Consider the following 56,491-nt stretch of genomic DNA (forward strand, 5'->3'; position numbering starts at 1 on the left):
GGCATCATCGGTGGTATTACTGGCGGTGGTGATGGAGGTCCTTTAGGTGCAATTACTGGAATCATCGGCGGTATCACTGGCGGTGGTGACGGCGGTCCTCTTGGTCCAATTACTGGCATTATCGGTGGTATCACGGGTGGCGGTGATGGTGGTCCTCTTGGTCCAATCACTGGCATTATTGGCGGTATTACTGGTGGCGGTGGTCCTTTAGGTGCAATCACTGGAATCATCGGCGGTATCACTGGCGGCGGTGACGGCGGTCCTTTAGATGCAATCACTGGCATTATTGGTGGTATTACAGGTGGTGGTGACGGCGGTCCTTTAGGCGCAATCACTGGCATTATCGGTGGTATTACAGGTGGTGGTGACGGTGGTCCTTTAGGCGCAATTACAGGAATCATCGGTGGTATTACAGGTGGTGGTGACGGTGGTCCTTTAGGTCCAATTACTGGCATTATCGGTGGTATTACTGGTGGTGACCTTGGCAACAACCCTGTAACCGGTGTCATCCAAACAGGTATTGATATTCTTCAAGGTGTTGAAAGTCTCAAAACAGACCTGATCAATACAGGTATCACGACCGTAGGTGGTGTAGCCAGTGGCGTACTCCCTCAAGTCCATCCTATTGTGGATTTAACTAATCTAGGCACACTCACCTTTGAAACTTCTCGCGATACTGTAAATGGTACACTTGAAGCAATTTCCGATTTAGCTGGCGCTGACTTTGCTGGCGCACTGAGTAATGCAACAGGTGTCATCGGTACACTGATTAATAACGGTTCAACTGCTGCTGAAACAATCCAGCATATTGTCGGTGATCTCACTGATGTAGGTGGCATCATTGGTGGTGATGGTGGCCCATTAGGTGCAATTACTGGCATCATCGGTGGCATTACAGGTGGTGGTGACGGTGGTCCATTAGATGCAATTACTGGCATTATTGGCGGTATTACTGGTGGCGGTGACAGTGGCCCTTTAGGTGCAATTACTGGCATCATCGGTGGCATTACAGGTGGTGGTGACGGTGGTCCATTAGATGCAATCACTGGCATTATCGGTGGTATCACTGGTGGCGGTGACGGCGGTCCTTTAGGTGCAATCACTGGCATTATCGGCGGTATTACTGGTGGTGATGGTGGTAGTCCTCTCGATATCTTAACAGGCATCATTGGTGGTATCGGCGGCGGGGACCTTGGCAACAACCCTGTAACGGGTGTCATTCAAACAGGTATTGATATTCTTCAAGGCGTTGAAAGCCTCAAAACTGAAATCATCAATACGGGCATCGATACTGTCGCAGATGCAATCATTGGTGTGTTCCCTCAAGCGGAACATCCTATCAGTGATCTTGCTAATCTAGGTACACTCACCTTTGAAACTTCACGTGATACTGTAAATGGTTCGCTTGAAGCTATCTCGGATTTGGCAGGTGCTGATTTTGCTGGCGCACTGGGCAATGCAACAGGTGTCATTGGCACACTGATTAATAACGGCTCAACTGCTGCTGATACGATTCAACATGTCATCGGTGAGGATATTCTTGGTGGCGGTATCGGCGGTGGAATTGGCGGCGATGGTGGTCCTCTTGGTTCAATCACTAACATCCTAGGTGGTGATATCATTGGAAACTTAAGTGGATTAATTTCCGTTAATGTGGGTAGTTCTAGCAGTAGCAATGGTGTAGATAGCATCTTAAATTCTGTTCTAGGTGCAACAACATCATCTCAAAGCATCTCTATCGGTGGATCAACGATCAATATCACTGAGCATCTCTCAGTTTCAAATGTAAATTTAACTGAACAACTCTTTGAAAGTACGCATCTTTTCTAATATTGCTTAAACTTAAAAAACCGCTGATATTTCAGCGGTTTTTTTCAATCACAGACAGCGATAAAACAAGGTGAATGAAAAAAATATAGTCTATTCAACAAAAAACATTCACTAAATAAATACCTTCTTATTGCATCTTAGTGATCTGAAATTCTATTAATTTTGATAAAAAATACATCTTATTTAATATAAACCCTAACAAAAAATTAGAACAAGATCTCATGTATTTAGTCTTGGATTGATGAAAAGTCAAAATAAAAACATAAATCATGCCTTTATCATATAATTAAATACCACACCCACCTTTATCACAAAATTAAATATCAGCCCTACTTTAAATACAATAAAATCCATACGGAATAAGTTCACAGGCCATACCTTGTGCATTAAATCTATTCTTTAGCGAAGGATTGCTTAGATGCTTAACCTAAATATTCCAGTTTAAGCATCTAATTATGAAAATACAGCTCAGGACTTTATGTCACATTGATTAATCTCTCTTGATTTCCTTAGGAGATATTTTTATTTAAACGGCATGGTCTATTTTATATTTCATTTACTTAAATGAGATGACGGTTGCTTATTCATAATTTTAAATTGTTAGGATGACATAGATGAAAGTTAATTTTTTAATTGCCAGCATATTAAGTATTGTAACAAGTTCAACATTCGCTGCTCCCAAGTTCTATGGAGAAATTGGTGCAAATCTAGACTATTTACCAGAAAACAATGCCACAACCAGCGATCGTGATGTATGGAAAATCCAGAATAGAAACTCCCATCTTGGTGTGAAAGGCGAAGAAAAATTAACAGAACGTTTAAGTGCGGTTTACTTGATTGAATGGGGGTTTAACGCCGATGGTGATAAAACAGATTGGTCGCAACGTGACCGCTATGTTGGCTTAAAAGATACTCAGCTTGGTACACTCAAAATTGGTAAACAAAATTCACCACTAAAAAAGCTCTCTAGCGCGGTCGATGGCTTCAATAACGATGTGGATAATGATGCCGATATTACAGGCATTATGCCAGGTGAAAACCGTATCAACAATTCTGTTGCCTATGAGTCTCCCCAGTTCGCCCTGAATGAACAGTCTACATTAGGCTTTAACCTTTTATTAGCAACAGGTGAAAGCCAAGGTATCAAAAGTAATCAAGGTGGTGTCACCGTTGATGGCGGTGGCTTAGGTGATGCATGGTCAACGTCAATAACCTATGCAGATCCAATGTTCTTGGCCGCGATTGCCTATGACAAAGCGATTCCAAGCAACTTTTTAGGCCGTGGTTTTCTCAATGCAACAGACACGCAGACTGACATAGATAAAGTTTTTGCCGCAGCCAATACCTTGCGCCTGACAGGGCGTATCAAGCCAATAGAAGGACTTACTTTAAAAGCATTAATCCAAAAATCTGAAGTTGCAGAAGCCAAGGGAAATGATACAGCTACAGCCAATATTGATGATTCCATAGGCTGGCTGATAGGCGCAGAATATCGACTCCCAAACCTCGATAAATGGAAGCTGAAAGCACAATACAGTCAAAACTCAACCAGCTTTAAAAATGATGATGCTGACTATGATGCCAAGCAAATCATGGCAGGTGTAGATTACTCATTTAATAAACAAGTCAAAGCGTATGGCTATACAGGTTATGCAACATTCAAACAAGCCGATGCAAAAGACAAGCAACCTGTTGTTGGTACAGGTTTAGAATTTAAGTTCTAAATTTAATACCAAGAATAAACCTGAAAGAAAAAAGCCAAGATTATATTAATTTTGGCTTTTTAATCTATGCTCATTATTTAAACTCACCAACATAAATAAAAAAACTGAATAAAAAATTAAAAAATATTAATCCCCCACCTCCACAAAACTATTTTTAATCACGAACCAAGTACAAACTGATTTAAACCCATTCTAAAGAGTTCACATCCAATCTATTAAAAATAGCTTATCTATATTTACAACAAATGATCAGAAGTATTCCTCGGATAAACTATAACCACACAGGTGTTTTAAAATGAATCATAACTGTATAAGCAATCTTGTTTTTAGGTAACATTCGTTCTATTAATTGTGGAATGATGGCATCGCTTTCTTGAAAGGAAAATAGGGATACTCTAAACTCCAGACACAAAAAAACCGCAATTAAGCGGTTTATTTCATTAAGTTGGTGCGCTCAGAGAGATTCGAACTCCCGACCCCTTAGTTCGTAGCCAAGTGCTCTATCCAGCTGAGCTATGAGCGCATTACTTATGTGCCAATTGGCATGTGTTACTTGTGCAATATTTACTTGGTGCGCTCAGAGAGATTCGAACTCCCGACCCCTTAGTTCGTAGCCAAGTGCTCTATCCAGCTGAGCTATGAGCGCATTAAGTAAAAAATGGCGGTGAGAGAGGGATTCGAACCCTCGGTACAGTTACCCGTACGCATCCTTAGCAGGGATGTGGTTTCAGCCACTCACCCATCTCACCGTAACACGAGCGCAATAATACAAACTAAAAGTCCTTTACACAAGGGAAGATCCTGTTTTTTTCTGTTTTTTTATATCAATCAAATATTTTTTAAACGATTTTGGTATTTTTTCAGCATTTTTTCCCTCAACGCTTGTTAATATAGACTTCTCTTTTATACAGATCCATGGCGTAAACAGAATCTTGCAATCTTTGACGTGCAGTCGAAGTTTGAATGACTTATGCTAAAGTGATCTGCCAGATGTGAAATGAAACGATATGATTAAAAACTGGGGCGATCCCGAAGCAAAAGCAGAAGCTGAACGTTATGACAACCCGATTCCAAGCCGAACTCTTATTTTAACGACATTAGAACAATTACAAACTGCTCAATCACACGCTGAACTCGTTGATCACTTTAATCTTCCAGATCAAAAAAGTATTGATGCGTTGAATCATCGTTTAAGTGCGATGGTACGTGATGGCCAGTTGATGAAAGATGGATTTAAATTCCAGCCAGCAACAGACCTCCCGAGCCATGAGGCAACGGTTTATATTAATAGTAAAGGTTTGGGTACTGCCAATATCGCAGGACAAAACGATATTCTCTTGGCTGAACGTGAATTGCGATTGGTCTTTAATGGTGATCGTGTCAAAGTTCGTCAAACCTCAGTCGACCGTAAAGGCAAAGCTTGGGGCTTTATTAGCGAAGTGGTTCAACATCGCGTTAAACAGATTATTGGTAAAGTGGTTCAACATGACGGTGAATACTTTATTCAACCGAGCAATCCCAATCAGCACCAACCGATTACCTTAGAAAAAGAACTGATTGAACATGCCAATGCTAAAGTTGGCGATATGTTACGTATTGCAATTGATGACTACCCAACACGTGAAGAACTGGCAACAGGTCATGTGATTCAGTCTATGGCAGATAAAGCGGATACCGAAATTATTATTCCGCAAACCATCTTAGAGTTTGGTTTACCTTACGAGTTTCCAGATGCGGTCATCAAAGAAGCTGAAAGCTTTAAAGAACCGTCTGCACAAGACCATAAAGGACGTGTCGATTTACGCGATCTGCCATTAGTCACCATTGATGGTGAAGATGCACGTGACTTTGATGATGCAGTTTATGCAGAGAAACGCCCTGGCGGTGGTTATCGTGTGGTGGTGGCTATTGCCGATGTCAGCCATTATGTCCGTTTAGATTCAGCATTGAATGAAGAAGCAGAAGACCGAGGAACTTCGGTTTATTTCCCACACTTTGTACTACCCATGTTGCCTGAAGCATTGTCAAATGGCTTGTGTTCTTTAAATCCGCACCTTGACCGCCTCTGTATGGTCTGTGATTTAAAATTATCTCGTGCAGGTAAGGTTACGGGTTATGAGTTTTACCCTGCGGTCATGCATTCCAAAGCACGACTGACCTATACCCAAGTTAGTCAATATTTTGATGGTGCAACAGATGCAATTCCTCAAAATAAAACTATTCACAAATCACTCAATACCCTGTTCCAGCTTTATCAAACACTAAAAGGCTTACGTGCAGAACGTCATGCAATGGAATTTGAAACCATTGAAACCTATATGACCTTTGATGAGTTGGGTGGTATTAAAGAAATTTTGCCGCGTACGCGTAATGTTGCACATAAACTGATTGAGGAGTGCATGTTGCTCGCCAATGTCGCGGCAGCAGAATACGCTTTAGAACATGACATTCCAATGCTCTATCGTGTGCACGAAGCACCTGAATTTTCACGCATTCAAAAAGTACGTGATTTTGTAAAGTTGCTCGGCTTACCATTCCCAGAACAGCCAACCCAAGCAGATTATCAACGCGTGATCGAAGCGACCAAAGATCGTTTGGACGCACCAAGTATTCATGCAGTGTTATTACGCTCAATGATGCAAGCCTATTACGGTGCAAAAAACTCTGGGCATTACGGTTTGGCTTATGAAGCGTATACGCATTTCACCTCACCAATTCGTCGTTATCCTGACTTATTGCTACATCGTGCCATTAAAACGCACTTGCAACAAAAGCCTCATACACTTTCGGGTGCAGCATTGGATGATGCTGGTGAGCATTTCTCTCAAACCGAACGTCGTGCTGATGAAGCCTCACGCAGTGTTACAACTTGGTTGAAATGCCATTATATGCAACAGCATTTGGGCGATGAATTTGTTGGCATCATTAGTGCGGTGACCGAATTTGGTTTATTTGTCACTCTCAAAGATTTGTATGTGGATGGTATGATCCATGTCAGTCAACTTGGTGAAGATTATTTCCTTTATGACCAAGCCAGCCAAAGTCTAGTCGGACAAAACCGTGGACAAGCCTTTAGTCTAGGTGATGAAGTTAAAATCAAAGTGGCTGGAGTGAATCTGGAAGAACGTAAAATCGACTTCCAACTGATTCAGCAATTGACACATTTGGGTCGTGTGATTCGTCAAAAAGCACCACGTACCTCTTCAAATAAACCTCAAACAACAGAAGACGTTTTTAGCAAAGCACCTGCCCTTGCTAAATTAAGCGAAGATGGCGAAAAACCTGTCGCAAAGAAAAAGGATAAGAACAAACCAAGTTCTTATGCAAAAAAACCGGGTAAAAAAACGGCTGCTAAACCTGAAACTAAAGAAAAGGTGAAGAAAAAAGCAAAGCCGAAAAAGAAAAAGTCAAATGCGAAAGCTAAGACTGAATAATCCAGCAAGGCTTCAGAACTAATCCTTCTGAAGCCTTTTATCCTTTCATGAATCATTTAATATCATGAAAAATATTTTTCATCGTTTTCCTGCTTTTCAGCTCATCGCAACTATTTGCACAGCATAAAAGTTTGTTAATTAAAAAATCTCAATAAATGATCTTAGATATTCCTTCCTGTATTTACACTTTTTTCTGAAATTCAAGAAACTTATACCCTAACGAAACATATTCCAACTATAAATTAAAAACGTTAAATCAACCTTGATTTCTCCACTCCCTACCCTTACATCTATAACTATGTTTAAAGATGATATGGCAAAAATACAATGACACTACAACAAGCAACGCTCCCCGTTCCTCAATTTGATCAAATTCAACTTGCCGACTTAAAACAACAGATTGAACAAAGCATTCAAAACGGTCAAAACTTTCTAAATCAACTGAATGAAGTTCCACAAGATACAGAAACGCAATTGGCAACATTGACCGAAGTTGACCAGCTTGAAAATAATATGAGTGAAGCATGGGGCATTTTGTCGCATCTCAATGCGGTCATGAATAACCCTGAAACTCGTGAAGTCTACCAATCACTCCTACCAAGCCTGAGCGAATACTACACGCAACTCGGACAGCACACAGCGTTGTATCAAACCTACCAACAGATTCATGATAGTGCTGTTTTTCAAACACTCAGCGAAGCACAACAAAGTGCCATTAAACTGGCGCTACGCGACTTTAAACTTTCAGGTGTCGCACTTGAAGGCGAAGCGAAAAAACGTTATGCAGACATCTCTGCACGTTTATCTCAGCTTTCATCTGACTTTTCCAATCATGTCCTTGATGCAACGCAAGCTTACTTCAAAGCATTGAATGAGGAACAACTCAAAGGTCTGCCACAAAGCAGCATCGATTTACTTAAGCAATATGGACAACAACGTGAGCTTGAGCAAGCCGTTGCCACGCTCGACTTTCCTGCTTATTTTGCGATTATGACGTACGCAGATGACCGTGAGTTAAGAGAAGAACTCTATAAGGCTTACGTCACTCGTGCATCAGAACAATCAGACAAAACTGAATTTGATAATACACCTGTGATGGAAGAAATTCTGAGCCTACGTCAAGAAATGGCTCAACTACTTGGCTTTAACAATTTCGCGGAATATTCGCTTGCCAGCAAAATGGCACCTGATGTTGAAACCGTCGATAAATTCTTAGTGGATTTGGCTGAACATGCACGCGTGCCTGCATTGGCTGAAATCGAAGAACTCAAAGCAATTGCACAACAAGATCATATTGATGAGCTTAAACCTTGGGATGCAACCTATTACTCTGAGAAATTAAAACAGCAACAATTCAATTTATCTCAAGAAGCACTCAAACCGTATTTCCCTGCATCAAAAGTTGTTCAAGGTTTATTTCAGATTGTGCAACGCCTGTATGACATCCAAATCATCGAACGCCAAGCACCTGTTTGGCAGGATGATGTGCGTTATTTTGAGATTGAAGATCAAGGACAAGTCGTGGGTGGCTTCTACTTCGATTTATACGCACGTAATGGTAAACGTGGTGGTGCATGGATGAGTGGTTTCCGCTCTCGCGTGCAAACCCCAGCAGGATTACAAAAACCAGTCTGCTATATGGTGTGTAACTTTACCCCACCGATTGGTGATCAACCAGCGCTACTGACCCATGATGAAGTGATTACCTTATTCCATGAATTTGGTCATGGCTTACATCACATGCTGACCGAAGTAGACAATATCTCGGTTGCAGGTACCCACGGTGTGGCATGGGATGCTGTTGAATTACCAAGTCAGTTTATGGAGTTCTGGGCATGGGACAATGAAAGTTTAGACGTACTCAGTGAGCACACTGAAACCAAACAAACCCTGCCGCAAGAATTGTTATCCGCTTTGCTCAATGCACGTTTCTTCCAATCAGGTATGCAGACCCTGCGTCAGATCGAATTTGCTTTGTTTGACTTAAGCATTCACCGTCAAGCACCAGCATTAAATAGCCAGCAGATTCAAAATACCTTAGATGATATTCGCAGTAAGTTTTCGGTGGTTCCAACCGTTGCCTATAATCGTTTCCAACATAGCTTTAGTCATATCTTCGCCGGTGGCTATGCAGCGGGATATTACTCGTATAAATGGGCTGAAGTTTTAGCCAGTGATGCCTTTGATCGCTTCGAAAATGAAGGAATTTTTAATACCGAAACTGGAAAAGAGTTTAGGCAGTTTATCCTAGCAGTTGGCGGAAAAGAGACTGCACTTGATGCGTTTCGCAATTTCCGAAAAAGAGAACCTAAAATAGATGCATTATTGCGTCATCAAGGTTGGACGAACGCTGACAAAACCGCTTAAACTACGTCATTATTGTTCACAGGGTGGTATTAACTGACATGAAAAGACAGTTCATCGCGGGTGCAAAGTGCCCCAAATGTGGCGCGTTAGATCGTGTGGTTAAGATCACTACTGTGGATGACGAGTGGATTGAATGTATCGAATGTGCTTATAGCGAAAAACGGCCAACTCAAGTGGATGAGCCAGAAGTCGCAGAGCCAGATGAAATTGGGGTGATACAGTTCAAACCTCGTCATTTTGACTAGAAGGTTAAAAAAATGACGTCACCAAACCAAACCAAAAACACCAAGTTATTGTGGATGATCATTACTGGCATTAGCATCATTGTGGTTTTATTTTTTGCAATACAATGGTTTTTGGCACAGAAAAATCAACAGACCAGTACCACTCCAGATCAACCCATCGCTGAGAAAATAATTTCTCCAGCAAAAGACGTGGCAAGCAGCGTAACAACAGAGATCACCACGATAGCTGATGAAAGCGAATCTGCTGCGCCCATTCAATTAGTACAAGAATCATTAATCAAGGAAGCATTACCGACTAATGACAGCTTAGCCAAAGAAGAAATCGCTAAATTAGATGATATTCATCATCAACTGAAAGATCAGCAAACAGATTTAAAGCAGCAACATGAAGATGTAGATGCCCTACTCAAACTGAAAGAGGAACAAATTAAACTACTTGAAGCTCAACTTCAGCAAGCCCATTCCTCATAAAACCGTTTTCGGTCTCCTCATTTTGCTAGAATGTAGACTACCTTCTAGCATTTTTATTCTATGTCCAGCCTCGGTCAACGCTATCCAATCCCCATCGCAATTGCGTACCTCACACTCTCTGCACTTCTATTCTCTGTGATGGGAATCTGTATTCGTTATGCTTCCCATACCGTTGATAACTACACCATCGTCTTTTTCCGTAACATCGTTGGACTCATCCTGTTTGTACCTTTTATCTTTCAACAAGGCTTGGGTTTTGTAAAAACAGAAAAACTATGGATGCATACATGGCGTAGTGTGATAGGACTTGCAGCAATGTATGGATTTTTCTATGCCATTGCACATCTCAAATTATCCAATGCAATGGTATTTACTTATTCATCTCCAATTTTCATTCCACTCATCGCATGGTTATTTCTAAAAGAACGCATCACCACAGTAATGCTGTGTGCCGCAGCATTAGGATTGATTGGGGTCATTTTTGTTGCTAAACCTGACCAAGGCTTGCTGAACTGGATTGCAATGATTGGGATGACATCGAGTCTATTTGCTGCACTCGCATTTGTCACAGTACGGGCACTTACGCGGACTGAACCACCTGAACGAATTGTATTTTATTTCTGCTTGATTGGTTCATTTCTTTCAGTGATTCCCATGTTTTGGGTTTGGCGTCCCTACCAACTCAAAGAATTATTTTTCCTGATCAGTGCAGGTATCCTTGCCAATATCAGTCAAATTTTTATGTCACATGCCTATCGCCTTGCACCTGCTGGTCAGATTGCGCCAGTGAATTATATGGCCATCATTTTTGCGGGAATTTGGGGATTTTTTCTTTGGCAAGAAATACCCGATATATATAGTTTGATTGGGTTTGCTTTTATTCTATTGGCGATTTTCTTATGTAGCCCATTCATACAGAAACAAAAGTAAGTAAAAGCCACTACATTTGACTTAGCGATATTTACTTTTATGCTCAACTGAGAGATGAATAAACCCAACATCCTGTTATTCACCGCATAAAAAAAGCACCCGAAGGTGCTTTCTCTTATAGTAAATCCTTATTGATACCAACCAAATAACTTGAAGAAATAAGGCACATACGCAATAAGAAGCATGGCAGGAATCATGACCAGAAGCGGTAAGAACCAACGTTCATATCGATAGTATAGCGATAGATGTTTGACCTCAGCATCTGCGGCTGCCACCTCATCATCTCCCACTGCCTGCCTCGCTAATAAGTGATTCAGTGCAACAGGTGGTGTGACATAACCTAACTCAAAACCAATCAATGCGATTGCCCAGAAGTGAATAGGATCAACCCCATATTGGTAAGCCACTGGTGCAACAGTTGCAGAAATAAGAATCACAGCACCGAATGGATCCATGATCATACCAACACCAACCATGAGGATCACAAGCAATGTAATGACCAGAGCAAGACTACCGATATCTTTAGGGAAAGCCTCCATCAGCTCGATGTGTTCGAGGAAACCACCGACACTGACTGAAAGTGCCATAAGGATAACAAGTGCACCAATATGCCCAACGGTTTCCGTGGTTGAAGTATGTAATGCTTTACCAAACGGAATTCTACGCTCAGGATTACGCGGATCATCTGATGGATTCACTTGTGGTACAGGTTGTGAACCATCTGATGGAGCTGTATAGGTATTTAACGTACTGTCCCAATGCCCAACTGGTGCAAGTGGCGCAGGTTCTTTACGCAATTTATCAAATAACACCATCACCAAAAGAATCACTGGCATCATCACTGGTGCAGTAAACTCATTTAGGTCTGTTGATAACGCATGCTTATAGAACAACCAAATCAAGATAAAAATCACGATATAAGGTGCAACAGGAACGAATGCACGCAATGATTTCGGTAACGCAATTTTTGGTGGAGCAATACGGAATTTCTGCTCAGCAACGAATAAGGATATCAATAGGAATAATGTCGACGTCAATAAGAAGACATACATACCATATTTGTAAAGCATATCCGTTGTGACTTCTTTATTTAATGATGCGATGACAACGATCAATAAACATGGACGTAATACAACACCCAGTGAGCCAGAAAGCGCCGTTGCAGCTAAAGCATATTGACGACGACCACCTGCATTCCAAACTTCCTTATAAATGATCGCACCAGCAGCAATAACGAAAATACCAGAAGCGCCTGTATAAGCTGTTGGTAATGCCGCCGCAATCAAGATCAACCATGTTAAGGTTTCTGGTGCCAAGTTCCACGGACGCAAGATATTTAAGAATAAATCGACAATACGTGTTTGTTTCAGCAACATACCTGCCCAAATAAACAAGGCAAGATTTAAGAAAATATTCGAGAATTCAACCAATTGACCAAGGTAAATCCCCTGCCCCATTGGGTAGTTCATGAAGAAGGTAAATGAGACCCCTGTAATGATTGCCATATACGCATACAATGGCACACTGAGGAATGCTAGACCAAGATTGCCACCTTCACGTGTTGGTGGTTGTGACTTCACGATGTGGAACAAACTAATTAAAGTCAGCGTTCCAAATAAAGTCATCCATAACCAATAAATCATCTGCATTTCAGGAGCGACAGGGACACCTGAATTCAACACCGACTTAAATTGGCTAATGACTGAGGACGTGAGTAAACCATTACCCAACAACATAGCAATGTTATAAACACGGAAATCAATTTTGGTGGCTGGACTACGCAAGCCGATATGATGTGATTTTAAAGTCGCACTGATTGCGGCAAATAAAACCATAATCACTAAAAATAATGCGCGGTTTTCAGAACCAAACTTAAAAATACCAAAGAATGAAGTTTCAATCGTCCGATAGGTCCGAACACTCGGATTGGCCTCAATATGTGCGATCGCCTTGTCATAGAATTGATATTTTTCTACACACTGCTGCTTTGCAGCAAGCAATGACGAACGTACATCTGATTCTGACGCGACACCGAACATACTGGCAAATTCATCGGCAGCATTGATCTTCATCTGCTCTTGAACTTGTGCATCGATATTAGGATTAGTATCACAGGTTGGTTTCGCTGGTTCTGCACGCAGAAACGAATATTGCATACCAGTATTCGGATCACCATATAGGCGCTCACCCATACGCAATAATTGCCCATGAATCATCTCACCTGTACCAATAATGAGCGTCATTAATAGTAAAATAAGAACAACAAAGGCCGCTATCCACTCTGTCCAGATATAACTCAGTAGACCTAATCCAGACTTTTTCTCTTGATCATTTTGCATGTCTATTCCAATTTATTGTTATCAACATCCATCCAAAGATGTTGAATCATGCGATATCCATGGTTGATAGATAAATGAATTTACCCTTTGAATCACCAGTCCCTTTTTAAACCGCTTAAATTTGCAGCAATTTCTTTCAAAAAAGAATGACTACAATCACTTTTTTATAGGTTGTTTTTATCAACTTGCCTGTGCTCTACCTTTCCTTTTTATCGATAAATACCCTAAACCACTGAACACACCGCCAATCGCACCAATCAAATGTGCCTCTGTTAACACGGGACTGCCAATGAGTTGAGCTGTGCCTGTCTGTCCAAAGGTATTTTCCCAAATTAACTTTGCAGCAATCAAAAGTAAAACTAAAACAGCAAATTTACGTTCCTTTGGATACTGCAAGTACACCAAACTCACTGCCGTATATAGACCATGCAGAACACCAGATAGGCCAGCATAAGCATCTATATAAGGTAAATAAAAATAAAAAATGAGGCTGATAAATGGCGGTAGAATCAATAACAATGCACATAAATGCCGATTAAGTACATGAGGAAAAATAAACGGTAAACATGCAAATGCCAACATATTCAGTAAAAAATGCATCCATCCAACATGCACCCAGTGCGCGGTCCATAAGCGCCAGAATTCATTGAGTAAACTTGGTTTCCAATAAATAAAATGATCAGCAAAGACTTGTAAACACGCTGATATTGAAATACATACAGCGATCAAAATGACTTTCCGTATCCATATTTGATCTTTCATTTATCTACCCTCTTCAAAAACAGACCTTTTACAATTCACAAATCATAAATAATTTGTTCACCAAGAGCTGTAAAAGGTCGTTTAATTCAAGTTACTCAACAGGCTTTCTGCTGGAACAGATCGTTACTCATCGCCATCGAATAATGCATCTAATTCTGATGAACTTTCTTTTTCGTCATCCCAGAATGAAGATAAACCCTCATCACTCGCTCTTACACCCGTATTCTCAGTCCAGTAACGATCTGCAATACCACGCACCATCAAACCAGCCATTTGATCAACGAGTCTAAATTGAGGATTTGCTGGTTTATCTTCACCCGAAGCAGCAGCATAAGAACGTAACGCATCACGCAGTTTCGCATCATCCCCACTGGCTTGTGCGGCAACAGCATAGAGTGCATGCGCGAGACGAACCCCTTTTTTCTCACCAATTTCCATCGATTGCTTCATGGTTGCATACGGTTCAGGTTTCCCATCGCCCGCACCAGGTAATAATGTCCAAATCACTGCACGGGTCGCCATTGGCGCACCCCAATATTTTTCATTATCCAAGCACGTCATGCCTCGCTCAACAACACCTGCGATATCTTTAGGAACATTAACTGAACCACCAGAATTAATATCATTGGTCATTGATTGTAGGCCATTGATCATCCCTAACAAATACACCGTTTGATCGAGATCATTACGCATGGTTGGGCAGGAATCGCCGAGTTTATATTTATATTTGGTTTCCCAGCGGTTTGCAAAAAGCTGATAACTGGCATATTGACGTTGAGCTGCAATCGCTGCCCAACGTTTTTGTTCAACACGTGCATCTTGTGCTTCAGTGATTTGTCCTGCTTTTGATGCACGTAAATAACGTAATTCTGCTTCTAATGCTTGGTTCTCAGCACAGATACCAGCAGCCGTGTATAACAATACCGCCATGCGGGTTGGGTCAGCGCCCATATCTTTGGTCGACATCACAGCAGGTGTTAAAGCATTCCCTGAGTTACAGACCATTTCAGCATCATCCATCGCTAAAATTGGCGGTACAATATGTCTTTCACCAAAACCTAAAGCAACATTCGCCCCAGTTTTAATCACATATGAACACCCTGTTAACATTGATGTTGTAAATAACGCAACCGCCACGCCCTGTCCAACTTTATGGAGTCTAGACATACTTCCTGTCCTCTAATTAATTTATTTTCCTTTTAATCGTACCTTATCAGATGCCATACCCGAGTTAAAGAGTAATTGCTCTAATTTTAACACTGATATCTTGACATACTTCACAGATCAATGAATTGACATATATTTGGGAATACAGGAATTTCAGGCAAAAAAAAGTAGCATTGCGACGGTTCAGCACATGCTACTTATTAACTGGTAAAATAGTGAAACTCTTTATATTTTAGTTTTGTTGAAAATAATCCTTAAGTAACGTTCCAGCTCTTCCTATAACAATCGCCATAACGATTGCAATTACCAGAAACATCCACATTGAAATCTCCATAGAGACCTCCTACACTTTGCGTATCTACTTTTGATAGACACTAGATTGGCGTTCATCATCAATCTTCATGGGAGTATGATATATTGATGACACCTTCAATCTCTTTCTCTTGTTCACGCCAACCTTAGATTGATGTGACTCAAGAAGTTCCCTGAGTAAAGTTCCTGCTCTTCCTACAACAATTGCAAAAATAACTGCAATCACCAGAAACGACCATGTTGGAATTTCCATCATTTTGGACCTCCACCATACTTTACGTTGGTGTTTGTACTTTAACCAAAATACATCCAACTTGATCGCCAGATTGTCTGACAATCATAATTTTCATGATTTTTTAGAGTATTTAATCTAACAATTAAAAAGATACGAAGAAATAAAGTGCCTAAATAATTGAAATATATTATTTTAATAAAAATATACAACTGCACAATTGTCTAACAATCAAGTTAGTTTTGCCAATATTTTTAGGTTTTTCCACTGTAAAATTGATAATTGATCCCACCAAATGATACAAGGTAGATGTAAAGGATCATAAAAATAGATCACGATATAACATTGATGATCGATAATTTGTCGAATTTTTCGGTGTTGAATTGCCTGAGGCAAATGACTGAAACAAAAGCTCCAATCTTGATCTTCTAAATATTCAAAACGCTGTATTTGAGGTTTTTTTTGAAAGATAAACCAAGCAACACCCATGATAACAATGCAGAGTAGCCACAACAATATAGGGAGAAAGGGATACAACAAACTTATAATGATCATAAAAATAAAGAGTTGCAGAACAATCGCAAAGCGACTGTATTGCAACTCGAAAACACGGTTAGCCATGTACATAGTGTTTTAATTTTAAAATAAAATCTTTTAATTCAGTACGAGGTGGTTCACCCACTTCCATAAACCAATCCAGTAAATCAGGATCTTCTTGATCAACCAATTCAGCAAATAGGGCTTTTTCTACGACATCTGCATTGAGATAGTAATTTTTCACATAAGGGTCAAAATACACATCAATTTCTTTTAAGCCCCGACGTGCGCGATAAATTACTTTACGTTCTTCCAGTGACATTTCATCAGACATCATGTGTTTCCGCTATACAACAATTTCCCCATAGTGTAACTGATCCCTGATTAACTTCGCATAGATTTTTCTCAAGTGACCAAATACATCACTCAAATTGAGCATTGATCACATTGTCCAATATTTTCGATTTCTTGTATGTTGAATAAGGATTTTTAAAATCATTGTTAAAGGAAAAAATAACAAATGCAATCAAGCGCAATTCGTCCTATTCCAAACATGTTACCGCGTAATTTATTTAATGAGGAACATGAGGCATTTCGTGAAACCGTACGTAAATTTTACGAAAAAGAAGTCATTCCAAATACTGAGAAGTATGAACAACAACAACATGTTGATCGTGATTTATGGAATAAGGCAGGTGCACTTGGTTTGCTGTGCACCACCATGCCCGAAGAATATGGCGGTTCTGGCGTAGATCGACTGTACAGCATGATTCTGATTGAAGAACAAGCTTATGCTGGTGATTCAGCAACAGGCTTTTCACTCCACTCTGATATTGTTGCAAACTATATCAACAACTTTGGTAATGAAGAACAAAAGCAAAAATGGCTTCCAAAAATGGCGACTGGTGAAACAGTTACAGCGATTGCCATGACTGAACCCGGCACAGGTTCTGATTTACAAGCCGTACGCACCACCGCAGTACTTGATGGTGATGAATATGTAATTAATGGTTCTAAGATCTTCATTACCAATGGTTATCTATGTGATATGGCGATCGTAGTCTGTAAAACAGGAAGTGGTGACAAAGGTTCTGCAAACTTGTCTTTGCTCATTGTAGAAGCAGATCGTGTTGGTTTTAGTAAAGGCAAACCGCTGAACAAAGTGGGTATGAAAGGTCAAGATACCTGTGAACTTTTCTTTGATGATGTTCGTGTGCCAAAAGAAAATTTACTTGGTATGGAAGGCATGGGCTTTATCATGCTGATGAAAGAGCTGGCATGGGAACGCATGTTGGTTGCGATTATTTGTCAAGGCGGTGCGGAAGCATCTTTGGCACATACCATCCAATACACCAAAGATCGTAAAGCATTTGGCAAGCCAATTGGTGCTTTCCAAAATACCCGCTTTAAACTTGCAGAAATGCGTACCGAAATTGATATTTGCCGTGCCTATTTAGACCGCTGTATGGAATTGCAGATCGAAGGAACACTTGGTGTCGATGCCGCAGCAGCAGCAAAATATAAATTATCGGATATGTTCTCAAAAGTCGTAGATGAGTGCGTACAGTTACATGGTGGTTATGGCTACATGCTGGAATACCCTATTGCGCGCGCCTATATCGACAATCGAGCCAACCGCATTTATGCAGGTACCAATGAAATTATGAAAGAGCTTATTTCTCGTTCACTATAAATAAAAATCAAGGGATTGTGTTTTCGACACAATCCCTTTTCACTACTTTTGCTCGGCTTTTTCTGGTTGCTGCACCGATGAAGGATTCATACGCGCCATTAATTGTTTTACCGTTGGATTTTCTACATGCTGCTGCATAGTCGTATTCAAAGCAGTACGTGCATGTTGTGTGGTGAAATGTGCAACCTCACTCCCTACCTCACTGGCTTTTTGTGCCCAAACTTTGCCTTCAGCAGATTGATAGAAGGTTAATGCTGCTTGTAATTCTTCCTGACTAAAAGTCTCGACATAGCGCTGAACAATGAATTGCTTTCTTTGCTCACTATTTAAGTTTTTAACTAAATCCACATAAAAGTTTTCAGGTAGGTCTTTTGGCAAACGTATCCTGATTTGCTCTAAAATCATCTTGTCCGTACTTTGTAAGCCTTGCTCAGTTCCATCAATAGAGACTAACTTCTGCGCAATCACTTCTTTTTGCTTTACATCATTTGCAAAAGTAAACGTACTGAATAATAACGTCCCCAAAATTAGCATGTGCTTCATCAAGCTTTCCTTGCTGATCAATTTTTTAATATGCTCAATATACCCGATATTTGAATTCTTTAAAGAATGTCCATGCAACATTTAAACAAAAACCCCTATGTAAAAACATAAGGGTTTTAATGCTTCAATTAATTAAACTGTTACGAAACTAATTTAGGTTTACGATCTGCTTGTTCATCACGTTTGTGAAACTGTAGCACTTCATCACTGAATTTCGCATCTTTCAAATCTTTACGATCAGCAAGATAGTTGTTGGTAATTTTCCACGGTGCTTGTTTACCTTGTTTTGGCATCACATCAGCGGCACGTGCAATATAACCAGAAGACATTTTGCCCATAATGGTGTCTTGTTCACGCAATGCTGGATCTGCATGTGCAATGACCTCATCATAGCCATTCTCGTCCATATGATTAATCAAACGACAAATATAGTCCGCAGCAATATCCACTTTTAAGGTCCAAGATGCATTGATATAACCAATGATCATCGCCATATTTGGCACATCACTGACCATCACACCTTGATAAAGCATGTGTTGAGATGTATCCATCGGCTTACCGTCAATCGTGCCTTTCACACCACCCAAGATCTGGATTTCTAAACCTGTTGCAGAAATGACGATATCCGCCTCAAGATGTTTACCAGATTTCAATTGAATGCCATTGGCAGTGAACTTCTCAATTTGATCGGTTTCAACACTTGCATGACCTTCACGTAATGATTTAAATAAATCACCATCTGGTACAACACATAAACGTTGATCCCAAGGATTATAGCTTGGTGTAAAGTGTTTCATATCCACTTTACCTTTCAACTGTAATTCAATCCCTTTCAACAATAAACGACGTACTGTTTTCGGATATTTTTGTGCCAATGCGTAGATACCACGCTGCATACCAATGTTACGTGCACGAGTAAATTTATAAGCCGTTTCCTCAGACATAAATTTACGGGTTTTTTCATAAATAAAGTCAATTGAAGGAATCGTTGCGATATAAGATGGCGAACGCTGTAACATGGTCACATGTCCTGCCCCACCTTTCACCATTGATGGCACAAGGGTAATTGCAGTCGCACCACTTCCAATAATCACCACTTTCTTGCCTGTATAATCTAGGTTTTCAGGCCAATGCTGTGGATGAATCAATTGACCTTTGAAGTCTTCTTGCTTCGGGAATTTTGGTGCATAACCTTGATCATAGTTATAATAACCCGTACAGCCCATCACAAAATTCGCAGACCATGTTTGCTTTTTCTTGTTATTATCTTCGATTTCTACAAACCATTTTTTCTTCGCAGAATCATAGTTTGCAGAAAGAACACGATGACCAAAATTAATTTTCTCTTTGAGCTGATTTTCACTAATGACATCGCTTAAATAGCTTTTGATCTCAGCACCACTTGCAAGCACTTTATCTTTTGCCCACGGTTTAAAATTAAAACCAAACGTTGACATATCAGAGTCAGAACGAATACCAGGGTAACGGAATAAATCCCAAGTTCCACCAAAACTGTCACGACGCTCTAAGATTTCGAATTCACGCTGTGGACAATTCTTAGACAGATGCACAGCTAACCCAATCCCAGAGATACCTGCACCAATAATGAGAACATCAACTTGCTTTTCCATTTTTTTTATACCTAGTAGAAACCATGAGATTATTAAAACATAAATTTGACAATACACAATGTCAAGTTTAGTCATTCATCGGTTTTTTTATATCAGTTCGGGACATTTTGAGAAAAATTGGAGCTAAAAGATATAGAGGGTTTTACTTATATTTATCTTTTCTTTTTGCTTTCTTTCTCCTATCCCCTAAGTTATTTATGTTTACAGGTGCAATTTTATTTTCAGAATCCCCCCATCCTTTACCTCTACATACATTAAATAAGTAAATCAAAATTGCCAACACATAGAAAAATCCAAACCATAAAAATATTGAAAAACAGACTTCCCAAAACAAAATACCAAATCTATATTCATAACTGGCAACCAACAATCCCCCTCGCCCACCATAGTAAGGAAGATCTGGCATCATAAAATGAAATCAGCCAAAATATGAGCCAATAAGCGAGTTTACGACGTCCTTGAAGCGAAATTTCGTTATTTTCATGTGATGTGAACATTTTTATTAAAATCATAATCAATTAAATAATAAAAAAGGTTGGCTTTCGCCAACCTTTTTTGAACAACTGTTCTACACGTAGAAGTATTATTTTACTTCACGGTCAACGAGTTCAACGTAAGCCATCGGTGCAGCATCACCTGCACGGAAGCCCGCTTTAAGAACACGAAGATAACCGCCGTTACGTTCTTTGTAACGAGGGCCAAGAATGGTAAATAATTTACCAACAGTTGCTGCAGAACGAGTACGAGCAAACGCTAAACGACGGTTTGCTACTGTATCGTTTTTAGCCAAAGTGATTAAAGGCTCAGCAACGCGGCGAAGTTCTTTCGCCTTAGGCAAAGTTGTTTTAATTAACTCATGCTCAACTAAAGCATTTGTTAAATTTTGGAACAACGCCTTACGGTGGCTGCTTGTACGGCCTAATTTCACACCACTATTACGATGACGCATGGTGATAGTCCTACTTAATTAACGGCTACGATAGGCAAATCGGTCATCCATACGGAGACTAGCTGGTGGCCAGTTCTCTAAACGCATGCCGAGTTGTAAACCTTTCGATGCCAAAACATCTTTGATCTCAGTTAACGATTTTTTACCTAAGTTTGGAGTCTTTAACAACTCGACTTCAGTACGTTGAACAAGATCACCAATGTAGTAAATATTTTCTGCCTTCAAACAGTTAGCAGAACGAACAGTTAGCTCGAGATCATCTACTGGACGAAGCAAGATTGGGTCAACTTCTTCGCGAGGTTCTTGAGCCACAGGTGTTTGATCTTTCTGAAGATCAACAAAAATTGCAATTTGTTGTTGCAAGATTGTTGCCGCTTTGCGGATTGCTTCTTCTGGATCAACAGTACCATTAGTTTCAAGATCGATCACTAGCTTATCAAGATCAGTACGTTGTTCTACACGAGCATTTTCAACTGTGTAAGACACACGCTTAATCGGGCTATAAGAAGCATCTAACTGTAAACGACCTACAGGACGTGTTTCGCCTTCAGGGAAACGTGAGTCAGATGTTTCATAACCACGACCTTGAGCAACTTTAAGGCGCATTTTTAATGAACCAGAAGAACTCAAAGTACCGATTAAATGATCAGGGTTAACCACTTCAACATTATGAGGTAAACGAAGGTCAGCTGCTGTTACGTCACCTGCACCTTGTTTCTCTAATGTCAAATATGCTTCGTTTTGATCGAACAGCTTAATAGACAATCCTTTTAGGTTCAGCAAGAGCTCGACGATGTCCTGCTGCAAGCCTTCTAAAGTACTGTACTCGTGCTCGACGCCTTCTATTTCTACCTCTACCACAGCAGCGCCAGGCAGAGAAGACAATAGAATGCGACGTAAAGCATTACCTAGAGTATGACCAAAGCCACGCTCTAAAGGTTCCAGAATCACTTTTGCCGAGGTCCCGCTCACCGCTTCGACCTTGATCGCTTGCGGAGTTAGAAACTCGTTTGCAGTACGCGTCATTTATTGCTACCTCAAGGATTATTTAGAATACAATTCTACAATCAAGCTTTCGTTGATTTCAGCAGGTAAATCAGAACGATCTGGTGCAGCTTTGAACGTACCTTCCAACTTAGAATGATCAATTTCCATCCAAGCAGGTGTACCACGTTGAGCAGCTAATTCAATTGCATTTTTGATACGCAATTGTTGTTTAGCACCTTCATGTACCGCAATTACATCACCCGCTTTTACTTGAATAGACGCAATGTTTACACGACGGCCATTTAAAGTAATAGAACGGTGACTGACTAACTGACGAGCTTCTGAACGTGTAGAACCAAAACCCATGCGATAAACAACGTTATCAAGACGGCTTTCAAGCAATTTCAACAAGTTTTCACCTGTTGCGCCTTTCACACGAGCAGCTTCTTTATAGTAATTACTAAATTGACGTTCTAACACACCGTACATACGACGTACTTTTTGTTTTTCACGTAATTGTAGTGAATACTCAGATTGCTTACCACCACGAGCCGCACCATGTTGACCAGGTGCTTTATTGTGCTTTTTGGTTTTAACATCAAACGGTTTAACGCCTGATTTAAGTTGCAGGTCTGTCCCTTCGCGGCGAGAGAGTTTGCATTTTGGACCAATATAACGAGCCATGAATGTTTCTCCTTACACGCGACGTTTTTTAGGTGGACGGCAACCGTTGTGAGGAATTGGCGTCACATCGGTAATGCTGTTAATTTTATAACCCACTGCGCCTAATGCACGAACCGCAGACTCACGACCTGGACCAGGACCTTTTACAAGGACGTCTAGGTTTTTCAAACCGTAATCCAAAGCTGCTTTACCAGCAACTTCAGCAGCTACCTGAGCAGCAAACGGAGTTGATTTACGTGAACCACGGAAGCCTTGTCCACCAGAGGTAGCCCAAGCCAATGCATTACCTTGACGATCGGTAATCGTTACAATGGTGTTATTAAAAGAAGCGTGAATGTGTGCAACACCTTCAGAGACGGTACGAGTGACCTTCTTGCGTGTGCGAGTATCTTTAGCCATCTTTTAGCTTCCAGAAAATCTTACTTTTTAATCGGTTTGCGCGGACCTTTACGGGTACGTGCGTTAGTTTTGGTGCGTTGACCACGGACAGGCAAGCTGCGACGATGACGAAGACCACGGTAGCAGCCTAAATCCATTAAACGTTTAATGTTCATGGAAATTTCGCGACGTAAATCACCTTCGGTTGGAACCTTAGCAACTTCTGCACGAATCGCATCAAGCTGTGCATCGTCCAACTCACGAATTTTTGTAGTTCCAGCAATACCTACAGCAGCTAAGATATTCTTAGCTGTATGGCGGCCGACACCAAAAATATACGTGAGGGAGATAACAGCATGCTTGTTATCCGGAATGTTTACACCGGCAATACGAGCCATTCACTTTTCTCCAAAAAGGCAGCAGAGATAATCAACCGCCCCACAAAAATCTTGAGGGGCGGATAATAACCTAATTAGCCTACTGAAATCAACAGGTCTTAATTAAATTAACCTTGACGCTGCTTATGACGAGGTTCTGCGCTACAAATTACGCGAATAACCCCATTACGACGGATAACTTTACAGCTACCACAAATTTTCTTTACAGAAGCTTGTACTTTCATGATGAAACCTCTAAGTGCGCTTATCCCTTGGGATGAGCAGTCGTTTTTCTCATTAACGTTTGATTATCATATTGATGCGAAGTAAGGTGCGCTTGAAGTTGTGCCATGAAATCCATGACTACGACAACGACAATCAGCAATGATGTTCCACCCAAATGGAATGGAATACCAAACGAACTTTGTAGAACCATTGGCATTAAACACACCACGGTAATATAGATTGCACCAATAAAAGTCAAACGGTTAAGAATATGATCTAAATAACGAGCCGTTTGCTCACCTGGACGGATACCAGGCACATATGCTCCGCTACGTTTTAGATTCTCTGAAACTTCTTTCGGGCTAAAAACAAGTGCCGTATAGAAATAACAGAAGAAAATAATTAACCCGCCAAAGAGCATTAAATACAACGGCTGTCCAGGCGATAACACCAATGCCAAGTCTTGCAGACTACGTTTGACAATCCCTGCATTTGGATCAGCACTTCCTAACCATTGCCCCAAACTCGCTGGAAATAATAACAGTGAGCTTGCGAAAATCGCTGGAATAACACCTGCCATGTTAATTTTTAATGGCAAATGCGTTTGCTGTGCAGTAAATACTCGACGACCTTGCTGCTTTTGTGCGTAGTTCACTGGAATACGACGTTGTGCTTTTTCAATAAACACAATCGCAGCTAACACGGCTAACGATAATAAACCGAAGACAGCTAATCCAATTAAACTACCTTGACCATTCTGAACAGATGAGAATGACTGAATCACCAAGTTTGGTAAACCAGCGACAATACCTGCAAAAATGATCATTGAGATACCATTACCAACACCACGTTCGGTAATTTGCTCTCCCAACCACATCAAGAACATTGTCCCTGCAACGAGCGAAGTCACTGCTGGAACATAGAATGCTAAGCCTGATGTCAAGGTAATACCCTGACTAATCAAGCCAGCACACATCCCTATACCTTGCACAAGTGCAAGAAATAAAGTGCCGTAACGCGTGTATTGATTGATCTTACGTTTGCCTTGCTCGCCTTCTTTTTTCAAAGCTTCTAACGAAGGGACTACCGTAGACATTAACTGCACAATAATCGATGCAGAAATGTACGGCATAATCCCTAACGCTAGAATTGACATGCGTTCCAATGCGCCACCAGAAAACATATTAAATAAGCCTAAGAAGGTACCTTCATTAGCCTTAAAAAAGCTTGCTAGTGCCACACTGTCAATGCCTGGCAACGGAATATGCGCTCCTAGTCGAAAGACCAACAACGCGCCAATCAAGAACATTAATCGACGAATAATTTCACGATATTTCACATGAAATGGTTGGCCTTTCATCATGTTAACATGACCAGTAGAACTAGGAGTCATAGACACTCGAGATTACTCCTCGACCTTACCGCCAGCTGCTTCAACAGCAGCTTTTGCGCCTTTAGTCAACGCAACACCTTGTACAGTGAACGCGCGAGTGATTTCACCTGAAAGCACGATGCGAGCACGAATTTGGTCACGACGAACTACATTCGCAGCTTTTAAAGTTTCAAGGCTAACAACGTCACCTTCCACTTTATTCAATTCAGACAAACGTACTTCAGCAGTTTTCAAAGCAATTTGGCTAGTGAAGCCGAATTTTGGCAAACGACGATAAAGTGCTGTTTGACCACCTTCAAAGCCTGGACGAACGCCACCGCTTTTACGTGATTTCTGACCTTTGACACCACGGCCACCAGTCTTACCAACGCCAGAACCAATACCACGGCCTAAACGACGGTTGTCACGCTTAGCACCTTCTGCTGGTGCAAGTTCATTTAAACGCAGAGTCATGGCTTATTCCTCTACACTAACCATATAGTAAACTTTGTTGACCATACCACGGTTAGAAGGCGTATCTTGCACTTCTACAGTATGACCAATACGACGCAGACCTAAACCCTGTAGGCAAAGTTTATGATTTTTTAAACGATGCGAAGAGGATTTAGTCTGGGTAACTTTAATCGTTTTCATGATTGATTACCCTTGAATTTGTTCTACTGATAAACCACGTTTCGCAGCGACTTTCTCAGGAGAAGTCATATCACGCAAACCTTTAAAAGTTGCGTTTACTACATTCGCAGCATTGGTAGAACCGTAACATTTAGCAAGTACGTTATGTACACCTGCCGCTTCAAGAACAGCACGCATCGCGCCACCAGCGATAACGCCAGTACCTTCTGAAGCAGGTTGCATGTATACACGACTTGCGCCATGACGAGCATTCACAGGATGTTGTAAAGTAGTCCCCGCAAGGTCTACAGTAATCATGTTACGACGAGCAGCTTCAAGTGCTTTAGAAATAGCAGCTGGAACTTCACGTGCTTTACCACGACCAAAACCTACGCGCCCATTACCATCACCCACAACAGTTAATGCTGTGAAAGAGAAGATACGACCACCCTTAACAACTTTGGCTACACGATCAACGGCAACCAGCTTTTCAACGAGACCTTCGTTTTGTTCAACTTTCGCCATGATTAGAACTCCAAGCCGCCTTCACGAGCAGCATCAGCCAAGGCTTTGATACGACCATGATATTTAAAACCAGAACGGTCAAACGCAACTTTAGTAACGCCAGCTGCTTTAGCACGTTCTGCGATTAAAGCACCAACCTTAGTTGCTGCATCGATATTACCAGTCGCACCACTACGCAAAGATGCATCCAAAGTTGAAGCTTGCGCTAAAACTTTGCCACCATCTGCTGAGATAACTTGAGCATAGATGTGACGCGGAGTGCGGTTTACACACAAACGAGTCGCACCCAATGCACGAATGTGCAAGCGTGTGCTTTTCGCACGACGCAAACGGGTTTGTTTCTTTTCGTTCATAAGAACCTCGCGCCTTATTTCTTCTTAGCTTCTTTACGAAGAATAACTTCATCCGAATAACGAACACCTTTACCTTTATATGGTTCAGGAGAACGATATGCACGGATTTCCGCCGCCACTTGACCTAACAACTGCTTGTTTGCTGACTTCAATAAGATTTCAGTTGCAGTTGGAGTTTCCGCTGTTACACCTTCAGGTAAAGCGTAGTCAATCGGGTGTGAGTAACCAAGGTTAAGGTTTACAACAGTACCTTTAACCGCAGCTTTATAACCAACACCAACAAGCTGTAACTTACGTTCGAAGCCTTCACTAACACCTTTTACAAGGTTATTTAATACAGCGCGAGCAGTACCAGCTTGCATCCAAGCGTCTTTCGACTCTTTAGCTGGAGCAAGTTGAAGATTACCTTCTTCCTGTTTTAGCTCGACCAGCGCATGCAGGTTGAAAGACAATGTACCTTTGCTGCCTTTCACTTCGACCTGCCGGCCGTTCTGAGTAACTGTTACACCATTCGGTACAGTTACTGGGGCTTTAGCCACACGAGACATGAGGAATCACCTATTAAGAAACAAAAGCAATAACTTCACCACCAACGCCCGCAGCACGTGCAGCGCGATCAGTCATGATGCCTTTGCTTGTAGAAACAATTGCAATACCCAAACCTTGCTTAACGCTAGGTAGTTTATCTTTACCACGGTATTGGCGTAGGCCTGGACGGCTTACACGTTTAACCGTTTCGATAACTGGTTTGCCTTCGAAATATTTTAATGTAATTGTCAAAGTAGATTTAATCTCTTCTTGAGCAACTTCTACATTTGAAACATAACCTTCTTGTTGAAGTACGTTTGCAATTGCAACCTTCAACTTAGAAGACGGCATAGAAACAGTTTGTTTCTTTGCCATTTGTGCGTTACGAACACGGGTTAACATGTCGGCAACGGTATCTTGCATACTCATTTAGTCGCTCCTTACCAGCTTGCCTTAACAACGCCCGGTACATCACCTTGCATTACTGTTTCACGTAGTTTGTTACGGCCTAGACCGAACTTACGGAAGTAACCATGAGGACGACCAGTTAAACCACAGCGGTTACGAAGACGCACTGGAGATGCATTACGTGGCAATGCCTGTAACTTTAACATCGCATTGAAACGTTCTTCTTCAGAAGCATTTACATTTGCAATCGTTGCTTTTAATTCAGCACGTTTCGCAGCGTATTTAGCAACTGTTTGTTCGCGTTTCAATTCGCGATTAATCATACCTTTCTTAGCCATATCGACCTCTTATTTGAACGGGAAGCCGAATGCACGCATAAGCGCACGGCCTTCGTCATCGCTACGAGCAGTGGTCGTAATCGTGATATCTAAACCACGGATACGATCAATTTTGTCAAAATCGATTTCAGGGAAAACGATTTGCTCTTTTAAACCCATAGAGTAGTTACCACGACCATCAAATGATTTCGCTGAGAAACCACGGAAGTCACGGATACGAGGGATTGCGATAGAGATCAAACGATCCAAGAATTCGTACATTTGGTCGCCACGTAAAGTAACTTTACAACCAATTGGCCAACCATCACGGATTTTGAAACCAGCAATCGATTTACGAGCAAGCGTCACAACTGGTTTTTGACCAGCAATGAGTTGCATATCAGCAACAGCACCATCTAATAATTTCTTATCAGTTGCAGCTGCGCCTACACCCATGTTAAGGGTGATTTTTGTGATGCGAGGAATTTCCATCACATTCTTAATGCCAAGTTCTTCTAGTAACTTTGCTTTAAGTTCGTCATTGTAACGTGCTTTAAGTCTGGCCATTGCCTTTTCAACCTATTACTTCGCTGCCGCCACTGATTCACCATTTGATTTGAATACACGAGTTTTCGCGCCATCAATCACTTGGTAACCAACACGGTCAGCCTTTTGGGTTGTAGCATTAAAAACTGCCACGTTTGAAATATGAAGCGAAGCTTCCTGAGTAACAATACCGCCTTCGGCGCCAGTTACACGGTTTGGCTTCTGGTGCTTCTTCACTAAGTTAAGGCCTTCAACCTTAACTCGATCTTCAGAAACAGACAAAACGATACCTTGTTTGCCTTTCTCTTTACCTGCGATCACAATTACTTGATCGCCTTTTTTAATCTTAGCCATGATTGCCTCTTATAGAACTTCAGGAGCCAATGAAATGATTTTCATGAACTGTTCAGTACGAAGTTCACGAGTCACCGGTCCGAAGATACGAGTAGCAATCGGAGCTTTATTGTTGTTCAAAATTACAGCAGCGTTATCATCAAAACGGATCACAGATCCATCTGGACGACGAATGCCGAACTTTGTACGAACAACTACAGCATTCATTACGTCACCTTTTTTAACACGTGCGCGTGGAATTGCTTCTTTTACAGTAACTTTAATAATGTCGCCAACAGAAGCATAACGACGGTGTGAACCACCTAGTACTTTGATACATTGTACGCGGCGTGCACCACTGTTGTCTGCTACGTCGAGCATACTTTCGGTTTGAATCATTGCCCTACTCCAAAACCGAGCATCACCGGTCACAATTTCGAAAGGCTCAAAGAGTACTCGAAATCGCCCGATGATGCAACAAGAACGTCTAATTACTCAGCAGCTGCTTCAACGACTTCCACTAAAGCCCAAGCTTTAGTTTTAGAAATTGGGCGGCTTTCTTTAATGGTCACTAAGTCGCCGATTTTAGCAACGTTGTTCTCATCATGAGCGTGTAATTTAGTTGAACGGCGGATTGATTTGCCATACAACGGGTGTTGAACACGGCGTTCAATAAGCACAACAATAGACTTGTCCATTTTGTCGCTTACGACTTTGCCGGTTAACGTGCGGACTGTTTTTTCACTCATTGTCCGTTCCCCTGTTTTTCGGTAAGGAGTGTCTTGATACGAGCAATTGTCTTACGAGCAATTTGCACTTCATGCGATTTGCCTAATTGACCAGTTGCTTTCGCCATACGAAGACGGAATTGGTTAAGCTGTTGCTCATCAAGCAAAGCTTTCAACTCTTCTACCGATTTTTCACGTAGATCTTTAGTTTTCATTACATTACCGTCCGAGTCACGATAGTGGTTTTAAACGGAAGTTTAGCTGCAGCCAAAGCAAATGCTTCGCGCGCCAATTCTTCGTTAACACCTTCAATTTCGTACAGGATCTTACCTGGTTGAATCTGACAAACCCAGTATTCCACACTACCCTTACCTTTACCCATACGAACTTCTAATGGTTTTTCAGTAATTGGTTTGTCCGGGAATACACGGATGAAGATTTTACCACCACGTTTAATACGACGGCTAATGGTACGACGTGCAGCTTCAATCTGACGCGCAGTCATACGACCACGTTCAGTTGCTTTGATTGCAATCGAACCAAATGATACTGTACTACCACGATGCGCTAGACCAGTGTTACGGCCTTTGTGCACTTTACGGAATTTGGTACGTTTAGGTTGCAACATGGATTATTCTCCCTTGTCAGCAGCACGGTCATTGCGACGACCACGACGCTCTTGACCTTCACCACGACCACGACCACGTTTAGCTGGACGATCTTCAGCAGGAGCAGGGTTCATGACTTGTTTCATGCCACCTAAGATCTCGCCACGGAAAATCCAAACTTTAACACCAATCGTACCGTAAGTTGTTTCAGCGCGCACAGTTGCGTAGTCGATGTCCGCACGAAGTGTATGCAAAGGTACACGACCTTCACGATACCATTCAGTACGAGCAATCTCTGCGCCACCAAGACGACCAGAAACCTCAACTTTGATACCTTTAGCGCCAGCACGCATGGTGTTTTGAACCGCACGCTTCATAGCACGACGGAACATCACACGCTTTTCTAATTGTGAAGCAATCGCTTCAGCAACTAAACGCGCGTCCAAGTCAGGGCGATCAATTTCATTGATGCTAACTTGAGCTGGAACACCCATAATAGTGGTGAGTTCACGCTGTAATTTCTCAATGTCTTCGCCTTTTTTACCGATTACGATACCAGGACGAGCAGTGCTAATTGTTACTTTAGCAGCGCCAGTAGGACGTTCGATAAGAATATTGCTGATCATCGCACTCTTAAGTTTTTTATTCAAAAACTCACGAACTTGAAGATCTTTAAGCAAGTATTCAGCGTATTGTTTCGGACTCGCATACCAGTTAGCGTTATGGCGTTTCACAACACCCAGGCGGATACCGATTGGATGAACCTTCTGACCCATATCAAACCCCTACCTTAACGGTGATGTGACAAGTACGCTTAGTAATACGATCTGCACGGCCTTTAGCACGTGGCATGATACGTTTAAGGCTTACACCTTCATCAACGTAAATCGTAGTTACCTTAAGGTCATCAACATCTAAGCTGTTATTGTGTTCAGCATTCGCGATCGCAGATTCAAGTGCTTTTTTAACAAGCACAGCCGCTTTCTTGTTGCTGAAATTTAGAATATCTAGCGCGCGTGCGATCGATTTACCACGGATCAAATCAGCAACTAAACGTGCTTTCTGTGCCGAGATAGCGGCACCGCGTAATTTTGCAGTTACTTCCATCATAGCACCTATTAACGTTTAGACTTCTTATCAACACCGTGACCACGATAGGTACGAGTTGGCGCGAATTCACCGAGTTTATGACCAACCATATGCTCAGAAATAATTACTGGAACATGGTTACGACCATTGTGAACAGAAATTGTTAAACCAACAAAGTCTGGTAGGATCATTGAACGACGTGACCAAGTTTTGATCGGCTTACGGTTGTTAGCAGCAATAGCAGCTTCAACTTTAGCGAACAAATGTGCGTCGACGAATGGACCTTTTTTTAATGAACGAGGCATTATTCAGATTCCTTACTTGACGCGACGGTCGCGAATAATCATCTTAGTCGTACGCTTATTGGTACGTGTCTTGTACCCTTTAGCTTTTTGACCCCATGGACTTACAGGCTGAATACCTTTGTTACGTCCTTCACCACCACCGTGTGGATGGTCAACTGGGTTCATCGCCATACCACGAACGGTAGGACGAATACCACGCCAGCGTGAAGCACCAGCTTTACCCAGTGAACGAAGGTTGCTTTCTTGGTTAGAAACTTCACCAATGACAGCACGACATTCAACATGGATTTTGCGCATTTCACCTGAACGTAAACGAACGATAGCGTAAGAACCATCACGACCCAACAATTGAACTGAAGTACCAGCAGAACGCGCTAATTGAGCACCTTTACCGATTTTAAGTTCAAGGTTATGCAGGGTAGAACCGATTGGCATGTTACGAAGTGGCAAGCAGTTACCTGGACGAATTGGAGCATCGTTACCAGATTGAACTTTATCACCAGCACGCAAGCCTTTAGGCGCAATGATATAACGACGTTCACCATCAGCATATAGAACTAAAGCAATATGCGCTGTACGGTTAGGATCGTATTCAATACGCTCTACAGTCGCTGGAATACCATCTTTATTACGTTTAAAGTCAACAATACGATAGTTTTGTTTATGACCACCACCTACATGACGTGTAGTGATGTGACCATTATTATTACGACCACCAGTACGTTTTTTAGCTTCAACCAACGGCGCATAAGGTGCACCTTTGTGGAGATGGCTATGAACCACTTTCTCTACAAAGCGACGTCCTGGAGACGTTGGCTTACATTTTTGAATTGGCATAATTCTCGTCCTTATTCCGCTGCGTTTTCAGCGGTATCGCCCAAGTCAGCCATTTCAACATCTTGGCCAGCTTTCAGGGTGACGTATGCTTTTTTCACATCAGAACGGCGTCCTAATGTTTTACCAAAGCGTTTTGTTTTACCTTTAGTGATCGTTGTATTTACTTTAACAACTTCCACACCAAAGAGCTGCTCAACTGCTTTTTTGATTTCAAGTTTGTTGGCATTAAGCGCAACCTTGAACACTTGAACACCAGCAGTATCACCTAAAACTTGTGCTTTTTCTGAGAATACTGGTCCTTGAAGGACTTGATAGATACGTTCGTTGTTCATCCGAGTTCTACCTCAATTTTCTTAGCAGCAGCTACAGACATTACAACCTTATCAAATGCGATCAAGCTAACAGGATCAATCGCAGTTGCATCTACCACATCTACGTGTGGAAGGTTGCGCGCTGCAAGATACAAGTTCTCATCTACAGCATCTGTAATGATCAATGCACGAGTTGCATTCAAGTCGTTAAGTTTAGCAAGCAAGTCTTTAGTTTTTGGAGCTGCAACAGCAAACTCTTCAACTAACACAAGGCGATCTTGGCGAACAAGTTCAGCTAAGATACATTGCATTGCGCCGCGATACATCTTACGGTTTACTTTTTGAGACCAATCTTGTGGGCGAGCAGCAAAAGTTTTACCACCACCTACCCAGATCGGGCTACGAATAGAACCCGCACGAGCGCGACCAGTACCTTTTTGACGGAATGGTTTTTTACCACCGCCAGAAACATCTGCACGTGATTTGTGAGCACGAGTACCTTGACGACCACCAGCTAAATAAGCTGTAACAACTTGGTGTACAAGAGCTTCGTTAAATTCACGTCCGAAAGCAACTTCAGACAATTCAACAGCAGAGCCGGAAACAGTTTTTAAATTCACAGTATTTCCCCTCAGGCCTTGATGGTAGGACGCACGATAACGTCACCGCCAGTTGAACCAGGAATAGCACCCTTAACAACTAAAACAGAACGTTCAGCGTCAATAGATACAATCTCAAGACCTTGAACTGTTACGCGTTCATCACCTAAGTGACCGGCCATTTTCTTGCCTTTGAACACGCGACCAGGTGTCTGGTTTTGACCTGTAGAACCTAATACACGGTGAGATAATGAGTTACCATGAGTAGCATCTTGCGTACGGAAGTTCCAACGCTTAACACCACCTTGGAAGCCCTTACCTTTTGATTGACCAGTTACGTCAACAACTTGACCAACTGTAAACATGTCAACACCGATAGAACCACCAACTTCACGACCGTCAAGCTCAGCTTCAGTAACACGGAACTCTTTAACCAAACGACCAGCAGCAACACCCGCTTTCGCGAAGTGACCTTTCTGAGCGTTAGTTACGCGCGATTCGCGACGTTCACCAGTAGTTACTTGAATTGCTTGATAACCATCAGTTTCAAGTGTTTTGATTTGCGTAATGCGGTTTGGATCGACTTCGATAACTGTAACAGGTACAGATACACCAGCATCTGTAAAGATGCGAGTCATACCACATTTGCGACCGACTAAACCAATAGCCATGTGCATAAACCTCTAAAAAAGCGGCCTAATTAACTTAACGTTAATCAACCGAAAGCCTTAACCCAAAGCGATCTGAACATCTACACCAGCAGCAAGATCTAACTTCATCAATGCATCAACAGTTTTATCTGTTGGTTGAACGATATCGATCAAACGTTTGTATGTGCGGATTTCATACTGATCACGTGCGTCTTTGTTGACGTGTGGTGAAGTAAGAACGTTGAAGCGTTCGATGCGAGTAGGCATCGGAATTGGACCACACACTTGTGCGCCAGTACGCTTAGCGGTTTCTACGATCTCTTGAGCAGATTGATCAATCAGACGATGATCAAAAGACTTCAAACGGATACGAATTCTCTGGTTAGACATACCAGTAAACTCCAAGCCAAATATATAAAGAATCACCCATGACGCACCTCACCTTTTTTTTGGCAAGTGTCAAGGGCAGTGAAAATCACTATGGTCGTGATCGATGCCACGACTGTCATGCATTTACTACTTTACTCGCAGTAAACGCCCTCCTATTGAGGGACGCTCATTATAGCGATTGTTTAAGTCTTATGCAATTCTTCTTTTTTATTTTTAGATTTTAAGTCGTCTTATGCACTGACCACATAGTCTATCGCTTGATTAAGCAAACGATTTCCCTGCTCAAACTTACTTTTCAGAGTTCTTTTTAGCTCAGACATCGGTTGCACATACTCCCCATTAAACACAGCCGCATCCTCCTCATTCTCTATCAGAAGATGCAAAGCATGCGGTGTAATTTCAGGGTGAAATTGAAAACCAAGCACGTTACGTCCAATTTGGTACATCTGATTGCGACACACTTTATTTTCAGCCAAGTGCACACCACCGCGCGGAATTTCAAAGGTCTCACTATGCCACTGCATAATGTTAATTTTCTCAGGAATTTGAAAACAATTTTCAGGGATATGTGATGCTCGCCCCACATCCATCCAACCCAATTCTTGATGTGGATTTCGACTAACAGCCGCCCCCAACGCATTTGCAATCAACTGACCACCCAAGCATAAGCCAATCGCTGGCTTACCCGCAGCCAAATAGCGACGCAGCCATCTTTTTTCTAGCTTCAACCACGGATAATTCACCTCATCGTTAACACTCATGGTTCCACCCATAATGATCAGTAAATCAACCTCATCCACCCGAGGTAATGCCTCCAATTCAAGTGGTAAATCAACGGGTAAAGCAAAAAATTCAGTTGCGGTAATTTTTGCCCGATTTGCCTTTAAGAAATCATAACAACTACCAAAACCTTCACCTGCGATGTGCTGAAAATAATGCACTCTTAAATGCGACTTCATGCGCGAAAACCTATTATCGTTAGAATGATAATAATTCTTAGCAAAAATAAAGCCAGTTTGAGGTCAGAGTGTTCGATCTGTACCGATTCTGTACAAAACGTGCAAATCACTGGCAGCTTTGTTTATTTTCTCTTAACCTAAGTCATTATATTGTGTTGATTTTGCCCCATGACTAAACATAAAAACAGACAGACTCACCTCATTCATGCACCACGCCAAGCCCCTCAGTATATTGAGACGGTTCAACCTCCCCTATTTCGTGCATCCACCATTATTTTCCAATCCACAACGCACCTTTTTGATCGCCACTGGACCGATGCTTATGACTATAGCTATGGGACTCATGGCACCCCAACCACATTCACCCTAGCCGACAATATCGCTCAAATTGAAGGCGGCAGTTATTGCTTACTTGCACCCAGTGGTTTATCTGCGATTAATTTGGTGAATAGTACAGTATTAAATACAGACGATGAGGTCTGGGTTGCCGACAATATTTATGGTCCTAATCTGGAACATCTGAAAAATCTACAAGATCGCTATGGGATTACTGTCAAAATTTATAACCCAATTGATGCCGATAGTTTTCAACCCACTGAAAAAAGCAAATTGATCTGGCTAGAAGCGGCTGGTTCAGTCACTTTAGAATTTCCAGACTTAAAAAACTTAGTCAAAAAAGCACAACAAGCCAATGTTCTCACCGCCCTAGATAACACATGGGGAGCAGGACTCGCTTTTAATGCCTTTGATTTTTCAGATGAACATCTCTCCGTTGATATCACCGTGCATGCCTTAACCAAATATCCAAGTGGTGGCGGTGACATGTTGATGGGCTCAGCCGTGACACGTGATCAACAGCTACATCACAAACTTTTCCGCATGCATGCGATTCAAGGTATCTCCGTTTCTGGCGATGATACTGCACAAATCCAGCGCAGCTTGGCACATATGTCACTTCGTTATGAACAACAATCTAAAAGTGCAATCACAGTACTCGATTGGTTAAAGCAACAACCCCAGTTTAGCCAAGTGCTACACCCAAGCCATCCAGATTCAGCAGGTCATCAATTTTGGACAGAAGTTTGCAACACTGGCAAAAGTGCTGGCTTAGTCAGTGTAATCTTTAAACCTGAATATGATCTGACTGCTATACGTCAATTCTGCGACAGTCTAACCCTGTTCAAACTTGGCTTTAGTTGGGGCGGCCCGATCAGCTTAGTGATGCTATATGACTTAAAACCGATGCGCTCACTTGAGAATACACATTTACAACAAGGTTTATTGGTTCGCTTCTGTATAGGACTAGAACATCCTGATGATTTGATCCAAGATATTCAAAACGCACTAAAACAACTGGAATGATATTAAAATAGGTGAAGAATGAGCACACCCATCATTATTGCTAAAAAAACCACAGATACCACACAAGATATTGTTCTACATTCTAAATTTGCCAACCGCCATGGTCTCATTGCAGGTGCAACAGGTACAGGTAAAACCGTGACGCTTAAGGTGCTCGCAGAAAGTTTTTCTCGTCTTGGTGTGCCTGTGTTTCTAGCCGATGCCAAAGGCGATGTATCCAGTCTCGCCAAAGCAGGTAGCGATAATCTAAAATTTGAAGAACGCCTGAATTTACTCAAAATTGAGCGTGTTCCCTTTGCAGCATCACCTGTGATTTTTTGGGATTTATTTGGACAGCAAGGCCATCCGATTCGCACCACGATTTCTGAGATTGGCCCACTATTACTTGCTCGCATGCTCAATCTAAATGACACTCAAGAGGGTGTACTCTCAGCAGTATTTCGGATTGCAGATGATCAAGGTCTATTACTCATTGACTTTAAAGACCTAAAATCTATGCTGAGTTATGTCAGTGAAAATGCAGCCAGCCTCAAAGCTGAATATGGCAATCTCTCCCCTGCTAGTCTTGGTGCGATTCAACGCAACTTACTGGCATTAGGCGATCAAGGTGGTGAACAATTCTTTGGTGAACCCAGCCTCAATATTTTAGATTTCATTCAAACCGACAGCAATGGTCATGGCTATATCAATATTCTCGCTGCTGACAAGTTGATGAATACGCCCAAGCTTTATGCCACATTCCTGTTATGGATGCTCTCGGAATTATTTGAACAGCTTCCAGAAGTCGGCGACATGGATAAACCAAAGTTAGTGTTCTTCTTTGATGAGGCACATTTATTATTTGATAATGCCAGCTCAGCCCTACAGCAAAAAATCGAACAAGTGGTTCGTTTAATTCGCTCCAAAGGGGTTGGAATATATTTCATTACTCAAAATCCGCTGGATCTACCTGAAAGCGTGTTAGGTCAATTGGGTAATCGGGTTCAACATGCCCTACGTGCATTTACACCCAAAGATCAAAAGGCGGTAAAAACTGCGGCTGATACCTTCCGTGCCAATCCAGAATTTAAAGTCGATCAAGCCATTACTGAACTTGCTGTGGGTGAAGCACTGATTAGCTGCCTAGATGAGCAAGGCACGCCACAAATTGTAGAACGTGGCTGGGTGATGCCACCCTACTCATCATTTACCCCAATCACACCTGAAGAACGCCAAATCATTATTTCGCAGAGTATCGTCGCAGGTGTCTATGATCAGGCGGTCGATCGGGATAGTGCTTATGAGTTATTACAAAAGAAAGTTCTGCAACTGTATCAACAAAAAGAATCCGATGCGCTAGCAAAACAACAAAGTAAAGAACAAGAAACCTTGGCAAAACAACAAACCAAAGAGCAGGAACGTTTTGCCCGTGAACAGCAAAAAGCCGCAGAAAAGGCACAACGTGATCGTGAAAAACTGACCCAAGATATCGTGGGGACTTTTGCCAAAAGTGCAGCCCGTAGTTTAGGTGGCAGTACAGGTCAGAAAATTGTGAGGGGGTTGTTGGGTTCGTTATTTGGTAAATAAAACTTTATTTCATTAAAAATTAAGGGCTAATTTATTATCCCTTAATTTTTTTATGGCTTTTATTTAAATATGCATTGCAAATACATTTTATAAGATGTATTTTAAATATATCTTATAAACAATAGCCAAGAGTGATCAACCATGACTCCACAGCAAATTGACCTAGTAAAAGCAACTGTTCCTGTACTTCGCGAGAATGGCGTGGCACTTACAGGTTACTTTTATAACCGCATGTTGGGAAACAATCCTGAATTAAAAGAAACCTTTAACATGGGACATCAACGTAGCGGTGCTCAAGCACAGGCCCTTGCTGGTGCCGTATTGGCATACGCAGAAAATATCGAAGATCCGTCAGTGCTTTTACCTGTGGTAGAGTTGATTGCCCACAAACATGTCAGCTTGAATATTCAATCACCTGACTACAATATCGTAGGTGAGAATCTCTTACACTCGATCAGTGAGGTACTGGATATTTCAATGGAAGACCCATTAATTGGTGCATGGGCAGCAGCTTATGGTCAATTGGCTGATCTTTTTATCAGTACTGAAAAAGCGCTTTATGATCAACATCAACAAACCAAAGGCAGTTGGTTAGGCTGGCGTAATTTTAAAATCGCCAAGAAAGTGGTTGAGAGTGATGAAATTACGTCTTTCTATCTCGCACCTGTCGATGGTGGCGAATTACCACAATATGAAGCAGGTCAATATATTTCAGTACGTGTTTTTGTTGAAGAGCTAGGCTTAAGACAGCCACGCCAATACACCTTATCAACCAGCCCACAAGCGGACTATTTACGAATTTCCGTGAAACGTGAAGATGAAAAAGGGGATCTGGCAAGTGGTTGGGTTTCAAGTACTTTACATGGTTTAGCTGAAGGCTCAGAAATTGAAGTCTCCGCCCCTACAGGTAACTTTTATCTGATTGATAGCAGCAAGCATAATGTATTTATTAGTGGTGGTGTTGGTTTAACCCCAATGATCGCGATGTTAAATCAACTCGTGACATTAGATATGCCACAACCTGTCAGTTTTATCCATGCATGTCGTAGCAGCCAAGTTCATGCCATGAAAAAACATATTCAGGAACTCAGAACAAAATATCCACGCCTCAGTACCTTCACGGCCTATGAATTTCCCCATGAAAACGATGTGTTAGGTCAAGATTATGATATTGCTGGACGTTTAGATTTAACATCACTGGATACTGCTTTACTCCCAAGCAATGCAGATTATTATTTATGTGGTCCAATGCCGTTTATGGCTGAACAGCATAAGGCGTTGGTTGCACGTGGTATCCCTGCCGAAAATATCCATAGCGAAGCCTTCGGCACTGGCGGAGTTAAACTGAGCTAATCGGTACTGCGTTTTGTATAAGGCTAGCCTATGATAGACTAGCCTTTTCTATTTAAAGCAATAGATTGAGTGAAACCATGCAACTCAATAAATTTACGGATTATGCACTCAGAATTCTGATGTATGTCGCTCGTCCGAGTGATGTACCGTATACGATTGCCGATATTGCTGAAGACCTCCATGTTTCGCAAAACCATCTGGTTAAAATTGTCCACTTCATGGGTAAACAACATTGGATTATTACCACGCGGGGCAAAGGCGGTGGTCTTCGTCTCAACCCAGACGCTAAAAATCTTAAATTAGGTGAAGTGGTTCGTATCTTACAAGGGCATCAGCAAATTGTAGAATGTAATACCCCTCCTTGTGTTTTGCGTTCGCATTGCGGGTTAAAAGGTATTTTAGATCAAGCCTTAGAGAGCTTTTATCAAAGTCTTGATCAATATACTGTGGGTGAAGTATTACAACACAGCATTCTTCCCTCGTCTCAACATTCAAATATCGATTTTTTACAACTCATTCCAAAAGCCTCGTTATGAGGATTCGCACCAATCGCAGACATCCTTTATAATAGATCTCGCTATTTCAAATTTTAAAGTAAGCTTCTATGCGTCAGCGTCAACAATCGAAAGATACCAAAGCTAAACTCGCCCCAAAAGAAAAAATCAGTTACGAGAAAAAGACTGATCCTGCATTAACACTTTATGCAAATCAGTCTTTAAATTGGTTACGCCAAGCTGAGTTTTTAATGAGTGCGCCAAAGCTTGCTTTATGCGTGGAAGATACAGGCTATGAAATTGCTTTCGCTGGTCGATCCAATGCAGGTAAATCTAGTGCAATCAATGCACTCACCAATCAGAAACAATTGGCTCGTGCATCGAAAAGACCGGGTCGCACGCAAATGATTAACTTCTTTAGCTTGGGTAATCCTGACCAGCGTTTAGTCGATTTACCCGGTTACGGCTATGCAGCCGTACCCGAAGCGATGAAACTGGTGTGGCAAAAAGAACTAGAAAATTACCTCATCCATCGTCAAAGCTTACAAGGCTTAGTGTTATTGATGGATATTCGTCATCCATTGCAGCATTTTGACTTAATGATGTTGGAATGGGCTCATTCACGCCATTTATTTGTACATATTCTTTTAACCAAGGCTGATAAACTCAATCGTGGACCTGCCAATGAAACCCTATTAGCGGTGAAACAACAATTGAAAAAGATGAAATTGGACTTTTCTATTCAACTGTTTTCATCATTGAATAAAATTGGTTTAGAGGAACTGGCAAGTGTGATGGGAGGGCGTTTGAATTATACCCTCGACCAACCTACTGAATTTGACCTCGATCAAATCCCAGAAGCCACAGAATCTGACGTTCAAGAGTAAATAATGCAATTCACGCAACTTGATGCATAAAATAAATTTTAATTGTCCTGAATTGCTAAACACAACAGGTGGGGTATTTTCATATACTCCATACTATTGGTTCATTGCACTTTCGATTAGGACTAAACGATGAAATTACTATCATTTGTGAAGAACAAAGTTCTTGGTTCTTCGATTGACTATAAAATTCTCCCCCGCAAAGTAAAGTTTGACTGGGAAAAAACGCCTGTAGACTGGATTCCAAACCAGCCTTTCGCTAGCTATTTTATTAATGAAATTAACAATATCTTACCAGCAGGTGAGTTTTGGTTCTGCCGTTTATACAATAAAGTTTTGCCTGAAATTACCGATCCAAAACTCAAAGAAGATGTGCAAGCATTTATTCGCCAAGAAGCCATGCATGCTATTGCACATACCTCTGCAAACAAAGAATATCTAAGCAAACGCAATATTGATATGCAGCGTAATCTCGACATTATGGACTTCTTATTTACCAAAGCTTTAGCAGACAAACCTTTTGGTAAAGAAATCCCTAAAGCGCTTGATCATCAGTGGGATTTATTTCGCTTAGGTGTGATTGCAACCGTTGAACACATGACCTGTGTACTCGGTAAATACGCACTTTACAACAAACGTTGGGAAGAGCTTGGCGCAGACCCTGAAATGGTTGATTTAATCAAATGGCATGGTTCTGAAGAAATTGAACACCGCACTGTTGCATTCGATCTTTATCGTCATCTCGGTGGTGGCTATATTGCCCGCTATTACCTCAGTGTTGTGGTGATTATTGGTGTCCTCGGTTTATGGGTCGATGGCGCTGCACATATCATGAGTCAAGACCCTCGCTTTGCTAATAAGAAACCGAGTCTATTCAAACCTTGGATCTGGATCGAATGGTCGAAGACTGCACTTAAAGACGCTAAGATTTTACCAGGTCCAGCGTGGCTAGTTGCCCAACAACTTGATTACCTCATGCCGTGGTATGACCCTGTAAAAGAAGGCAATACTCAAGATGCGGTGAATTATTTAAATCGTTCACCTGCTGCAAAACGTGCTTTACAACCAGCAGCATAAAATACTCAAATAAAAAAACAGGATCACAAGATCCTGTTTTTTATGGTGATAACTTAAGTGGACTCTAATTCGGCTTGCTTAGCATAACGATCAACAACAACACTAATCATCATATCACCCTGTACATTCACCACGGTACGTACAGTATCTAATAAACGATCAATCGGTAATAAAATCGCAATCGCCTCTGCGGGTAAGCCAACAGATTGCAACACCATAATCATGGTCACCATACCAGCACTTGGAATCCCAGGTGCACCTAATGAGGCAATCATCGCAGTTAAACAAACAATAATTTGTTGAGTTAAACTCAAATCCAAGCCCATCAAATTTGCAATAAACAAGGCGGCGGCAGCTTCATAGAGTGCTGTACCATCCATATTCAGTTGTGTGCCCAAAGGAATCACAAAACCTACGGTTTGCGGTCTAACACCTAAATTTTCTTGCGCACACTTCATGCTTAATGGCATGGTTGCCGAACTGGAACTGGTTGCAAAAGCGGTCACCAATGCCGTACGAGTGCCCTTAAAAAAGGTAATTGGATTCATTTTTCCAAAGATCCACAATAAAGCAGGTAAAACCACAGCTCCGTGGAAAATCGTAGTACCCGTCACAACCACTGCAAACTCAGCGAGTCGGCTCAAAACAGAAAGGTCTTCCGTCGCAACCAGCTTGGCAAGTAAAGCAAAAATACCAATCGGTGCGAGCTTCATCACCCAGCCGACCAGTATCATCATGATCTCGAAAAATTGCTGGCTGATCTGACGCACAGCACTAAACCGCTCGCCACCTTTCACCAAAGCAACACCTAAAAAAAGTGCAAACACGACAACAGCAAGGACATTGCCCTCACTAAAAGCCTTGAATGGATTAATTAAGGTATTTTGAATAAAGTGCGTCAAAAAGCTTGAAGGGGTTAAGGTATCTGGGCTTTGATGGCTCTGCATATCCGCTTGGAAAATGGTGATATCAATCCCCTTACCCACTTCAAAAATATGTGCGCAAGCGATTCCCAGAATCAATGCCAAGGTCGTTGTCGTAAGACAACATAAAACGGTGATTTTCCAGACTCGTCCAAATTGACCACCTGATTGTAAATTTGAAACACCAACAACAATCGAACTAAAAATAAGTGGAATGAGCAACATTTTCAATAAACCAATGAAAATGCTGCTTAAAATCCCCAAACCATATAAGCTACTTTCGAAAAAGACAGTGTGTGGATAAGCTGTCAGTAAAAGACCAAGTGCTAAGCCAAGTACTGCCGCAATGAGAATTTGTGTATTTAAATTCATTGTGATTGATATAAAGAATGAAAAACTAGGCTACTATCGCATGCTCAATTTGAAGAATCGAGCAATTTTTTGTCACATTGTTATGATAAAAAAGCCATTAAAACAACTGACTCATCAATACATTTTGAGCAAAGATACCGCTGCAAAATGATTTGAGCGGCTTCCTCATCATGACCGATTTTCACGACATGCTTCAATTCTAATGATTATTGTGTTTCGATTTCTCTGAGCCGAATCAAACCTTCTTGAACCGTACTACAGACCAACTGCCCATTTTGCCACATCCGACCAAAATTGAGTCCGCGAGAACTTGCACTAACCGTCGCTTCCATTTCATAGAGCATCCATTCATCTGCACGTAATGGGCGGTGGAAGTAAATGGTATGATCGATACTGGCACACTGTAGGTTTGGAGAAATCCATGACAAGCCGTGCGGACGCAATGCCGTGGTCATCAAAGTAAAATCAGAGTAAAACGCCACGATTGCTTGATGCAATGAGATTTCATCCAAATTTTTAGCGATATCACCATGCGTACGTATGTAATGTGCATAAAACGGTGCTTCAGGCTGCGGCTGAAAAGGATTCATCAACTGAACTGGGCGAATTTCCACATGACGTTCACGCATAAAACTGGCACGAACATTTTCAGGGACAAAATTAATCATCGCCTCTTTCAGTTCATTTTCAGACTTTAGGCTTTCAGGTGCAGGATATTCAGGCTCTTTATGTTGATAATTTAAGCCCTCCTCTGGATTGGCAAAAGAGACCATCGCTGAAAAAATGGTGCGTCCATGTTGAATCGCGCGCACTTGACGACTGGCAAAGCTTTTCCCATCTCGAAGCGTATCCACCTCATAAATAATCGGAGCATTGACATCCCCTCCATACAGGAAATATGCATGTAACGAATGCGCAGGACGATCCGTGGTGTATGACGCAGCTCTTAGCGCTTGCCCAAGCACTTGTCCACCAAATACACGTTTGCCAACCAAGTTACGGCTATTGCCCCGAAAGATATTAGCTTCCAGCCTTTCTAGCGTCAAAAGCTCAACAAGTTCTTGCGTTAAAGCATTCATGTAATCACCTTTTTTACAACAATGAGGGAGAGATCAAACCATCCTTGTTAGGGTTGATCATTTTGATTGTGCCACAAATTTAAATGACCGTGCTTTGGATAAAGTGATTCACCCGTCACCTTATAGCGTCTGCTCAATACTCAAAACCAGATTGGATATCATCACTATTCATCAGTATTTCACAGGCATTCAGTATTTATAACTGCTAAAAATACGTTTTTTAACGATAAAATCTACCAAATACGTTATATTTTGTCAGAAAATAGCATACCGTTTTATGTCAAAATACCGCAAAATATCGTGTTGCTGTCTGTGTTTATCGAGCTTTGTCTTGCGCTGCAACCTAAGCTGCGCTTTCTTACGGCACTATAACAATGCCTCATGCTCAGGATTATCATTTAGGAGTTTGTAATGTCCAAGACAGGATTTGGTCAAATGTATCGTCAACTTTCGAGTAAGTTACTTGACCTTGTGGTCACACCACATGTTCTTGGTGAAGTTCCTGTAGAATCCACCACAACAGAACAAAGCCCAGCCGATCCAAATAAAGTCGTATGCTATGTATTACAAAACTACTCGCATAGTAATGCACTGGTGGTCGATGGTGAAACCCGTCGCCTTCAGCTTAAACCCGCTCTAGATCCTTTAAGTTTTGGCAGCTATCAAGAAAAAAATTCAGTCCTTTTTTTACATCAGAACGATAATATTTTTTTCAATACTCAGACTTATCCTCCACGCTTATTACAACTGATTGAAGCCCTAGAACAAAATCCTGACATTGAAGTTCAATTAATTCCCGTGACTGTACTTTGGGGACGCTCACCAGACAAAGAAGATTCTTGGTTCAAATTATTGTTTTCGGATACTTGGGCCACACCAAGTACCGTAAAACAACTGGTTAATATTGGCTTACATGGTCGTCAATCATACTTAGAGTTCCATGAACCACAATCTTTACGTGAATTGGTCGACTACGCCAAAACCCAACATCCCAATATTTCCCCTGCAACCTACATTGCAAGCTCACTGGATACCTATCTAGATCAACAGCGTGAAGTGGTGCTTGGGCCTGACTTATCTGATCGCCGTAATGTCATGCAATCGGTTGTCAAAGCTCCTGATGTACAAGATGCGATTCGTCGTGAAAGTATTCAGCATAAAATCAGTATGCTGGAAGCCGAACGTCGTGCGATTGGCTATGTCAATGAAATCGTTTCAGACTATTCTGCTTCAGCGGTGCGCTTTGCGGATATGGCACTGACACGTTTATGGACGCAACTCTATGACGGCGTTGAAGTGCATAACTTTAGTACCGTTCGTGAACTGGCCAAAGATTATGAGATTATCTATACCCCATGTCATCGTAGCCATATCGACTATTTGTTGCTGTCCTATGTGATTTATAAACGCGGCTTGATGATTCCATATATCGCTGCGGGTGATAATTTAAACATGCCTTTTGTGGGGCAGCTATTACGTGGTGGTGGTGCGTTCTTTATTCGTCGTTCTTTCCGAGGAAATGCGCTTTATACTTCTGTTTTTAAAGAATATTTATACAGCATTCTATCTCGCAACACACCAATCGAATACTTTATTGAAGGCGGACGTTCACGTACAGGTCGTTTACTTCCACCGAAAACAGGTATGTTGGCAATGACCATTCAGGGTCACCTGCGTGGACCTGCGAAACCAATCGTATTTTTACCTACGTATATTGGCTATGAACGCTTGATGGAAGGCGCGACCTACGTCGGTGAAATGCAAGGTAAGCCTAAAGAAGCCGAATCGATTTTCGGCATCCTCAAAACTTTACGTAAAATTGAAAGAATCTTCGGTAAAGTTCATGTCAACTTTGGTGAGCCTGTTTTCTTAGATGACATTCTAAAACAGCATCAAGCAGACAATGTGCACATCGAAAAGAATGATGCGCCTATTTCAGCCGAAATCTCCAGTGTCGTTGCAAGCTCAGCCAACCTGATTCTAGAAAATATTAACCGTGCAGTGGTTGTTAATCCTGTTTCATTGCTTTCTTTGGTTTTATTGGCCACGCCAAAGCATACGCTGGACGAAGAAATCTGTGCAAAACAGCTCGATATTTACCGAGATCTGGTCACACAACAACCGTATGATGAACGTACCCAAGTCACGTCATTATCAGGTAAAGAAATCATTGCATATGGTTTAAAACTCAAACTGATCAAACGTGTTCAACATGTCTTGGGCGATATTATTGCGATTGAAGATAACCAAGCGGTATTGCTCACCTATTTCCGTAATAATATTTTGCATGCCTTTGTATTGCCATCTTTGGTTGCATCATTGGTGGAGCACAACGGTAAAATTAATCAATCAGATCTAAGCAACGTGATTCGTACTTTATATCCGTTCTTAAAAGCCGAACTGTTTATGAAATGGCAGCCATCTGAACTACAACAACACATTGATAGCTATATCGATGCGCTGGTTCAGCTTGGTCTGATTTTCCAAGACCATGATGACAACTTATTTAGCCCAACACCGAATAGTGAAGAGCATCAAAAGCTTTTAACGTTAGCAATGCCTGTGAAACAAAGCTTAGAACGCTACTACATGACGCTTGCACTAATTACGCAACGCGGTTCTGGCAATATTTCGACCAAGCAAGTTGAAGAATTAAGTCATTTATTAGGTCAGCGTTTATCTGTGCTTTACGAGTTCAACTCACCAGAATTCTTTGATAAATCGCTCTTCCAAAGTTTTATCAAAGTTTTAACGCAGCAAGATTATATTCGTAACAATGAACAAGGGTTCATTGAGTATGAAGATAACTTCAGTGAGATGGCAGCAGGTGCGCGACTTGTGTTAGATGAAACCACCTTACAAATGTTGCAACACATCACCACCTTTAGTGATGAAGAGCTCGCAACCGCTTTAGAGGCAATGGCATCACAACAAGCCAAACGTCGTTTAAAACGTAAAAAAGCTTAAACAGAACATGCAATAACGGCAACTTCTGTTGCCGTTATTTATTTCTATCTCCGACACTCGATATATTTGGGTTCATCCAAACACCTTAAACGCTTGATCAACTCAACCAAATAAGCATCATAATAACCAGATGCCACATAGCGGTTACGAATTCTCATCACCAACGCGTCATACCCTTGTTTTTCATAAGCTGAAATATCCGCCCAATAGTATGCTGGCAGTTGGTTTTCCCACTGAATGGCTTGAGCGGCCAACACATTGCTATTTTTCACAAACCAAGTGCGAATATTCCGACCAAAATCAGTTGGATAGCCTTGAGAACGAATCACAACATTGACAGCAAAATAGGCCACTGGGAAATTGACCACCTGAGTAGACTCACCAAATTCCTTTTTGAGGTTATAAGGCAACACGCCATAAGCTGGTGCAGCTAAAATATCAATTTTCTTCTGTTTGAATAAGTCTATGGCATTTGCAAAATCCACATAAACTGGTTTTGCACCCACACTTTGTGCCAATGCCAACTGCGGCGGATTATCCACCAAAATTCCAATGCTCTTGTTTTTAAGTTGTGAGACTTTCTGGATCTTCTGGGTATTCATGATCATATAAACCGTACCGACTGGAATCATCCCAAGTACTTCATACTCGGAACCAATCATACGTTTTTCGACGTTTGGATTCGTGAGCAACTGTAAAAATACACGTGCCGTTCGATTATTCGGAATAAGACCAATGCCACTGGTGCTACCCATAAACTGATTATAGCGATAGGTATTAAAATTTGATGCAACCAAACCCGAGCATTCATTTTGATCAAATGCCTGTATCGCTTCTTTTTCATTTTTAAAGTTTTTAAATTTCAACTGGACTTGGCTGTGTTGTGCATATAACCGAATATCATGTAAACGACGGTTAATATCTCCCTGCGTACTTAAAGGATCAAATACACACCATACCTTTTCACTTGCCCAACTCATAGTCGTCATTAAGCCAAGTAACATTGAGCAAATTATTTTTTTCATATATACCCCTTAATGCCTTAGCACAATCCATGTGCACAAATCAGGTCAATTTAGCCCTGTACTCACAGATATTAAGCAATCAAAATCTATACCAAGAATGAAAACTCAGTTGCAGTTTAATCGAAATTTCATCTATTACTATGTACCAATAGCGCCTCAGCATAGTCATTAAAGCAAATCAAATGGTCAAATTTAAAAGCGATTCTCGATAGTCTGGTCGCATAAATTCGCTTGCCCGTAGGTCGCTCAGAAACAAGCTGCAAATGGGGTAAATGAAGTTGTTGCTGGAACCAAAGTAAAATTTCATGCATCGGCAAAGGCGTATTATTGCTCACAATATAGCTGGACGCTACTGCTGGTAAATCGGCTAACATGGCCAAAAACTTAGCTAAGTCATCGATATGCACCCGATTGCTATAATGAATGGTTGGATAATTCAGTGTTTGTTCTGCCAATCTTTTCAATCGAACAATCGATGTGCCATAAATGCCCGATGGACGAATGATAATACTGTGTCGTGGATAATGTGCTTGCCATAAAAGTTCCATTTTACGCAGCAAATGCCCTTGTTCATCCGCAGGTTGAATTAACGATTCGTCATCAATTCGTTCACCTGCACTTTCACCATAGACCCGAGTTGAAGACACAATAATAATGCGTTGCACTGGATGCAATTTTAGCGCCTGAGCAATCGGCTCAACACTCTCGACATAGGTTTGTTGATAAGCCTCTACGCTACTTTGTGATGGCGCGAGAATCACATAGACCACATCAATCGGACGAAATGCGGTTAAATCTAGTCGTTGTACATCTTGAATAGCATGAGTCGCATAACAATCTGTTTTTTCGCTGCGACTAATTGTGCTAATGTGGTGACCACACTCAAATAAGTGTTTAGCGACACGCTGAGATGTTTTACCATAACCAATAAATAAAATATGCATATATATCCTTGACCAAATATGACTTCAGTCCAGCAATTACAAGGCGTTGGTGCTAGCGCAGCGACCTTATTAGAAAAGCTTCATATTTTTAGCACGGATGATTTATTGTTTCATCTTCCTCGTGACTATGAAGATCGTAGCACTATTATTCCGATGAATCAGTTGGTTGTTGGACGTAGTTATTTGCTTGAAGGTGAGGTCAGATCAGTCGACTTTCCACCGGGAAAAAAGAAATCCCTCGCCGCTTTAGTACAAGATGATTTCGGCAAAGTCACTTTGCGCTTTTATCATATATATAAAGGCTTAACCGATCGCATCCAAATGGGCGCTCACTTACGGATCTTTGGTGAAGTTCGCATTGGTGCACGTGGATTAGAGCTGTATCATCCCGAAATTCAAGTCATTCACCAGCATACCGCATTACCTCAAACTCAACTCACTGCGATTTATCCAAGTACAGAAGGTCTGACACAACCGAAATTACGTGAATATGTCCGTCAGGCTTTAAAACATCACAGTGATGATCTACCTGAACTCCTCCCCAGTAAATACAGCAATGGTTATGAACTCAAACAAGCCTTGCTTTACATTCATGAACCGCCGATTGATGCCAATATGCTGCAACTCAATCAAGGCTCACATCCAGCACAGCAACGCTTAATTTTTGAAGAGTTGGTGGCTCACCAAATCAGTTTATTAACACGTCGTGCTTATATTCGACAGATCGCTGCACCACGCTTTAGCAGCAGTAAAATTCTAGCAAAGAAATTATTAGAAGCATTGCCCTTTCAAATGACCAATGCGCAAAAACGCGTTTCTAAAGAAATTTTACAAGATCTTAAACAAGATCAGCCAATGCTACGCTTAGTACAAGGTGATGTCGGTGCTGGCAAGACCTTAGTCGCCGCAGTAGCGGCCTGTCATGCCCTAGAAGCCGACTGGCAAGTGGCATTGATGGCACCAACTGAAATATTAGCCGAACAGCATTATTTAAACTTTAAACGCTGGTTCGAGCCTTTAGGGATTCAAGTTGCATGGCTCGCAGGCAAGCAAAAAGGTAAAGCACGGACACAAGCCGAACAACAGATTAAAGAAGGACACGCTCAACTGATTGTAGGCACACATGCACTGTTTCAAGACACTGTGGAGTTTTCTAAACTCGGCTTAGTGATCATTGATGAGCAACACCGCTTTGGTGTCGATCAGCGCCTCGCCTTACGCAACAAAGGTGCAGACCAATTTACGCCACATCAATTGGTGATGACCGCGACTCCCATTCCGCGCACACTCGCCATGAGTGCGTATGGTGACTTAGATACTTCAGTCATTGATGAACTGCCTCCTGGTCGAACACCGATCCAGACAGTCACGATTCCACTGGATCGTCGTGAACAAGTGTTGCAACGAATTGCAACGAACTGCCGTGAAGGCAAACAAGCCTATTGGGTCTGTACCTTGGTTGAACAGTCTGAGACCTTAGATGCTCAAGCAGCAGAAGCAACCTATCAAGAAATTAGAGAGCGTTTCTCGGATCTAAACATCGGGCTGGTACATGGCAAAATGAAAGCCGACGAGAAACAATCGGTCATGCAAGCCTTTAAAGACAATCAATTACAACTCCTGATTGCCACCACGGTAATTGAGGTGGGTGTGGATGTTCCGAATGCCTCGATTATGGTGATTGAAAATGCTGAACGTTTAGGACTTTCTCAGTTGCACCAATTACGCGGTCGAGTTGGACGTGGTGCGACTGCGAGTTTCTGTGCATTATTATATAAAGTCCCTTTGTCACAAAATGGTCAGGAACGGCTTTCTATTTTGCGTGAAAGTAATGATGGTTTTGTGATTGCGGAAAAAGACCTAGAAATACGCGGTCCTGGTGAGTTATTAGGGACCAAGCAAACGGGTGATATGGGCTTTCGCGTTGCGCGGTTAGAACGTGATGACCACCTATTAACTCAAGCACACTATGTTGCAGAACAGATCTTAAAAGATTATCCGCAACACGCAGCAGGATTACTTAAACGCTGGTTACCTGAAGCACCCCGTTATGCCTATGTTTAACTACCTCAGCGCACAAGCACACCTGCTTTTTGATTCTATTACGCCATGTAACTTGTGTGATATCGGCATCAAGCAACACGCTGGTATCTGCCAAAGCTGTTGGCAACAATTACCTTGGTTAAAACAGCAAGTCGAACGTCATCAACAACAGGTATTTGTTGCTTGTCATTATGACTATCCGATCAATCGTATTATTCAACAATTCAAATATGAACAAAAATTACAGCATCAAAGATTGTTAGATGCGTTGTTGTTACAACTCAGACTCCCCAAAGTCCACGCAATCGTTCCGATGCCCATTTCTACAGATCGATTAGTCGAACGAGGTTTCAATCAAACACTGCTGTTAGCAAAAGCACTCGGTAAAACATTAAACGTCCCTGTTTGGCAACCGATACAACGCTTGGCGCAACATTCACAAAAAGGCTTGTCTCGCTTAGAGCGATTAGAGAATATTGAACACCAGTTTGTTGCAAAAGCATCGAATAAAATTCGCTGTAGAACCGTACTGATCTTAGATGATGTGATGACGACGGGCAGCTCTATTGTCGCACTTTCTCAGGCTTTAGAACAACTTGGCTGCCAAAAAATTTATGCCGCGTGTCTCGCAGCGGGGCAAGTAAAAGATCGACCTAGCTCACTCGATTTTGCTGACACCATGGAATCACCACTTCGCTAGTCAGTGGTGCCAATCGGGTTACTTGGTCAGTCAAATCCACCCATTTCATCTCAGCAATTTCGGCGGCAATCTGCGGCACTTGTTTTAACTGAACCGAATAAACATAACTCACTAAAACATGATCTGGCTCATTGGCGGCAGCCGTCTCAAACTGACCAACAAATTGTTTAATTTCACACTCACAACCAATTTCTTCTAAAATCTCACGTTGAATCGCAAGCTCAGGCGCTTCATTGGCTTCTAATTTGCCGCCCACTTGCATAAATGCCTGTGTATTCTGCTTACGGACCAATAATAATTGATTCTGTTCATTCAAAATAATAGCGGCAGCAACAGTAATTGTTTTCAATGAGACTTCCTCGAATATGAGTTTCAACAGCAGGCTGCTATTTTAAAGCTCGAACATGGCTAAAACAACCCAATCGCCCTTGCCCCTTAACGGTATGTTTAGAAACGACGCATTTAAGTCGTTTAGCTTCACTTTCTAGCCCTTACCCCATGATTAAAACCATTTAAGAATCAATGAAAGCATGACTGCGTGTAGAATGAGTGAAAACACAGATAAAATTCATAGCATTAAAGCTATTTTATCCAACTGTCATGCTGCTAAAGTAAGCTATAAAATATGATTTTTGAGAAAATAACGTTTAGGCAAGTGTTTTTCATTTCATCCTTGTCTAAAATACACGCTGACTTTCTGTAAAATGCAGAAGGCCTTATATTGACTGCGCGAGGAAAAAAGACATGCTTGAAGCCTTTTATGCCACAGAGCGCGGTAGTCTAGAAGATGCAACCATCAATGGTGGATTTGATCTGCATTCTGAATTGGTCTGGATTGATCTCATTGCGCCATCCCAAGAAGAACAACAATGGGTACTCGAAGCCTATGATCGCAATCTCCCCACCCTAAAGTCACTTGAAGACATTTCCTCATCTGCACGTTTTTATCGTGATGATGAAGGTATTTTACACATCAGCACGTACTTTCTAACCAAGAACAAAAATTTCCAATCAGATCGAGAACAAGAAGATCTTGAAAATACCCTTGCAGCAACCGTTCATACCGTTGCATTTTTGCTTGAGAAAAACCGACTGATCACACTGCGCGGTGAGAAATTAGTGGCCTTTCGGGCCTTTCGAGCAAGAGCGAGACGCAATGATTATGAGATGGACTATAAAGATCCCGTTTGGATTTTATTAGGGTTATTGGAAGCTAAGCTGGATGAACTTTCGGATATTTTAGAAGATACTCACCGCTATCTTGAAGAGTATTCGGCTGAAGTCCTGAATGATCATCACCGCGAACAAATTCTTGATCTTGATGACATGATCACCAACCTTGCGCACCAAGAAGATATGTTAGGAAAAGCACAACTTTGTCTTACAGATTTACGTCGTGTGTTGACCTTTCTATCACGGCCACGTGCCTTGGGTAGTCATATTTATGATGCTGATATTCGAGAAATGAGTGAGGATGTCCGCTCTCTACTCGAACATAACGCGTTCCTGTTTCAAAAACTTAAATTCTTACTCGATATCACCACCGGTTTTGCAAATACCGAAATGAACGAGACCTTCAAACGGTTCTCAATTTTACCCAGTATGCTTGCACCACCGATGTTGATTGCCAGTATTTATGGTATGAACACCGATGTTTTACCTTTCGCTCAAGGCAATACCAGCTTCTGGATCGTGATTACCTTAGTCACCACCTTCTTAATCGGACCAACACTATATTTCCGCTGGAAGAAATGGATTTAAAAAAAGCACCCTAGGGTGCTTTTTTCTAAAAAATTGGTGTCAAATCAACTTTAAGTCATCTTCTAAATGACAAGCTTGGATGATTTTCAGCATTTTCTCAGGGACATTTTTAAAATGCAGCCCTTTACTTTCAGGGGTTTGACGCAACCATTGCACTAATACAGCGAGAGACAAGGTGCTGCCCTGTTCAAGCTGAGCAAGATCAACAATCAAAGGAAAATGCTGATGTTGTTGAATATGCGCTAAGCCTGATTGGTAAACCTGCTCTGCATTTTCAAAATCAATCGTCTTAGGAACGATAAGTTTCTGATCAATATACTGAATCACCCTTCACCTACTTATTTTTTAGTGACTGCAGCATCTGCATCAGGTTTAAAAGTTGCAATCGCTTTATTGATGTCACCACCATTACGCTGAACCGTAGCAGCAAACTGATTACGGAATTGCAAACCTAAGTCGATCCCTGCCACATTCACATTACGGATTTTCCATTGATCGCCTTTATCAATCAATTGGAACGATACTGGAATCTTTTCACCATTGTTTAAAAAGTCCAATGTCACAACTGGATTTTTGCTGTTGCTGGCTTTATAAGGACGCATGGTATAGCTTTGATTGGTATATTTTGCAAAAGCACTACCGTAGTTTTCAATAATCACTTCACGGAAGTTTTTCTCAAACTGAGCACGTTGCGCAACTGTTGTATGCTGATTATTTGCATAAGTACCTAGCACAATACGCGTGAAAGCTTGCGAATCTACAAAAGGATCAAGGTTTTGACGAATAATCGTTTTTACTAATTCAGGATTATTTTGTAGCTTTGCATGATCTGCTTTCAAGCGAGTGACTAAGCCATCGGCCACACGTTTAACAAAATCAGGGGGTGTCTCTGTCGGCACTGCAAATGCTGTACTAGCAAGCATCGTTGATAATACGCTTGCTGTCAGAGTTCGTTTCAATAATATGTTCACTTTAAAACTCCTAAATACGATTATTCAGCAAAAGATGGTTCGACATCTGACTGTGATGATGACGTTTCAGTGCCTGACGCAACTTTGCTCGCACCACCACCAGTAATAAACTTACTGATTAAATCTTCTAGATCCATTGTGCCTTGGGTATTTGAAACCACATCACCACGTTTTAAGTAGTCAACGCCACCACCTGGAATGACTTTCAAATATTTCTCACCCAATAAACCATTGGTTGCTACCATTATATAAGCATCTTCATCGAGGCTGGTAATGGAGGTCATGTTACTAATCAGTTGCTGTTCCATTGCTTTTTGTTTCGTCGCATCAGCTTGCTCATACTCAGAACTATAGCGTAATTCTTCAAGCGCATTTCCTTGCACGACTTTTAACTGCTCTGCATTAAAGCTGGTGAGTTTACCATCCAAATCAAATTTGACGGTTGCTAGACGCGAGACTGGATCAAGCGTGATAGATTCAACACGACCAATCGTTACACCACTCATGGTCACTTTTGCACGGGCCTTTAAACCATTTACGTTGTCAAATTGAGCCGTCATGCTATAACTGTCACGCAAGTTGGTACCTGCCAAGCCACTGACTTTCATCGCAAGAAAAAATAAGGCAATACCGAAGATAATGACAAAAATACCTACGGCCAGCTCACTAATACGTGATTTCATTAAATCCCTCCGAACATGACCGCAGTCAACACGAAATCAAAACCTAATACACAAAGTGAAGAATATACGACTGTTCTGGTCATAGACGTCGCGATACCTTCGGGAGTTGGATCACAGGCATAACCTTGATACACCGCTACCCATGTACAAATCAGAGCAAAAACAATACTTTTAATAATGCCATTTACAACATCGTGCCCGAACTGCACACTACTTTGCATACCGCCCCAGAATGAACCTTCATCCACACCGAGAAAATCGACCCCAACCATTTTGCCACCCACAATACCAATAGCAGCAAAAATCACAGTCAACATTGGCAAGCTTACAATCCCCGCCCATAAACGAGGAGACACAATTTGACGAAGTGGATCAACACCAATCATTTCCATGCTAGCCAACTGCTCACTCTGTTTCATGGAACCAATTTCAGCCGTTAGAGCCGAGCCTGCACGTCCTGCAAATAATAACGCTGCAACCACAGGTGCAAGTTCACGCAGTAAAGTCAAAGACACCATGGTGCCTAGCATTGCTTCACTGCCGACATTGACCAAAATCGAGTAACCTTGTAAACCCAACACTAAGCCAATAAACAAGCCTGAAACTGAGATGATCAATAAAGACATCACCCCAACACGATACATCTGATAAATAAAACGTTGAAAACCACCTTTCGATGGCATCGAAAATAAAATTTGTAGGAGCATCAGTGACGCAGCACCAATCCCCTTTATTCGCTCAATAACGAGTCTACCTAACCAGGCAATCGTATTCATGGACGAACCTCGTTATCTAAATAAGCTTGGTGAGTAAATTGATATTCGACAGGTCCCTCAACTGAACCTGTTAAAAACTGACGAACAAATGGTGAAGCATGTGTTTTTAATTGTTCAGGTGTACCTTCACCCTGAATTTTGCCTTCTGCAACAACATAAATGTAATCTGCAATCGACAAGGTCTCTGCCACATCGTGCGAAAC

General features: G+C 41.6%; 64 protein-coding genes, 3 tRNA genes and 2 pseudogenes (1 of these 69 cut by a window edge). 18 read left to right on the forward strand and 51 right to left on the reverse strand.

Going from position 1 to position 56,491, the window contains the following annotated elements; genetic code table 11:
- Positions 1–1,830 (forward strand): annotated as a pseudogene (locus MMP72_RS12590) (hypothetical protein); the annotation flags it as partial.
- Positions 1,831–2,444: 614 nt separating this feature from the next.
- On the forward strand, positions 2,445–3,554 hold the full coding sequence (locus MMP72_RS12595; protein WP_241317804.1) for a porin: 1,110 nt from the start codon (positions 2,445–2,447) through the stop codon (positions 3,552–3,554).
- Between the two features lie 446 nt (positions 3,555–4,000).
- Here the strand turns inward: MMP72_RS12595 and MMP72_RS12600 are convergent.
- The 3 genes from MMP72_RS12600 to MMP72_RS12610 form a co-directional block, all read right to left on the reverse strand.
- A tRNA-Arg gene (locus MMP72_RS12600) sits at positions 4,001–4,077 on the reverse strand.
- Between the two features lie 46 nt (positions 4,078–4,123).
- A tRNA-Arg gene (locus tag MMP72_RS12605) sits at positions 4,124–4,200 on the reverse strand.
- A gap of 13 nt (positions 4,201–4,213) precedes the next feature.
- Positions 4,214–4,303: transfer RNA gene (locus tag MMP72_RS12610), tRNA-Ser, on the reverse strand.
- 258 nt (positions 4,304–4,561) lie between these two features.
- On the opposite strand from MMP72_RS12610, the gene rnr reads away from it, so the two are divergent.
- From rnr to MMP72_RS12635, 5 genes are all read left to right on the forward strand, one after another.
- Positions 4,562–6,988 (forward strand): ribonuclease R, encoded by a 2,427-nt coding sequence (gene rnr, locus MMP72_RS12615; protein WP_241317806.1) that lies wholly within the window; start codon positions 4,562–4,564, stop codon positions 6,986–6,988.
- 327 nt (positions 6,989–7,315) lie between these two features.
- The gene (locus tag MMP72_RS12620; protein WP_241317808.1) at positions 7,316–9,355 is read left to right on the forward strand and encodes a M3 family metallopeptidase; all 2,040 of its coding nucleotides are present in this window, start codon (positions 7,316–7,318) and stop codon (positions 9,353–9,355) included.
- Between the two features lie 38 nt (positions 9,356–9,393).
- The gene (locus tag MMP72_RS12625) at positions 9,394–9,600 is read left to right on the forward strand and encodes a YheV family putative metal-binding protein (RefSeq protein WP_241317810.1); all 207 of its coding nucleotides are present in this window, start codon (positions 9,394–9,396) and stop codon (positions 9,598–9,600) included.
- A gap of 12 nt (positions 9,601–9,612) precedes the next feature.
- Positions 9,613–10,071: a hypothetical protein gene (locus MMP72_RS12630; protein WP_241317813.1), complete on the forward strand. Its 459-nt coding sequence runs from the start codon at positions 9,613–9,615 to the stop codon at positions 10,069–10,071.
- Positions 10,072–10,131: 60 nt separating this feature from the next.
- Positions 10,132–11,001 (forward strand): DMT family transporter, encoded by an 870-nt coding sequence (locus tag MMP72_RS12635; RefSeq protein WP_241317814.1) that lies wholly within the window; start codon positions 10,132–10,134, stop codon positions 10,999–11,001.
- Positions 11,002–11,129: 128 nt separating this feature from the next.
- On the opposite strand, the gene MMP72_RS12640 is transcribed toward MMP72_RS12635, so the two are convergent.
- From MMP72_RS12640 to MMP72_RS12665, 6 genes are all read right to left on the reverse strand, one after another.
- Positions 11,130–13,340 (reverse strand): TRAP transporter large permease subunit, encoded by a 2,211-nt coding sequence (locus tag MMP72_RS12640; protein ID WP_241317817.1) that lies wholly within the window; start codon positions 13,338–13,340, stop codon positions 11,130–11,132.
- Between the two features lie 180 nt (positions 13,341–13,520).
- Complete coding sequence (gene rrtA / locus MMP72_RS12645; protein ID WP_241317818.1) at positions 13,521–14,102, reverse strand: rhombosortase; 582 nt, start codon at positions 14,100–14,102, stop codon at positions 13,521–13,523.
- A 123-nt stretch (positions 14,103–14,225) separates the two neighbouring features.
- Positions 14,226–15,269: a hypothetical protein gene (locus MMP72_RS12650; RefSeq protein ID WP_241317820.1), complete on the reverse strand. Its 1,044-nt coding sequence runs from the start codon at positions 15,267–15,269 to the stop codon at positions 14,226–14,228.
- Between the two features lie 358 nt (positions 15,270–15,627).
- Entirely contained in the window at positions 15,628–15,834 is a 207-nt protein-coding gene (locus MMP72_RS12655) for a hypothetical protein (RefSeq protein WP_241317932.1), read from the reverse strand.
- Positions 15,835–16,044: 210 nt separating this feature from the next.
- Complete coding sequence (locus MMP72_RS12660) at positions 16,045–16,440, reverse strand: hypothetical protein (RefSeq protein ID WP_241317822.1); 396 nt, start codon at positions 16,438–16,440, stop codon at positions 16,045–16,047.
- On the reverse strand, positions 16,427–16,684 hold the full coding sequence (locus tag MMP72_RS12665) for a succinate dehydrogenase assembly factor 2 (protein WP_241317934.1): 258 nt from the start codon (positions 16,682–16,684) through the stop codon (positions 16,427–16,429). The genes MMP72_RS12660 and MMP72_RS12665 overlap by 14 nt, the downstream gene beginning before the upstream one ends.
- 186 nt (positions 16,685–16,870) lie before the next feature.
- On the opposite strand from MMP72_RS12665, the gene MMP72_RS12670 reads away from it, so the two are divergent.
- A complete protein-coding gene (locus MMP72_RS12670) occupies positions 16,871–18,043 on the forward strand; it encodes an acyl-CoA dehydrogenase family protein (RefSeq protein ID WP_241317824.1) in 1,173 nt (390 codons plus the stop codon).
- A 42-nt stretch (positions 18,044–18,085) separates the two neighbouring features.
- Here MMP72_RS12670 and MMP72_RS12675 read toward each other — a convergent pair whose 3' ends face one another.
- The 32 genes and pseudogenes from MMP72_RS12675 to MMP72_RS12830 form a co-directional block, all read right to left on the reverse strand.
- A complete protein-coding gene (locus MMP72_RS12675; RefSeq protein WP_241317826.1) occupies positions 18,086–18,586 on the reverse strand; it encodes a DUF2059 domain-containing protein in 501 nt (166 codons plus the stop codon).
- Positions 18,587–18,726: 140 nt separating this feature from the next.
- On the reverse strand, positions 18,727–20,217 hold the full coding sequence (locus MMP72_RS12680; RefSeq protein ID WP_241317827.1) for an NAD(P)/FAD-dependent oxidoreductase: 1,491 nt from the start codon (positions 20,215–20,217) through the stop codon (positions 18,727–18,729).
- A 142-nt stretch (positions 20,218–20,359) separates the two neighbouring features.
- A complete protein-coding gene (locus tag MMP72_RS12685) occupies positions 20,360–20,626 on the reverse strand; it encodes a hypothetical protein (RefSeq protein ID WP_241317829.1) in 267 nt (88 codons plus the stop codon).
- 174 nt (positions 20,627–20,800) lie between these two features.
- Positions 20,801–21,166, reverse strand: a complete 366-nt coding sequence (gene rplQ / locus MMP72_RS12690; RefSeq protein ID WP_004672979.1) for a 50S ribosomal protein L17 — start codon at positions 21,164–21,166, stop codon at positions 20,801–20,803.
- Between the two features lie 18 nt (positions 21,167–21,184).
- Positions 21,185–22,192: a DNA-directed RNA polymerase subunit alpha gene (rpoA, locus tag MMP72_RS12695; RefSeq protein ID WP_004660372.1), complete on the reverse strand. Its 1,008-nt coding sequence runs from the start codon at positions 22,190–22,192 to the stop codon at positions 21,185–21,187.
- Between the two features lie 18 nt (positions 22,193–22,210).
- Entirely contained in the window at positions 22,211–22,837 is a 627-nt protein-coding gene (gene rpsD, locus MMP72_RS12700; RefSeq protein ID WP_004672983.1) for a 30S ribosomal protein S4, read from the reverse strand.
- A 12-nt stretch (positions 22,838–22,849) separates the two neighbouring features.
- The gene (gene rpsK / locus MMP72_RS12705; protein ID WP_001040166.1) at positions 22,850–23,236 is read right to left on the reverse strand and encodes a 30S ribosomal protein S11; all 387 of its coding nucleotides are present in this window, start codon (positions 23,234–23,236) and stop codon (positions 22,850–22,852) included.
- Positions 23,237–23,256: 20 nt separating this feature from the next.
- Positions 23,257–23,613 carry a 30S ribosomal protein S13 gene (gene rpsM / locus MMP72_RS12710; RefSeq protein ID WP_004672984.1) on the reverse strand — a complete coding sequence of 119 codons (357 nt, stop codon included), beginning with the start codon at positions 23,611–23,613 and terminating at the stop codon, positions 23,257–23,259.
- A gap of 107 nt (positions 23,614–23,720) precedes the next feature.
- The gene (rpmJ, locus tag MMP72_RS12715) at positions 23,721–23,837 is read right to left on the reverse strand and encodes a 50S ribosomal protein L36 (RefSeq protein ID WP_000867907.1); all 117 of its coding nucleotides are present in this window, start codon (positions 23,835–23,837) and stop codon (positions 23,721–23,723) included.
- A gap of 20 nt (positions 23,838–23,857) precedes the next feature.
- A complete protein-coding gene (secY, locus tag MMP72_RS12720; protein ID WP_171063511.1) occupies positions 23,858–25,177 on the reverse strand; it encodes a preprotein translocase subunit SecY in 1,320 nt (439 codons plus the stop codon).
- A gap of 45 nt (positions 25,178–25,222) precedes the next feature.
- Positions 25,223–25,663 carry a 50S ribosomal protein L15 gene (gene rplO, locus MMP72_RS12725; protein WP_130160951.1) on the reverse strand — a complete coding sequence of 147 codons (441 nt, stop codon included), beginning with the start codon at positions 25,661–25,663 and terminating at the stop codon, positions 25,223–25,225.
- A gap of 3 nt (positions 25,664–25,666) precedes the next feature.
- Complete coding sequence (rpmD, locus tag MMP72_RS12730) at positions 25,667–25,843, reverse strand: 50S ribosomal protein L30 (protein WP_003653652.1); 177 nt, start codon at positions 25,841–25,843, stop codon at positions 25,667–25,669.
- 6 nt (positions 25,844–25,849) lie between these two features.
- A complete protein-coding gene (gene rpsE, locus MMP72_RS12735; protein ID WP_004657688.1) occupies positions 25,850–26,347 on the reverse strand; it encodes a 30S ribosomal protein S5 in 498 nt (165 codons plus the stop codon).
- A gap of 2 nt (positions 26,348–26,349) precedes the next feature.
- Positions 26,350–26,700, reverse strand: coding sequence for a 50S ribosomal protein L18 (gene rplR, locus MMP72_RS12740; protein WP_004660364.1), 351 nt, complete (start codon positions 26,698–26,700; stop codon positions 26,350–26,352).
- Between the two features lie 14 nt (positions 26,701–26,714).
- Positions 26,715–27,248 (reverse strand): 50S ribosomal protein L6, encoded by a 534-nt coding sequence (rplF, locus tag MMP72_RS12745; RefSeq protein ID WP_130160949.1) that lies wholly within the window; start codon positions 27,246–27,248, stop codon positions 26,715–26,717.
- A gap of 13 nt (positions 27,249–27,261) precedes the next feature.
- Positions 27,262–27,657: a 30S ribosomal protein S8 gene (rpsH, locus tag MMP72_RS12750; RefSeq protein WP_241317831.1), complete on the reverse strand. Its 396-nt coding sequence runs from the start codon at positions 27,655–27,657 to the stop codon at positions 27,262–27,264.
- Between the two features lie 11 nt (positions 27,658–27,668).
- Positions 27,669–27,974: a 30S ribosomal protein S14 gene (gene rpsN / locus MMP72_RS12755; protein WP_004672990.1), complete on the reverse strand. Its 306-nt coding sequence runs from the start codon at positions 27,972–27,974 to the stop codon at positions 27,669–27,671.
- 9 nt (positions 27,975–27,983) lie between these two features.
- Positions 27,984–28,520, reverse strand: a complete 537-nt coding sequence (gene rplE / locus MMP72_RS12760) for a 50S ribosomal protein L5 (protein ID WP_004672992.1) — start codon at positions 28,518–28,520, stop codon at positions 27,984–27,986.
- A 15-nt stretch (positions 28,521–28,535) separates the two neighbouring features.
- Complete coding sequence (gene rplX, locus MMP72_RS12765) at positions 28,536–28,853, reverse strand: 50S ribosomal protein L24 (RefSeq protein ID WP_241317833.1); 318 nt, start codon at positions 28,851–28,853, stop codon at positions 28,536–28,538.
- A gap of 9 nt (positions 28,854–28,862) precedes the next feature.
- Positions 28,863–29,231: a 50S ribosomal protein L14 gene (gene rplN / locus MMP72_RS12770; protein ID WP_004657680.1), complete on the reverse strand. Its 369-nt coding sequence runs from the start codon at positions 29,229–29,231 to the stop codon at positions 28,863–28,865.
- A 92-nt stretch (positions 29,232–29,323) separates the two neighbouring features.
- Positions 29,324–29,581 carry a 30S ribosomal protein S17 gene (rpsQ, locus tag MMP72_RS12775; protein ID WP_241317836.1) on the reverse strand — a complete coding sequence of 86 codons (258 nt, stop codon included), beginning with the start codon at positions 29,579–29,581 and terminating at the stop codon, positions 29,324–29,326.
- Complete coding sequence (gene rpmC / locus MMP72_RS12780) at positions 29,578–29,775, reverse strand: 50S ribosomal protein L29 (RefSeq protein WP_000849927.1); 198 nt, start codon at positions 29,773–29,775, stop codon at positions 29,578–29,580. The genes rpsQ and rpmC overlap by 4 nt, the downstream gene beginning before the upstream one ends.
- Positions 29,775–30,188: a 50S ribosomal protein L16 gene (gene rplP / locus MMP72_RS12785; protein WP_017402239.1), complete on the reverse strand. Its 414-nt coding sequence runs from the start codon at positions 30,186–30,188 to the stop codon at positions 29,775–29,777. Before rplP ends, rpmC begins: the two co-directional genes overlap by 1 nt.
- Positions 30,128–30,944: pseudogene (rpsC, locus tag MMP72_RS12790) on the reverse strand (30S ribosomal protein S3). The gene rplP and the pseudogene rpsC overlap by 61 nt, the downstream one beginning before the upstream one ends.
- A 1-nt stretch (position 30,945) precedes the next feature.
- Positions 30,946–31,275 carry a 50S ribosomal protein L22 gene (gene rplV / locus MMP72_RS12795; protein WP_004672999.1) on the reverse strand — a complete coding sequence of 110 codons (330 nt, stop codon included), beginning with the start codon at positions 31,273–31,275 and terminating at the stop codon, positions 30,946–30,948.
- Positions 31,276–31,286: 11 nt separating this feature from the next.
- A complete protein-coding gene (gene rpsS, locus MMP72_RS12800) occupies positions 31,287–31,562 on the reverse strand; it encodes a 30S ribosomal protein S19 (RefSeq protein ID WP_004673001.1) in 276 nt (91 codons plus the stop codon).
- Between the two features lie 12 nt (positions 31,563–31,574).
- Entirely contained in the window at positions 31,575–32,399 is an 825-nt protein-coding gene (rplB, locus tag MMP72_RS12805; protein WP_241317837.1) for a 50S ribosomal protein L2, read from the reverse strand.
- A gap of 11 nt (positions 32,400–32,410) precedes the next feature.
- Positions 32,411–32,731, reverse strand: coding sequence for a 50S ribosomal protein L23 (gene rplW, locus MMP72_RS12810; protein WP_004673004.1), 321 nt, complete (start codon positions 32,729–32,731; stop codon positions 32,411–32,413).
- Positions 32,728–33,330, reverse strand: a complete 603-nt coding sequence (gene rplD, locus MMP72_RS12815) for a 50S ribosomal protein L4 (protein WP_241317839.1) — start codon at positions 33,328–33,330, stop codon at positions 32,728–32,730. Before rplD ends, rplW begins: the two co-directional genes overlap by 4 nt.
- 11 nt (positions 33,331–33,341) lie before the next feature.
- Positions 33,342–33,980, reverse strand: coding sequence for a 50S ribosomal protein L3 (gene rplC / locus MMP72_RS12820; protein WP_004673009.1), 639 nt, complete (start codon positions 33,978–33,980; stop codon positions 33,342–33,344).
- Between the two features lie 57 nt (positions 33,981–34,037).
- Positions 34,038–34,349 carry a 30S ribosomal protein S10 gene (gene rpsJ / locus MMP72_RS12825; RefSeq protein WP_000070912.1) on the reverse strand — a complete coding sequence of 104 codons (312 nt, stop codon included), beginning with the start codon at positions 34,347–34,349 and terminating at the stop codon, positions 34,038–34,040.
- A 230-nt stretch (positions 34,350–34,579) separates the two neighbouring features.
- Positions 34,580–35,308: a type 1 glutamine amidotransferase gene (locus tag MMP72_RS12830; RefSeq protein WP_241317841.1), complete on the reverse strand. Its 729-nt coding sequence runs from the start codon at positions 35,306–35,308 to the stop codon at positions 34,580–34,582.
- A gap of 168 nt (positions 35,309–35,476) precedes the next feature.
- On the opposite strand from MMP72_RS12830, the gene MMP72_RS12835 reads away from it, so the two are divergent.
- The 6 genes from MMP72_RS12835 (at position 35,477) to MMP72_RS12860 (ending at position 42,044) form a co-directional block, all read left to right on the forward strand.
- Positions 35,477–36,670: a PLP-dependent transferase gene (locus tag MMP72_RS12835; RefSeq protein WP_241317843.1), complete on the forward strand. Its 1,194-nt coding sequence runs from the start codon at positions 35,477–35,479 to the stop codon at positions 36,668–36,670.
- An 18-nt stretch (positions 36,671–36,688) separates the two neighbouring features.
- Complete coding sequence (locus MMP72_RS12840) at positions 36,689–38,236, forward strand: helicase HerA-like domain-containing protein (protein WP_241317845.1); 1,548 nt, start codon at positions 36,689–36,691, stop codon at positions 38,234–38,236.
- Positions 38,237–38,377: 141 nt separating this feature from the next.
- Complete coding sequence (gene hmpA, locus MMP72_RS12845; RefSeq protein ID WP_241317847.1) at positions 38,378–39,589, forward strand: NO-inducible flavohemoprotein; 1,212 nt, start codon at positions 38,378–38,380, stop codon at positions 39,587–39,589.
- Between the two features lie 77 nt (positions 39,590–39,666).
- Positions 39,667–40,125: an Rrf2 family transcriptional regulator gene (locus MMP72_RS12850; protein ID WP_241317850.1), complete on the forward strand. Its 459-nt coding sequence runs from the start codon at positions 39,667–39,669 to the stop codon at positions 40,123–40,125.
- A 68-nt stretch (positions 40,126–40,193) separates the two neighbouring features.
- The gene (gene yihA / locus MMP72_RS12855; RefSeq protein WP_241317860.1) at positions 40,194–40,970 is read left to right on the forward strand and encodes a ribosome biogenesis GTP-binding protein YihA/YsxC; all 777 of its coding nucleotides are present in this window, start codon (positions 40,194–40,196) and stop codon (positions 40,968–40,970) included.
- 129 nt (positions 40,971–41,099) lie between these two features.
- A complete protein-coding gene (locus tag MMP72_RS12860) occupies positions 41,100–42,044 on the forward strand; it encodes a metal-dependent hydrolase (RefSeq protein ID WP_241317862.1) in 945 nt (314 codons plus the stop codon).
- A gap of 53 nt (positions 42,045–42,097) precedes the next feature.
- Here the strand turns inward: MMP72_RS12860 and MMP72_RS12865 are convergent, their stop codons facing one another.
- Positions 42,098–43,339 (reverse strand): dicarboxylate/amino acid:cation symporter, encoded by a 1,242-nt coding sequence (locus tag MMP72_RS12865; RefSeq protein WP_241317864.1) that lies wholly within the window; start codon positions 43,337–43,339, stop codon positions 42,098–42,100.
- A 206-nt stretch (positions 43,340–43,545) separates the two neighbouring features.
- Entirely contained in the window at positions 43,546–44,418 is an 873-nt protein-coding gene (locus tag MMP72_RS12870) for an acyl-CoA thioesterase II (RefSeq protein ID WP_241317866.1), read from the reverse strand.
- Positions 44,419–44,829: 411 nt separating this feature from the next.
- Between MMP72_RS12870 and plsB the strand changes: the two genes are divergently transcribed.
- Positions 44,830–47,385 (forward strand): glycerol-3-phosphate 1-O-acyltransferase PlsB, encoded by a 2,556-nt coding sequence (gene plsB / locus MMP72_RS12875; protein WP_241317869.1) that lies wholly within the window; start codon positions 44,830–44,832, stop codon positions 47,383–47,385.
- 44 nt (positions 47,386–47,429) lie between these two features.
- Here the strand turns inward: plsB and MMP72_RS12880 are convergent, their stop codons facing one another.
- Together MMP72_RS12880 and MMP72_RS12885 are read right to left on the reverse strand one after the other, a co-directional pair.
- Positions 47,430–48,410 (reverse strand): putative solute-binding protein, encoded by a 981-nt coding sequence (locus MMP72_RS12880; protein WP_241317871.1) that lies wholly within the window; start codon positions 48,408–48,410, stop codon positions 47,430–47,432.
- Between the two features lie 128 nt (positions 48,411–48,538).
- On the reverse strand, positions 48,539–49,354 hold the full coding sequence (locus tag MMP72_RS12885) for an NAD-dependent epimerase/dehydratase family protein (protein ID WP_241317873.1): 816 nt from the start codon (positions 49,352–49,354) through the stop codon (positions 48,539–48,541).
- Between the two features lie 18 nt (positions 49,355–49,372).
- Between MMP72_RS12885 and recG the strand changes: the two genes are divergently transcribed.
- Entirely contained in the window at positions 49,373–51,418 is a 2,046-nt protein-coding gene (gene recG / locus MMP72_RS12890; RefSeq protein WP_241317875.1) for an ATP-dependent DNA helicase RecG, read from the forward strand.
- Positions 51,405–52,097, forward strand: coding sequence for a phosphoribosyltransferase family protein (locus MMP72_RS12895; protein ID WP_241317877.1), 693 nt, complete (start codon positions 51,405–51,407; stop codon positions 52,095–52,097). The genes recG and MMP72_RS12895 overlap by 14 nt, the downstream gene beginning before the upstream one ends.
- Here the strand turns inward: MMP72_RS12895 and MMP72_RS12900 are convergent.
- The gene (locus tag MMP72_RS12900) at positions 52,051–52,446 is read right to left on the reverse strand and encodes an NUDIX domain-containing protein (RefSeq protein ID WP_241317879.1); all 396 of its coding nucleotides are present in this window, start codon (positions 52,444–52,446) and stop codon (positions 52,051–52,053) included. The genes MMP72_RS12895 and MMP72_RS12900 overlap by 47 nt on opposite strands.
- A 395-nt stretch (positions 52,447–52,841) precedes the next feature.
- On the opposite strand from MMP72_RS12900, the gene MMP72_RS12905 reads away from it, so the two are divergent.
- A complete protein-coding gene (locus tag MMP72_RS12905) occupies positions 52,842–53,858 on the forward strand; it encodes a CorA family divalent cation transporter (protein WP_241317881.1) in 1,017 nt (338 codons plus the stop codon).
- A 39-nt stretch (positions 53,859–53,897) separates the two neighbouring features.
- On the opposite strand, the gene MMP72_RS12910 is transcribed toward MMP72_RS12905, so the two are convergent.
- The 5 genes in view from MMP72_RS12910 to MMP72_RS12930 are tightly spaced (at most 20 nt apart) and all read right to left on the reverse strand, a layout consistent with a single transcriptional unit that may run on beyond the window.
- The gene (locus tag MMP72_RS12910) at positions 53,898–54,185 is read right to left on the reverse strand and encodes an STAS domain-containing protein (protein WP_241317883.1); all 288 of its coding nucleotides are present in this window, start codon (positions 54,183–54,185) and stop codon (positions 53,898–53,900) included.
- 11 nt (positions 54,186–54,196) lie between these two features.
- Positions 54,197–54,829, reverse strand: a complete 633-nt coding sequence (locus tag MMP72_RS12915) for an ABC transporter substrate-binding protein (protein ID WP_241317885.1) — start codon at positions 54,827–54,829, stop codon at positions 54,197–54,199.
- Positions 54,830–54,849: 20 nt separating this feature from the next.
- Positions 54,850–55,512 (reverse strand): outer membrane lipid asymmetry maintenance protein MlaD, encoded by a 663-nt coding sequence (locus MMP72_RS12920; protein WP_241317887.1) that lies wholly within the window; start codon positions 55,510–55,512, stop codon positions 54,850–54,852.
- Complete coding sequence (mlaE, locus tag MMP72_RS12925) at positions 55,512–56,288, reverse strand: lipid asymmetry maintenance ABC transporter permease subunit MlaE (protein ID WP_241317889.1); 777 nt, start codon at positions 56,286–56,288, stop codon at positions 55,512–55,514. The genes MMP72_RS12920 and mlaE overlap by 1 nt, the downstream gene beginning before the upstream one ends.
- Positions 56,285–56,491 carry the 3' portion of an ABC transporter ATP-binding protein gene (locus MMP72_RS12930; RefSeq protein WP_241317891.1) on the reverse strand. Its footprint extends 612 nt past the window's final position, so only the last 207 of its 819 coding nucleotides appear in the window; its start codon lies beyond the right edge, outside the window — the gene reads right to left on this strand; it ends in the stop codon at positions 56,285–56,287. Before MMP72_RS12930 ends, mlaE begins: the two co-directional genes overlap by 4 nt.

Source organism: Acinetobacter sp. NIPH 2699, from assembly GCF_022549355.1.
Classification (GTDB): domain Bacteria; phylum Pseudomonadota; class Gammaproteobacteria; order Pseudomonadales; family Moraxellaceae; genus Acinetobacter.

What these genes read in the sequence shown, in the direction of transcription:
- MMP72_RS12675 (WP_241317826.1), bottom strand. Translation starts at nt 18,586, where the DNA reads ATGAAGCACATGCTAATTTTGGGGACGTTATTATTCAGTACGTTTACT.
- MMP72_RS12835 (WP_241317843.1), top strand. Translation starts at nt 35,477, where the DNA reads ATGACTAAACATAAAAACAGACAGACTCACCTCATTCATGCACCACGC.
- rplR (WP_004660364.1), bottom strand. Translation starts at nt 26,700, where the DNA reads ATGAACGAAAAGAAACAAACCCGTTTGCGTCGTGCGAAAAGCACACGC.
- MMP72_RS12660 (WP_241317822.1), bottom strand. Translation starts at nt 16,440, where the DNA reads ATGTACATGGCTAACCGTGTTTTCGAGTTGCAATACAGTCGCTTTGCG.
- rpsS (WP_004673001.1), bottom strand. Translation starts at nt 31,562, where the DNA reads ATGCCTCGTTCATTAAAAAAAGGTCCATTCGTCGACGCACATTTGTTC.
- rrtA (WP_241317818.1), bottom strand. Translation starts at nt 14,102, where the DNA reads ATGAAAGATCAAATATGGATACGGAAAGTCATTTTGATCGCTGTATGT.
- rplO (WP_130160951.1), bottom strand. Translation starts at nt 25,663, where the DNA reads ATGACTCTGCGTTTAAATGAACTTGCACCAGCAGAAGGTGCTAAGCGT.
- rplB (WP_241317837.1), bottom strand. Translation starts at nt 32,399, where the DNA reads ATGCCAATTCAAAAATGTAAGCCAACGTCTCCAGGACGTCGCTTTGTA.
- yihA (WP_241317860.1), top strand. Translation starts at nt 40,194, where the DNA reads ATGCGTCAGCGTCAACAATCGAAAGATACCAAAGCTAAACTCGCCCCA.
- MMP72_RS12870 (WP_241317866.1), bottom strand. Translation starts at nt 44,418, where the DNA reads ATGAATGCTTTAACGCAAGAACTTGTTGAGCTTTTGACGCTAGAAAGG.
- rpoA (WP_004660372.1), bottom strand. Translation starts at nt 22,192, where the DNA reads ATGACGCGTACTGCAAACGAGTTTCTAACTCCGCAAGCGATCAAGGTC.
- rplX (WP_241317833.1), bottom strand. Translation starts at nt 28,853, where the DNA reads ATGGCTAAGATTAAAAAAGGCGATCAAGTAATTGTGATCGCAGGTAAA.
- rpsJ (WP_000070912.1), bottom strand. Translation starts at nt 34,349, where the DNA reads ATGTCTAACCAGAGAATTCGTATCCGTTTGAAGTCTTTTGATCATCGT.
- rplF (WP_130160949.1), bottom strand. Translation starts at nt 27,248, where the DNA reads ATGTCTCGTGTGGCTAAAGCCCCAGTAACTGTACCGAATGGTGTAACA.
- MMP72_RS12865 (WP_241317864.1), bottom strand. Translation starts at nt 43,339, where the DNA reads ATGAATTTAAATACACAAATTCTCATTGCGGCAGTACTTGGCTTAGCA.
- rpsQ (WP_241317836.1), bottom strand. Translation starts at nt 29,581, where the DNA reads ATGAGTGAAAAAACAGTCCGCACGTTAACCGGCAAAGTCGTAAGCGAC.
- MMP72_RS12905 (WP_241317881.1), top strand. Translation starts at nt 52,842, where the DNA reads ATGCTTGAAGCCTTTTATGCCACAGAGCGCGGTAGTCTAGAAGATGCA.
- rpsK (WP_001040166.1), bottom strand. Translation starts at nt 23,236, where the DNA reads ATGGCTAAAGATACTCGCACACGCAAGAAGGTCACTCGTACCGTCTCT.
- rpmJ (WP_000867907.1), bottom strand. Translation starts at nt 23,837, where the DNA reads ATGAAAGTACAAGCTTCTGTAAAGAAAATTTGTGGTAGCTGTAAAGTT.
- MMP72_RS12840 (WP_241317845.1), top strand. Translation starts at nt 36,689, where the DNA reads ATGAGCACACCCATCATTATTGCTAAAAAAACCACAGATACCACACAA.
- rpsM (WP_004672984.1), bottom strand. Translation starts at nt 23,613, where the DNA reads ATGGCTCGTATTGCCGGTGTAAACATTCCGGATAACAAGCATGCTGTT.
- MMP72_RS12885 (WP_241317873.1), bottom strand. Translation starts at nt 49,354, where the DNA reads ATGCATATTTTATTTATTGGTTATGGTAAAACATCTCAGCGTGTCGCT.
- MMP72_RS12895 (WP_241317877.1), top strand. Translation starts at nt 51,405, where the DNA reads ATGCCTATGTTTAACTACCTCAGCGCACAAGCACACCTGCTTTTTGAT.
- recG (WP_241317875.1), top strand. Translation starts at nt 49,373, where the DNA reads ATGACTTCAGTCCAGCAATTACAAGGCGTTGGTGCTAGCGCAGCGACC.
- MMP72_RS12665 (WP_241317934.1), bottom strand. Translation starts at nt 16,684, where the DNA reads ATGTCTGATGAAATGTCACTGGAAGAACGTAAAGTAATTTATCGCGCA.
- rpsN (WP_004672990.1), bottom strand. Translation starts at nt 27,974, where the DNA reads ATGGCTAAGAAAGGTATGATTAATCGCGAATTGAAACGCGAACAAACA.
- MMP72_RS12880 (WP_241317871.1), bottom strand. Translation starts at nt 48,410, where the DNA reads ATGAAAAAAATAATTTGCTCAATGTTACTTGGCTTAATGACGACTATG.
- MMP72_RS12680 (WP_241317827.1), bottom strand. Translation starts at nt 20,217, where the DNA reads ATGGAAAAGCAAGTTGATGTTCTCATTATTGGTGCAGGTATCTCTGGG.
- MMP72_RS12625 (WP_241317810.1), top strand. Translation starts at nt 9,394, where the DNA reads ATGAAAAGACAGTTCATCGCGGGTGCAAAGTGCCCCAAATGTGGCGCG.
- MMP72_RS12850 (WP_241317850.1), top strand. Translation starts at nt 39,667, where the DNA reads ATGCAACTCAATAAATTTACGGATTATGCACTCAGAATTCTGATGTAT.
- MMP72_RS12595 (WP_241317804.1), top strand. Translation starts at nt 2,445, where the DNA reads ATGAAAGTTAATTTTTTAATTGCCAGCATATTAAGTATTGTAACAAGT.
- rpsE (WP_004657688.1), bottom strand. Translation starts at nt 26,347, where the DNA reads ATGGCGAAAGTTGAACAAAACGAAGGTCTCGTTGAAAAGCTGGTTGCC.
- MMP72_RS12670 (WP_241317824.1), top strand. Translation starts at nt 16,871, where the DNA reads ATGCAATCAAGCGCAATTCGTCCTATTCCAAACATGTTACCGCGTAAT.
- rpmD (WP_003653652.1), bottom strand. Translation starts at nt 25,843, where the DNA reads ATGAAAACGATTAAAGTTACCCAGACTAAATCCTCTTCGCATCGTTTA.
- rplV (WP_004672999.1), bottom strand. Translation starts at nt 31,275, where the DNA reads ATGGAAGTAACTGCAAAATTACGCGGTGCCGCTATCTCGGCACAGAAA.
- MMP72_RS12655 (WP_241317932.1), bottom strand. Translation starts at nt 15,834, where the DNA reads ATGGAAATTCCAACATGGTCGTTTCTGGTGATTGCAGTTATTTTTGCA.
- rplP (WP_017402239.1), bottom strand. Translation starts at nt 30,188, where the DNA reads ATGTTGCAACCTAAACGTACCAAATTCCGTAAAGTGCACAAAGGCCGT.
- MMP72_RS12685 (WP_241317829.1), bottom strand. Translation starts at nt 20,626, where the DNA reads ATGATGCCAGATCTTCCTTACTATGGTGGGCGAGGGGGATTGTTGGTT.
- mlaE (WP_241317889.1), bottom strand. Translation starts at nt 56,288, where the DNA reads ATGAATACGATTGCCTGGTTAGGTAGACTCGTTATTGAGCGAATAAAG.
- MMP72_RS12630 (WP_241317813.1), top strand. Translation starts at nt 9,613, where the DNA reads ATGACGTCACCAAACCAAACCAAAAACACCAAGTTATTGTGGATGATC.
- MMP72_RS12620 (WP_241317808.1), top strand. Translation starts at nt 7,316, where the DNA reads ATGACACTACAACAAGCAACGCTCCCCGTTCCTCAATTTGATCAAATT.
- MMP72_RS12860 (WP_241317862.1), top strand. Translation starts at nt 41,100, where the DNA reads ATGAAATTACTATCATTTGTGAAGAACAAAGTTCTTGGTTCTTCGATT.
- hmpA (WP_241317847.1), top strand. Translation starts at nt 38,378, where the DNA reads ATGACTCCACAGCAAATTGACCTAGTAAAAGCAACTGTTCCTGTACTT.
- MMP72_RS12830 (WP_241317841.1), bottom strand. Translation starts at nt 35,308, where the DNA reads ATGAAGTCGCATTTAAGAGTGCATTATTTTCAGCACATCGCAGGTGAA.
- MMP72_RS12920 (WP_241317887.1), bottom strand. Translation starts at nt 55,512, where the DNA reads ATGAAATCACGTATTAGTGAGCTGGCCGTAGGTATTTTTGTCATTATC.
- rpmC (WP_000849927.1), bottom strand. Translation starts at nt 29,775, where the DNA reads ATGAAAACTAAAGATCTACGTGAAAAATCGGTAGAAGAGTTGAAAGCT.
- MMP72_RS12635 (WP_241317814.1), top strand. Translation starts at nt 10,132, where the DNA reads ATGTCCAGCCTCGGTCAACGCTATCCAATCCCCATCGCAATTGCGTAC.
- rplQ (WP_004672979.1), bottom strand. Translation starts at nt 21,166, where the DNA reads ATGCGTCATCGTAATAGTGGTGTGAAATTAGGCCGTACAAGCAGCCAC.
- plsB (WP_241317869.1), top strand. Translation starts at nt 44,830, where the DNA reads ATGTCCAAGACAGGATTTGGTCAAATGTATCGTCAACTTTCGAGTAAG.
- rnr (WP_241317806.1), top strand. Translation starts at nt 4,562, where the DNA reads ATGATTAAAAACTGGGGCGATCCCGAAGCAAAAGCAGAAGCTGAACGT.
- MMP72_RS12650 (WP_241317820.1), bottom strand. Translation starts at nt 15,269, where the DNA reads ATGTCTAGACTCCATAAAGTTGGACAGGGCGTGGCGGTTGCGTTATTT.
- rpsH (WP_241317831.1), bottom strand. Translation starts at nt 27,657, where the DNA reads ATGAGTATGCAAGATACCGTTGCCGACATGTTAACCCGTGTTCGTAAC.
- MMP72_RS12640 (WP_241317817.1), bottom strand. Translation starts at nt 13,340, where the DNA reads ATGCAAAATGATCAAGAGAAAAAGTCTGGATTAGGTCTACTGAGTTAT.
- rplW (WP_004673004.1), bottom strand. Translation starts at nt 32,731, where the DNA reads ATGAACAACGAACGTATCTATCAAGTCCTTCAAGGACCAGTATTCTCA.
- rpsD (WP_004672983.1), bottom strand. Translation starts at nt 22,837, where the DNA reads ATGGCTCGTTATATTGGTCCAAAATGCAAACTCTCTCGCCGCGAAGGG.
- rplE (WP_004672992.1), bottom strand. Translation starts at nt 28,520, where the DNA reads ATGGCCAGACTTAAAGCACGTTACAATGACGAACTTAAAGCAAAGTTA.
- rplC (WP_004673009.1), bottom strand. Translation starts at nt 33,980, where the DNA reads ATGGCTATTGGTTTAGTCGGTCGCAAATGTGGTATGACTCGCATCTTT.
- rplN (WP_004657680.1), bottom strand. Translation starts at nt 29,231, where the DNA reads ATGATTCAAACCGAAAGTATGCTCGACGTAGCAGACAACAGTGGTGCA.
- secY (WP_171063511.1), bottom strand. Translation starts at nt 25,177, where the DNA reads ATGAAAGGCCAACCATTTCATGTGAAATATCGTGAAATTATTCGTCGA.